Genomic DNA, 57,671 nt, shown 5'->3' on the forward strand with positions numbered 1-57,671 from the left:
ATTTAAGTCAATAACAGGCTCTAGAGAAAACGATCAACGCGAAACGATGAATGCTGGACAGCCAGCCGCTAGCTTATTCATCGCTCGTCGATTTTCACCGCCGTGCCGTGCGAGCTTTTTCGTCTACTTTCGGCGCGGCATCCGCTAGGGTCTTCAACAACTTGTCTTGCGTATAGCCACCGCGCAAGATGATCGGCTTGTCAAAGCGACCCTCAGGAAAGATCGCCAAAACAGGGATTTGTTTGCCACCGCCAAACGCATCCATCATCGTGGTCACATCGTCATCGCCATGTGTCCAGTCCGCGAGCAAAGTGACAATTCCGCGTTCTGCGACCGCCTCCTGCATCGGCGGCGTATTGAGCACGAACTTTTCGAGCCACTTACAAGTTGGGCACCAGTCGGCGGTGAAGTCGACCATCACTGTTCGGCGTTCGCCGGCCAGCGCGGTCAGCCGCTCGATTGAAAATGGTTCCCACGGCAGTCGGCTGGGATCGACTTGCGGCGTGACTTTGTCCGATCGCTTGGCCGCGGCCAAGTGATGAGCCACGCGATTGTCGACGTCCCGATCAAAGCGAAACGCCGTATGCTCTGCCACCCAAAGGAACGCAACCGCCCCGACCGCGCCGGCGACGACGATCGCTTGCGTCCAGGCCTTCACCAGCTTGCCCGCCGATTCGTAGAGCGGCGTCTTGGCTCCCCACCAGCACCCGGCCCACAGCCCGCCCAGCAGCATCACCGTCGGCACCACCAACGGCCACTCGAGCAGCGTGAGCAGATAGACGACGGTCGCCAGCAGGACAAAGCCCATCACCTCTTTGAACGTCTGCATCCAAGCGCCCGGCTTCGGCAGCATGCGTGCCAGACTCGGCACCGCGCCGATCACCAGATAGGGGCTCCCCATGCCCAGGCCGGCACAGGCGAACAACGCAAACGAAAGATGCGGCGGCTGGCTGGCTGCCCAGGCCAGGCCCGGCGCCAGCAGCGGCGCAGTGCAGGGCGTGGCCAGCAGCGTGGTCAGCGCCCCTTTGAAGAACGCCCCGGGCAAACCTTCCTGAGCCGCTAGATCGTTGGCCTTGGCGGTGCCAACCATGCCCGGAACCGGCACTTCCCAAATGCCCAGGAAGCTCAGCCCCATCACGAACACGACCGCCGTCAGTCCGATGGTGAAGCCGGCGTAGGTGAACAACTGCCCCCAGCCCAAATTGAAGAAGCTGGCCAGCACGGCCAGGATCATGAACACGCACATTAGACCTGCGACATACGCGAGATTCAACGAGACAATGCGTCCGCGCGATTGGCCACCTTGCTGCACGAACGACAAGAGCTTCAAACCGATGACCGGCAACACGCAGGGCATGAAGTTCAAGATGAAGCCGCCGCCAAAGCCGAACAACATCGCCTTCCACAACGGCATGCTCGCGGTGTCGACGACTTCGACCGCGCGAATGTTGTCTAGATTGAGCGTCGGGCTGGCGTTGGCCGCCGGCCCATTCGTGGCCGGCCTTTCCTTCAAGGCGGCGACGGCGGTGATGTACTTGGCGTTGGCGAACGTCACTTTCGACGGGCCAGCGTCCGGCTTGCCGACTTCGAGCTGGGTGCGGAACGTGGCCCCGGTGGGCCGATCGCACTGGTCGGTCGAACAAGTCATGTACGCGATCGAACCTTCGACGTTCAACGCGCCGGCCTGCGCATCGGCAGGCACGGTGATCGGCACCGACCATTCGACCGGGCCTTTGTGAATGTTGGCGGGGGGCAATGCCGCGTCGCTCGATTGCTTGACTTCGGGGGCCACACTCGCCGTCACCGCGCCGACCTGCAGTCCGCCGCTCGACGCCACATGAAGCAGCGTCGGCCGGGGGCCGGGCTGATCGGGGCTGGTCGCATAGGCATAGACGTACCAGCCCTCGACCGGCACGGCCCGAATCTTCAACACCGCTGGCCCGCCCGGCGCGACGCCGCGCGGCTCGACCACGCCAGTCAGCACCAGATGGGACTCATCCTGGCGGTAACCCGAGTCGCTTTGCTGGCCTTGGTCCTTGGCGTTGTCCTGTGGCTCGGCCGAGGCGGTTTTGGCGTCGACCGGCACGCCGGGGCCGAGTTTGGCCGTGAACTTGATCTTGCGCGGCGGCAGGCAACTGTTGGCCGAGCAGGCTTGCGCCAATACCTCGCCATTCAACGTCGTCGCTTCGTTCGGCGCGGCCGACCACTCGAGCGGTGCGTACCAGATGACCTGCTTCTCGTGCTCCTCGACCGTCGTGTTGTCGAACAGCGGCTCGGGATGCTTCTTAGGGGGCGTGGTCGGCGCGAACTTGCCGGCCAACTTGGCCGCTTGATCCGCGGCCAGGGTGATGTTCGTGCGAACCGGCCCACCGGCTGGTTGCGTCACCGAGAAGACGTGCCAGCCGTCGGCGATCTTAGCCGTGACAAACAGTCGCGACGGCTGTCCCGCGGCCGGTGCCGTGAACTGGGCCGTGACCGTGATCGTTTCATCGTCCGAGCCGCTAGGGAGCCCTGGCACCGCGAACTGGGCCGCTGCGGCCAGCGCGACGGCCCAAACGCCGACGGCTGCCGGCAACACGTGAAAAGCTGAAATTCGTTGAAACAAACGCGCGTGCATGTGCGTCTAACCCCTCGAGTTCGGTGGCGTCCCACGAAGGTGGGAACGGGCAGACCCTATACCATAATCGCCGAGAATGGGGCAGGTGAGAACCCACCTCGGCTTTCGACGGCCAAGGTCGCCAACAGTAGCTGCTTTTTGGACGTTTCGCGCGAGCGGGACAGGCAACTTGGGCAGACCCGACCAGCCCGCGCTGGATGTAAAGATTGTACGCCAGGCGGCCAGTCGGCGAATATCCAAGGACTTGGATGCGCGGCCGGGCCCATTGGTTTCGGCCAGCCAGCGATCCAACGATGATGACAGGGGGGCAAAAAGGTTGCCGTCATCGGCCCAAGTCATTACCATTTACTAACATATCGACCGGACGCCCGCCGCGCGGCTGCCGCGCCGCCACGCCCGGCGGTCGCTGCGCAGATGAATTCACTTTGCCTGTAATAGACGTCTTCAACGACGAGGATGCCGTGAGCACCACTCCGCAGTCCGATGCTAGCCCCAGTGCAGCGGTTGTTACCCAACAAGCTCCGGCGGCAACCCAGCCTGCAACCGCACCGGCTCAGCAACCGGCGGCCGAGCCGCCACGCTCGATGGCGGACATCGACGCCGACTTCGACGCCCTGGTGCGTCGTCGTCAGATGATCCAGTTCGGCGCGTCGTGCGGCGTGTCGATGATCGTCCATGCGATCGCGCTGATCCTGCTGGGGCTGATCAAGAACCAGGTGCCGACCAAGGAACTGGTCGTGCCGCTGGTGGCCAGCGTGGCCGAGACGCCGGAAGATTTGTTGAACCAGGTGCTCGAAGACGACCCCGAGCCCTCCAAAACGCTCGAGCCGATCTCGGGCGTGGAAGTCACGCACACCGGGCTGGTGGGCATGGCCGCGGCCGCGCTCCCTTCGGCGCCGACGATGACCGCCGATACTTCCGAAGTGGTGGCCGAAGCGGTTCGCTACGACCCGGGCGAGCTGAACCCGTTCAATCAAAGCTCGAAGGTCTTTGCCGCCAATGTTCCCAAGGGGACGGTCGGCGACGCCATTCAATCGGTCAACAACTACCAGGACGCCGTCGACCGGATCACGCAAGAAATCCTCACCAAGCTGAACAACGGCAAGGTGCTGGTGATTTGGTGCTTTGACGAATCGGAAAGCATGCTCGACGACCGAACCGAAATCACGGCCAAGATCGATCGGGTCTACGCCGAGTTGGGCATCGCCACCACGGCCCAAGGTGACCAACTGCTGACCAGCATTTGCAGCTATGGCAAGGATCTGCACTTCTTGACCACGAAGCCGACGGCGGACGTCAAGGAGATTCAGGCCGCCATCAAGAAAGTTCCGAATGACCCCTCGGGCCAGGAGCAAATGTGCCCGGCCATTACGACCGCCGTGGGCCAGCACGTGAAGTACGCCAATCAAGGTCGGCGGCAGTTGATGACCATTGTGGTCACCGACGAAAGTGGCGACCCACAGAGCAACTGGAGCAACATGGAAGCGACCATCGCCGAGTGCAAATCGCTGCGCTCGCCGGTCTACTTCCTGGCTCGCGAGGCGGTGTTCGGCTACCCGTACGGCACCATGCGGTACATCGACCCCGAGACCAAGACGGTCCACTGGCTGCAGATCGATCGCGGGCCCGAGACGCCGTACGCCGAGCAGTTGCAGGTCGACGGCTTTGTCCGCCGCTATGACGCTCACGCCAGCGGCTTTGGCCCCTATGCCCAAACGCGCATCGCCCGCGAGACGAACGGCGTGTTCTTCATGTTGCCCAGCCCGGAGGTGAACCTGGTCGGGCGCGACGCCACGAAATACAACCTGGAAACGATGCGGCCGTACTTGCCCGACTTGAGCACGCGATCCGACTACATGGCCGAGCGCGACAAGCACGAATTCCGCAAGACGCTGTGGCGGATGATCGGCATCTTCAACCCTTACTCCGACGACAAGGCCCAGGCGGCCGCGGTGCAGGTCAAGTGGTGGAACTTTGCGATCGATCAGCCGGGCTTCACCGAGCAGGCCAAGGAGAACTACGCCAAGGCGCAAAAGCTGATCCCGATGTACGAGCAGGCGCAAAAGGAGCTGGAAAAGGTCAAGGGGCTACGCGCCCGCGAGGACAGCCTGCGTTGGCGGGCGAATTACGACTTGATCTATGCCCAGGTGCTCGCCTTCCAGGTCCGTCTGCACGAGTATTCGGCGCTGCTGGAAAAGACCGCGAAAGAATTCAAACCGCCGAAGGATGCCAAGTCGAACGAATGGAATCTGTTCACGACCGCGCGCACGCTGACCGACGCCAAGACCAAGGACTTGCGCGAGAAGGCGATCGAAGCCCTCAAGTACGTCGCCAAAGAGCACGAGGGGACTCCGTACGCATCACGGGCGCGGAACGAACTGGCCCGCGGCTTTGGCGTTGACATTCGCGACAACTGGGACGACCCCCGTCGCCGCAACGTCGTGCTGCCAAAGTTCTAAGCGGCGAGCTTCAATGCGGTCATCGCTTGTCGTTCGCTGCGGTCGGGGCCACGCGCGAGAGCTCGAACCGGTGCGGGCCTGGCCGGCGCAGCTCGGCAATGCGCTGTTCTTGTTCCGTGACCAGCGTGTCAAACTCGGGGATCTCCTGGGCGTTCTGTCCTGGCTCGTGCTTGTGGACACCGAATAGATCGGTGAAGTTCCGCGGCCGCCAGCGATGGAAGAAAAGTTCGTTCTTCTTGATGATCGCGCTGCGCAACTGGTCAAGCTGGCGCAGCGAGGCCGGGTTATCCACGGCGACGCCGCCGGCCCAATCGTCGCTCGACGCCTCCAGAATCCTCACCCCGTCGATCGTTAACCGGTAATTTCCCGCCGGCAGATTGTGAATGTTGAGCGTCACTTCGCGCCCTGGCTGGCGTGTAATGGCCGTGAAGGGCAAGCGATGAGCCGTGGCCCTGAACGTCAGCCCAGCGTCGGTTCGCTTGATGTCCTTGAGGTCGGCGCTCACCACATGGCGAACCGCCCCCGAAGCGTCGATCTCCGCCTTCCAACCCGCCGGCGGCAGTTGCATTTCGTTTTCGAGTCCCGCCGCCGTGATCAGGTAGCCGACTGGCGAAAGCTGCACACCGTCGTCGGTCAGCCGCAGCGGCTGGTCGCCGGTGGTCACCTCACGCAGCCAGGGTTCCAGGTCAACCCAGAAGTGATCGCGGCCGATGGCAAAATCGTGCAATGCGTCGCGGTAGTGCCAGACTTGTTTGTTGTACGCCTCGGGATCGGGCTGGGGGGCGGGCAGCTTCTCGTGGTTCAATGGGGCGAGGACCACGATCCTAGCGCCCGTCTTTTCGAGCATCTCGAACAGCCGCTTCCCCAGGGCGTTGAACTTCGGCAGCCCCGCGTCGCCCGCCAAGGCTTCGTGGCCGCCGTAGCCCAGGATGACAACCGTCGGCTTGGCGGCCGCGACCTGTTCGACTAGGGCCCGGTAGCCATCCTCGGGCTTGCCGGGCAGCACCCGCGATTCGCCCCATACGGTGTCGCCGCTCCAGCCCAGGTTCCGGAACATGATGTTGCGACCCGGGAATTGCGAGGTCAGCATCGTCTCCCAGCAACCGTACTTTTGCTCGCGCTCGATCACCGTGCCGCCGAGCAGCACCACGCGATCGCCATCGCGCAGCCGGAACTCGGCCGCCGATGACGAGGCGTTGCCGGCTAACATGGCGAGCACGATTAGCAACGTCCAGAATCGTTTCACGATTGGGTGGCTCCACTCACGACAGACGAAGAAAGTCGGGCGGGAAACTGCACTCTAGCCAGCCCGGGAATCGGTGTCGAGTTGGCGAGATGGAGCCGCTAGAAGTTCGACCCAGGGACAGCTGTCCCTGGGCTTTCACAGGCGACTTTCCGTCTAATCGCTAGTCGCTAATTGCTAACCGCTAGTGGGTAGCACCGGTTGCTCGGCAACCGGTGTGGCGAAGCCACAAGAGGCGGCGATTCAACGGCCCCCAACGATCAAGACCAATGGGCCAGAGCGTATCACCCGCCGACTCTTCCGCTCGGACCTCTTGTCGCAGGCGCGACACCGGTTGCCTAGCAACCGGTGCTACCCCGAAGCGAGCGCCGGCCGCTTTTGATGCCAATCGGTTTTCGCCTGGTACTGCTGGGCTGCGTGCAGCAGCCGGTCCTCGGCGAACGCGGCCCCTTGCAACTGCAAGCCGATCGGCAGCCCGGCCTTGGTGAAGCCGCAGGGAATCGAAATGCCCGCCACCCCGGCCAGGTTCGCCGTCACCGTGTACAGGTCCAGCAAGTACATCGCCAGTGGGTTGTTGGCGTTTTCCCCCAGCTTGATCGCCGGAGTCGTCGTCACCGGGCCAATCAACAGCTCGCACTGCTTGAATGCGTCGAGATAGTCCTGCTGGATCAGCCGGCGGACCTTGAGTGCCTTCAAATAGTAGGCGTCGTAATAGCCCGCGCTCAGCGCGTAGGTGCCGAGCATGATCCGCCGCTTGACTTCGGGGCCGAACCCTTCTTCGCGACTGCGGCGATACAGACGCACCAGCGGCATGTCGAGTCGCTCGGCCGCTTCGTGCTTGCCGGCGGCGACAAGTTGCTTGCGATCGGCCTCGAACTCAGCCTGAATCGCTTTTTCGTCGGCGCGATGGCCGTAGTGAATGCCGTCATAGCGGGCCAGATTGCTCGACGCCTCGCACGGCGCGACCAGGTAGTACGCCGCCACGCCGTACTTGCTGTGCGGCAGTGAGACTTCTTTTACTTTCGCGCCCAGCGACTCGTACAGGCGAATCGCCTCGCGCACGGCCGACTCGATTTCACCATCAAGCCCGGCGGCGAAGTGTTCGCGCACCAACCCCAGCGTCAAGCCGTCCAGCGGCCGGCGCAACGCCGCCAGGTAGTCGGGCACCGGCTGGTTCACGCTGGTCGAGTCGCGCGGATCGTGGCCGGCAATCACGCCCAAGAGCAGCGCCGCGTCCTCGACGGTCCAGGCCATCGGCCCGATTTGATCCAAACTGCTGGCGAATGCCACCAGGCCGAAACGACTGACGCGGCCATAGCCCGGCTTTAATCCCGTGATGCCGCAAAACGCCGCTGGCTGGCGGATCGAACCGCCGGTGTCGGTCCCGAGTGATAACGGAGCGAGCGACGCCGCCACGGCCGCCGCCGAACCGCCGCTGCTGCCGCCGGGCGAGCGCGACAGATCCCACGGGTTGCGCGTGGGCTGAAAGCCCGAGTTCTCGGTCGAGCCCCCCATCGCGAACTCGTCGAGATTCGTGCGCCCCAACAGCACCGCATCGGCCCCCTTGAGCCGCATGATGACGGTGGCGTCGTACGGCGCGCGGAAGTCCTTCAGAATCTTCGAAGCGCATGTGGTCAGTTCGCCGGTGCTGCAAATCAGGTCTTTGACCGCAATCGGCAAGCCGGCCAGCGGGCCGAGGGGCTGTTTGGCGCGGCGCTTGCGGTCGACCGCTTCGGCCTGGGCCAGCGCGCTGTCGGCGTCGTAGCGCAGCAGAGCGCCGACCCTTCCATCGACTTGCTTGATGCGCTCGATGAACGCCCGGGTGATGTCGACCGAGGTCGCTTGGCCCGACTGCATTTGGCCTAGCAGTTCGGTGGCAGTCAGGTTGATGAGCGACATGGGCGGCTACTTCCGGTGGGTTGCATTCCGAGCGCCGTGCGAATCGGCCTTCATGATCACAGATAAGGTGCATGGAATGCACCCTACCGGAGGAGGCTACCAGAGACGTTGTACACGCTTCACTCTGGTGAGCAAGCCACCCGTCATCACGGAATTGATTGACTCGCAACCAAGCCGGCGGCTCTGCCGCCGTTCGACGGCGACCGAGTCGCCGGCTTGGAGCATATCGACGAGGGGTGAGCGGCCTACTCGCCCAACACGGCCGGGACCAGATAGCACTCGGCGTCGCGTTTGGGGGCGTTGGCCAGAATGGCCTCGCGGTCCAGGCTGGGGACGACCGTGTCGTCGCGAAAGACGTTGCTCACTTCGTGCGGATGCGACAGGGGCGTGATCGCGTCGGTGTTCAACTCGCCCAGCGACTCGACATAGCCGACAATCGCCTGGAGCTGCGTGGTCATGGTCGCCAACTCGGCCTCGGTCAGATCGAGCCGGGCCAACAGCGCCACCTTGTTCACCTGATCGCGAGTCAGGCCCATCGCTTACTTCTTCTTGCCGCCAGCTTCGGCGGGCAGACGGAACGGCTGGGCACGGACGCGCTTCACAATCCGACCGCTGCGAATGCACTGAGTGCAGGCGTTGATCGTCTTGTTCGTGCCGTTCTCGGTCACGTGAATCCGCTGCAAGTTCGGCTTGAACTGCCGCTTGGTGATGCCGGTGATCTTGGTACCGACGCCGCCCAAATACTTGGCCTTACCGCGGGTCGTGACCTGATTGCCGATCATCGGACCCTTACCACAAACGTCGCATGCCTTGGGCATTGTCGCACCACTCCACTCGATGACTGTTCCAGTCGATTACTATTCTGTTCGACTACTGTTCTGTTCCCTGTCTTTCGTCGCACGGCCGGCGTCGATCCTGATTCGACGACTTTTCCACAGCCCTGCGCTCGGCCCACGGCGCTTCGTACACCCGTCTGGCCGATGGAAACGGCCCCGGGGCTATAACCCCCAGGCCGCTCGAAGTATAAGAACGTAACAGTATACCGGTTCGGCCCAAGGCCGCAAGGGGATCGATCCGGGCGCAACCGATTGGTCTGCCAGCATTTAACCGCCTCGCGTTCCGACACTCGCTCACGCCCGTTATGCCACGCTCGACGCGCCAGGAAATCGAACAGTGGGACCGCCGCGAGGTCTGGCACGCCTTCACGCAAATGGCCGAGTACGAGCCGTTGCTGATCGAGCGAGCCCACGGCTGTACGTTGGTCGATATCGACGGGCGCGAATACCTGGACGGGACCAGCAGCCTGTGGTGCAACGTCCACGGCCATCGGCATCCGCGGCTCGACGCCGCAATCGTCGAGCAACTGGGCAAGGTGGCTCACACCACTTCGCTGGGCGCGTCGAACTCGACGACGGTCACGTTGGCACGTCGGCTGGTCGAGATCGCCCCGGCGGGACTGGATCACGTCTTCTTCTCGGACGACGGTTCAACGGCCATCGAAGCGGCGCTGAAGATGGCGTTTCAATATTGGCGGCAGTGCCCCACGCCGCGCCCCGAGAAAACCTGCTACGCGGCGCTGGGCGAGGCGTATCACGGCGACACCCTTGGCAGCGTCAGCGTCGGCGGCATGCCACGGTTTCACGCATTGTTCCAGCCGTTGTTGTTTGAGGTGCTGCGACTGCCCACGCCGCACGTCTATCGCCGGCCGGTCGACGTGCCTATCGAACGCGCGGCGGAACATTACTTAGCCCAGGCCGAAGCGCTGTTGGCCGAGCATCACCAGCGCCTGGCCGCGCTGGTCGTCGAACCGCTGGTCCAGTGTGCCGCCGGGATGATCGTCCATCCGTCGGGCTACTTGCGCGGCTTGCGCGAGTTGACGCGGCGGTACAACGTGCTGCTGGTGGCCGATGAAGTGGCGGTGGGGTTCGGCCGCACCGGGCGGATGTTCGCCTGTGAACACGAACGAGTGACGCCGGACCTGATGTGCCTGGCCAAGGGGCTGACGGCGGGCTACTTGCCTATGGCGGCCACATTGGCGACGACCGAAATCTGGCAGGCATTCCTGGGACGCAATGAAGAGGGCCGGCAGTTCTTCCACGGCCACACGTACGGAGGGAACCCGCTGGCGGCGGCGGTGGCGTTGGCGTCGCTCGACGTGTTCGAGGAAGATCGCGTGCTCGAAGGTTTGGTTCCCAAGATCGCGCGGCTACAGGAGCATCTCGCGCAGATCGCCCGATTGCCCCACGTGGGCGACGCGCGTCAATGCGGCTTGCTGGCGGGCATCGAACTAGTACGCGACATCGCAACCAAAGAGCCGTTCCCAACGAGCGAAGGCCGCGGGCGAAACGTCTGTCGTCGCGCGCGCGAGCAAGGCATCATGCTCCGCCCGCTGGGAGACGAAATCGTGATCATGCCCCCACTAGCGATCACGCTGGAGGAACTCGACCGGATGATGCAGGCGGTCGAGCAAGCGATTGCGGCGGAGTTCGCGAGGTAATCTCTGTCCAAAGACCAAAAGTCATGTAGGGTACGCACCCTGTGCGTACCAGGAAGCGGGTGCCAACAAGCGGTACGCACGGGGTGCGTATCCTACCAGGACTGAGTGTCATTCCCGCGCAGGCGGGAATCTAGACGCCGACCGCAACCACTAGATTCCCGCCTGCGCGGGAATGACGGCATCCGCATGGCGCATTCCGAAACTCCATTCACCTGAGAATGGCTCACGAGTTCTCTTGGCCCCGCCTCCGCGGTTTTCTCTGCGAACTTTGCGTCTTTGCGGTTCAATCGCCTTGCTCTTCTCCGGCGTCGTGACCGTCGTGTCGTCGTGGTCGATATTCCACGCCAATGAGAGGCAACGTGGACCCTCATCCGGCCTTCGGCCACCTTCTCCCGGAGGGAGAAGGGTTTGCGCTGGCTCGGTGATGATGGATGACTTCGTCAGTGGTCCGTGGTCAGTTGCTAGAGGAAGCGGTTAGCGACTAGCAGTTGGCATGCAGCGAAATCCCACTGACAACGGACCAACCGGCCCTTACCGATCGTCCACGGGTGGCGGGGTGATGAAGATTGCCTTGATGTTGCCGAAGAAGCCGCGCTCCGGCTCGGGCGTGGCTTGCACGCGGGCCGAGACCTCGGTCGCCATCATGTACGACCGCAGGCTAATCAGCATCTGCTTCGCCCGTTCGATCGACTCGGCCTTGCGCCGGTCGCGACTTTTGGCGGGGCGAATCTCCAGCTTGATGCGTGTCCGCGTCAGGCCACTGCTCGTGCCGCGCTCGGCTTGGGGGTGCTCTTCGATCATCCGCAGATTCATCAGCACGGTCACCTGCCGGTCACCTTTGCGACGGAACAGACTTTCGTCGTTGCCCAGGCGAATCTGCACTTCGTTCCCTTCGATCGCCACAACCTCGCCTTGATGGTCGGCGACAAAGCCGTGCAGCTTGTCGATCGTGCGGTCGATCGGCGATTGGGTCATCAGCTCTTGCGAGAGCAGAATGTCGCCACCGGCCAGCAGGGTCTTGGTCGGCGATTCGTCGTCGTGGGCGCCGCCGCTCCCCGAGCCCAGTTGCACCACGCGGTTGCGGCCGGTTTCCTTGGCAATCAACAGCGCCCGGTCGGCCCGAGCCAACAGCGAATCGGCCGTGTCGCCTGGCTGGACTTCGGTCACGCCAAAGCTGGCCGAGACGCAACGACCTTCCAGGTCGGACTGGGGCAGTTGAGCGAAGGCCATGCGAATCTCTTCGGCCCGCGCGTTCACGCTGGCCAAGTCGCAATCGGCGCACAGCATCGTGAACTCTTCACCGCCATAGCGCGAGACCAGGTCGCCCGTCCGCACGGCGTTTTGCAACAGGTGGGCAAAGCTGCGAATCACGGCGTCGCCGGCCGGGTGGCCGTAGCGATCGTTGATCTGCTTGAAGCGGTCGATGTCGCACATGATCAAGCTGCAAGGCCGCTTGCTTTCCAAGTGGGCGGCCACGAACTGCATGATCACGCGGTTGAACTCGGCGCGGTTGGCCACCCCGGTCAGCGGGTCGCGCGTGGCCAGCTCGTGCAGGTTCTGGCAACGCTCCTCGAGCGAAGTCTCGGACGAGGCGTCGTGGAAAATCAGCGTCAGCCCTTGGCGCGTGCCGTCGGCCGCCATCACCGGCGCGGCATGGGCGTCGACCGCCAATTCATGTCCCCCGCGGCCGCGAATGATCAAGCGCCGCAGCCACTGGACGCCCGTCTCGAGCGCGTGGGCCACGGGGCATTCTTCGTCTTTCACCAGCCGGCCGCGCTCGTCGCGCATCTTGACCAGGCTGGGAATCCAGTGCCGCTGGTGGACGCTCGAGGCGGGAATGCCGGTCAGGCGTTCCGCGCCGCGATTCCAGAGGGTGATTCGCTTGTTGTTGTCGACGAACACCACGGCGTCGTGCATGTTGTCGAGCAGCTTGTTGTAGAACAAGTCGTCGGTCGAGCGCGCGGCCGTCGTGGTCGGCGACAGCTTCCCCTCGCGGCGCTTCCAGGGGGCGTTGACCGCGTCGGGTGAAAGGTCGTGCAGCCAGTGCCGCAGAATCTCGGGCGAGGGTTCCATGCCGTCCAGATCGTGCAGCTTGATGAACAACACGACCAGTGCCGGGTCGAATTGCTTGCCGGCGTTGGTGTACAACTCGTTGTAAGCGCGTTCCAGCGGCAGCGCGCGGCGATAGACGTGGTCGGACATCATGGCGTCGAAGGCGTCACAGATGGCCAACATTCGCGCACCCAGCGGAATCTGGTCGCCGAGCAACTCTTGGCGATGCTTCGAGCCGTCGTACCAGCTACGGGCGTAGCGGACGATCTCTAGCACGGCCGGCGACGAGCAGCAACTGCGCAAGATTTCCAGGCCCGTCTGCCAGTGGGCGTCCATCTGGGCCAGTTCGTGAACCGACAGCGCGCCCGGCTTCAGCAGGACCGAATCGGCGACGCCGATCTTGCCAATGTCGTGCAGGATGGCGGCCAGTTCGATCTCGTCACGTTGTTCGGTCGGCAAGCCAATCCGCGCCGCCCAGGTCGAGCAGCCCAGCGCCACGCGCAGACAGTGCTCGGCCGTCGGTTCGTGCTTGCCGCGCAGGGCGGCGAACAGACCGCTGGCGATGCCCAGCCGGACTTGCGCCAGATCGTTTTGCGGCGCCCGCGTCACGTTGAGGGCGCTCGACTCGTTGCGAACCGCGCCGTCAATGCGCTCGAGCAGCGAAGCGATCTCGTTCAATTGATTGGCCGTGGCGGACGCTTTGCAGTCCGACGTCCCGGCAACGCTGTTCGAGGCGGTAGTGTCCATGGCAACCCTGAATCGGCGGCTCGGTAAGCGCTTACAGCGCAAGCGACCCGTGAAGATCGTCGCGCGCGACCCTACCCATGTGTCGCTAAGCGTTTACTCAAACCTAGGTTGCCTCGCCCGGGTGTCAAACCGGCGCGGACGGTGCGTTCGGCCGGGAAAACGCGAGTTTTTGCCGGCTGTGACAATTGTGCAGGGGTGCGCGTGGCGGGTGTCCCTAGGTAGTGCGATTGCGCCGCCGTCAGCCGCGGCCGGTTGTCTCGGGGGCACGCCTCGCATAACCTGAGCGTCGTCGCCGTCGGCTCTCCGGCCCCTGGCGGCGTCACGGTTGTGCCGGTCGCACGCTTTTTTGGGGTAGTGGATCAGTTTGAATCTAGGACGTTGGGTGGCGGGGTCAGAGCGCAGCGATGGCCCCGTGATAACGGTTCGGGGCCATCACTGCGTTCTGACCCCGCCACCCCGCTTCATCAAACTGACCCGTCACATTTTTGGGGAGTACGCTCGATGCAGTTCGTCACGTTTCAAAGCGCTTTGGGTCCGCGGGCTGGCTTGGTCAAGGGAGGCGGATACGTCGACTTGCAGGCGACCGACGCGCGATTGCCCAACTCGGTCAAGGAAATCATCGCCGGTGGATCGAAGCTGCTGACACTGGCAGCCGAGGCCGGCCAGAAAGCCTCCGCGACCGTGCCGGCCAGCTCGGTCAAGCTGCTCAGCCCGGTGTTGGACCCGCAAAAGATCATTTGCGTCGGGCTGAACTACGCCGACCACGCTCGCGAAGGGGGCAAGGAGCCGCCGACCGAGCCAGTGATCTTCTGTAAGTTCGCCACGGCGCTTAGCGCGCACGAAGCGCCGATCGTATTGCCCGCCGTCAGCCAGAAGGTCGACTACGAAGCCGAACTTGTGGTCGTCATCGGCCGCGCCGGGCGGAACATTCCCCAGCAGCACGCCCTCGATTTCGTGGCAGGGTACTGCGTGGGGCACGATGTCTCGGCTCGCGACTGGCAGCAGGAAAAACCGGGCGGGCAGTGGCTGCTGGGCAAGTCGTTCGACACGTTCGCGCCGCTGGGTCCGACGCTGGTCACGCCCGACGAAGTCGGCAACGCCGGCAAGCTGCGGATTCAATGCCGGCTGAACGGCCAGACGATGCAAGACTCGAACACCGAACAATTGATCTTCACGATCCCGCACCTGATCGCGTACGTGTCGCAGGTGGCGACGTTGATGCCGGGCGATTTGATCTACACCGGCACGCCGTCGGGCGTCGGCTTCGCCCGCAAGCCGCCGGTGTTCCTGAAACCCGGCGACGTGGTGGAAGTCGAGATCGAAAAGCTCGGGGTGCTACGGAATCCGGTCGTTGGACCGTAGGGTTAATTCAGGAGCGCCTCTTGGTTTCCTCACCCTCGCCCCTTGTGGGAGAGGGTGGATCGCGCAGCGATCCGGGTGAGGGGTGCGCATCAGGCTGGCGCGATTTGAAGTGGCGAGTGGACCCTCATCCGGCCTTCGGCCACCTTCTCCCCGAGGGAGAAGGGTTCGCGCTGGCCCAGTGACAATGGATGTGTGTTGCCCGCATCACCAGCGATCAACATTCACCTGGCACTGCTCCCCTCAATCTCATCCCCCTCCGTGCCAGGCTCCGTGACTCTGTGCCTCCGTGGCTAGTCTTCTCGGCGACAGAAAAGCTCAAGTCACGATGATCGGCCCCGCGCCTTCGGCCGGCGGGTCGCCGTGTTCCCATTCGCGGCGCAGCTCGTTGAGTCCATAGACGCACATATCGAACTCCTGGCTCAAGCGCTCGAACAGTTCGTTCTCGGCCGTCCGGTCGTCCGGCCCCAGCGTGCTGGCGATGTGATACGCCCGTTTTCCTTGCCGGCAGTAATCGACAAAGCAGTCAAAGCGGGCCTTGCCGGTCTTCTTGGCCAGAGCCTCGGGATAGAACCCGGCCCAGAACAGGGTGAAGTCGCCGATGTGCCGGTGGGCCTCGCGGCGTTGCTCGCCGTGTCGGGCCTGGGCTTCGACGAACATCTCGGCCACTTCGTACAGCCGGTTACCGGTCAGATTGCGGACTTTGTAGACGCTGTCGCAGTGGACGAACCGCGTCAGCAACTCGGCGATGTATTCGACCATGGGCGGGTCGACGACGCCCAGCCGGGTCTGAAAGGTGTACTCGGCCATCCCGCTAAAGAAGCGGTCCAGCGGCACCCGTGAGTGACGAGCATCCATCGCAATTCCCTCCCCGCCGCGTCAGTCGGCGGCTCGAACCAAATCGGGGTGGGCGCTGGCCGATCTTTGGAACGTGCCAGCCTGGCGGAGTCAGCCGGTAAGTCGTCCGCGAGGCCGATCGACTGCGCCGCAGCCAACTGCCTTGAACCAGCTTGACGCCTTGTCTCCGGCAAGGCGTCCTATTCAAGTGTATGCACGCATTTTTCCAAGGGTCAAGGCCGGTTTCTCCAGGCTGCCGACCGATTGCCACCACCAGGGGCGGAATGCGCGATTACGAAGCCTGTGGCGCGCGACGCCACTTTGTACATTGCGTCACAGGGTAGCCCTGGTTGCTTGCAACCAGGGCAGGCGCAGCCTGCAAGAGGTGTCGCGAACGCGGTGACCGAAGAATCAACGCTGTGTCTTGGGGAAAGCGGCGCTCGGCCCCTCTTGTTGCTGCGCAACACCGATTGACGAGCAATCGGTGCTACCCGGCGGCAAGCTGGAACAAGCAACGGGGCGTTACGGATTGAGCGCCGCGGCTAGCGTGGCCACGTAATCGCCCACTTCGCGCAAGACGTCGGCCCGCGGCCGGGTGGCGGCCTCGGCAATCCGGCGGACCACGGCGCTGCCGACGATCAGCCCGTCGGCCACCGGCGCTAGCAGCTTCACGTGTTCCGGCTGGCTGATGCCAAAGCCGATGCAGATCGGCTTGCCGCTGTGCTCGCGGAGCCAGCCGACTTCTTCGATCAGTTGCGGCGGCAGTTGCGTCCGCTCGCCCGTGATGCCGGTGACCGAAACGTAATACACGAACCCGGTCGACGACTCGGCAATTCTTAACGCCCGCTCGCGCCCGGTGGTCGGCGTGACCAGTTGAATCAGGTTGAAGTCGGCCTTCCGACAGATGCCCGCCAACTCCGACGCTTCTTCGATCAACAGGTCGGGCACGATCGCCCCCGCCACGCCGGCCGCCTTGGCGTCGTCGACGTACTTCTGTAGTCCGTGCCGCAGCACGATTGCATAGCTGACCATCGTGACGACCGGCGCGGCCAGCTTGGGGGTCACCTCGCCGGTCATCTTCAGAATGTCGGCCAGCTTCAAATGCTTGGCCAGCGCCCGGGTATATGACGCCTGGATCACCGGGCCGTCGGCGATGGGGTCGCTGTAGGGAATACCCAACTCGCACATCGAGGCCCCGCGCCGCACCAACTCGACCAACACCTCGCGAGTGAAGGCCACGTCGGGATCGCCCGCCGTCACAAAGGGCATCAGCGCCTTGCGGCCGTCGGCTTTGAGCTTGGCGAACAATTGATCGACTGCTGACATGAATACCACTCGACCGGCGGGTAGGTTCGGCTGCGGGTCATCGCTTGCGGGCAAGCGATGACCGCGAAACGCTCCAAGATAGCCGTTCGGCACCGACTGTCTACCGTCGAACCGCCGTTGGGTAATGGGTCAGTTTGAATCCAAAGACGTTGGGTGGCAGGGTCAGAGCGCAGCGATGGCCCTGTGATTGCGGTTCGGGGCCATCACTGCGTTCTGACCCCGCCACCCTGATTCTTCAAACTGATCCACTACCCGCCGTTGCCAGCGGGGTTTAGCGTAACTGTGGCCGCAAATAACTGGTTCCGAGGCCCGTGGGGTTCGACTATAATGGCTTCGGCCTGCCGCACCTGCCCGCCTTTCGTTTCTCCCGCCTTAAGGACCGCACCGATGGCTCAAATGTTCACCTGGCGCTGGTTGTGTCTTTGCACGTTGCTCGGCTTGACCTCCGCGATGGCTTTTGCCGCCAACCCGGCCGACAAGCCCGCCGCCTCCGCAACCCAGGCCGCCCCGGCGGCCGTCCTGGTCAGCCCCGTCGGGGCCGAGGAATCGCTCAAGAACTTTGTCCTACCCGAGGGGGTACGCATCGAGTTGGTGGCGGCCGAGCCCGAGGTGATTGACCCGGTGGCCTGTCGCTTTGACGAAGATGGCCGCTTGTGGGTGGTCGAAATGCGCGACTATCCCGATCCCCCCGCCCCTGGCGAACCCGGCCGGTCGCGAATCCGCGTACTCGAAGACCGCGACGGCGACGGCCGCTATGAAACGGCCCGCACCTTTGCCGACAAGCTGCTGTTCGCCACGGGCATCCTTCCCTGGCGTGGCGGGCTGCTCGCCACGATCTCGGGCAAGGTCGTGTACCTGCGCGATACCGACGGCGACGGCCAGGCCGACAACACCGAAGTCTGGTTCACAGGTTTTGCCGAAGAGAACCCGCAGTTGCGCGTGAACCACCCCCGCTTCGCGCTGGACAATTATGTGTATGTCAACTCGGGTCTGCGCGGCGGGACGGCTGTCTCGGCCCGGGCCAAAGATCCCCAGCCGTTGCCGCTGAGAAACCGAGACCTGCGCTTCGACCCGCTCGGGACCACCGGCGAACTGGCCGCCGGGGCGGGGCAGTTCGGCATGACGTTCGACGACTATGGCCACCGGTTCATCGTCAGCAACCGTAACCCGCTGATTCAGGTGGTGTTGGCCGAACAGTATTTACACCGCAACCCGCTGGCCACGATTGCCGCCGTGCAAACCGACGTGGCGGCGTCGGGAGACGCCTCGCACATCTTCCCAATCAGCGAAACCTGGACTACGTCGATCAACCACGCGGGCCAGTTCACCGCCGCCTGCGGCATTTGCATCTTTCGCGGCCATGCGCTGCCGGCCGAGTACTACGGCAATAGCTTCACCTGCGAGCCGACCGGCAACCTGATCCATCGTGAAACCATCGCGTCGAACGGCGCCACCTTCGTGGGCACGCCGGCCCGGAAGGATCGCGATTTTCTGACCACGCGCGACACCTGGTTCCGACCGGTGAATACCGAGACCGGGCCGGACGGCGCGTTGTACATCGTCGATATGTACCGCGCGGTCATCGAACACCCGCAGTTCATGCCCGAGGAGTTGAAGAAGCGCCCCGACTTGCGCTACGGTGACGACCGCGGGCGCATCTACCGAATTGTCAGCACGAAACCAGTCGCCAAGCCAGCGCAGCCGGCACTCGGCAAGGCGTCGTCGGCCGACCTGGTCGCGTACTTTGAACAGCCCACCGCCTGGTGGCGCGAGACGGCGGCCCGGTTGTTGTATGAACGGCAAGATCAAATGGCCGTACCAGCTTTGCGCAAGATGGCCGCCTCGGGCAAAGCGCCTGCCGCACGTGCCCAGGCCTTGTGGACGCTCGAAGGTTTGAAGTCGCTGCAAGCCGACGATGTGCAGCGAGCACTGGCCGATGCCGATGCGAACGTCCGCGAACAGGCGCTGCGGTTGGCCGAATCACGTCTGGCCGACGTGGCGTCGCTCAAGACAGCGGCAGTAAAACTGTGTGACGACGCCGACGCGCGCGTTCGTTTTCAAGCGGCGCTCAGCCTAGGTGGCGTGACCGGCGACGACGTGAGCAGCGGGCTGGCCAAGGTCGCCGTCCGCGATGTCGAAGACGTCTGGGCGGGCCGAGCCGTGATGTGCGCGCGGCCGGAACATATGCCCACCGTGGCCTTGCGATTGATGGACTCGTTGCGCGCGACCGGTGGCGAAGCCTCGGAAGCGCAGTTGGCGTTACTCGAGAACGTGGTCCGCATGATCGGCGCCAGCCGCGACGCGGGACCGATTACCCAGGTGTTGCTGGCGGCGCGACAATCGACCGGCCCCAGCGCCACGCTGTTGCAACTGACCGCGTTCCAGGCCGTCGCCGCCGGAATGCGCAGCAAAGGGGGCAACCTATCGCAACTGGCCAAGTCAAGCGACTCGAGCGAAGTTAGCGCCCTGGTCGACCAGGTGACCGCCCAGGCGGTCGAAGCCGCCCAAAGCGAGAAAGCCTCGCTAGCGGTGCGACTCGAAGCCTGCGACGTACTGCGATACGTCGCCTACGACACCGCCGCGCCGGTGTTGAAGACGCTGGCCGGAAGCGAGGCGTCGCAACCGTTGCGAGCCCGCGCCGCGTCGGTGCTGGCGACGTTCGCCGATCCGCGCGTCGGGCTGACGCTGCTCGAGCTGTTGCCGCGTCAATCGCCGTCGGTGCGCAACGTGCTGCTCGATGGGCTGATCGCCCGGCCGGAACGGATCGTGGCGCTGCTCGACGCCATCGAAGCCGGCAAGCTCAAGCCCGGCGAGTTGGGCGTGGCCCGCGCCACGCAACTTTCCAAGCTGGCCGATGTGAAGATTCGCGAACGGGCGACGAAGCTCTTGGCCTCGGCGCTGCCGGCCGATCGGACGAAGGTGCTCGATCAGTACCAGGCGGCGTTGAAGCTGGAAGCGGACCCGGTTCGTGGCAAGGAAGTCTTCCGCAAGAACTGCAGCACCTGTCACCGGCTGAGCGACGTCGGCATCGACGTCGGTCCCAGTCTGGGCTTCATGCCGGCCAAGTCGCAACTGCAAGTGTTGACCGACATTCTACAGCCCAACCGGGCAATCGATAACAACTTCGTCAGCTATACGTTGGTAACCACCGATGGGCTGGCCTACACCGGGATCATTCTGGCCGAAACGCCCAGCTCGCTGACCATGCGCGTGCCCGAGGGAAAGACGCTGACTCTGTTGCGCGGCAACATCGACGAGTTACAATCGAACGGCATCTCGCTGATGCCCGACGGCTTGGAAAAGAACATTTCGCTCCAGGAGATGGCCGATTGCATTTCGTTCGTGAAGAACTGGCGTTACGTCGACTCGAAAATGTCGGTTCGCGTGCCGACCGCCGGACAGTGAAGTAGTACGCCATGACGCAACACACTCACGATCAACGGTGGCGGCTAGCTATTCACGCAGTGCGCTGTGTGGCCGTGTGGAGTGCGCTCGCGGTCGGCGCAGCAACGATCGCAACCGTGACCTGGGCTGCCGAGCCGGCCAAGCCCGCGCCCAAGATTCCTCCCGAGCAGGAAGAGTTCTTCGAGAAGAAGATTCGCCCGCTCTTGAACGAAAAGTGCGTCAGTTGCCACGGTCCCAAGGAGCAAGAGGCGGAGCTCCGACTTGATTCGCGCGAGTTCCTGATGCGCGGGGCGGGCGGCGCGCCGGTGGCCGTGGCCGGCGAACCCGATCGCAGTCGTCTGATCCAGGTCACCCGCTACGACGGCGATGTGCAGATGCCCCCCGATGGCAAGCTACCCGCCGATGAATTGGCCGCCCTGACTACCTGGGTAAAAATGGGCATGCCCTGGCCGGCCAACGTCGCCGCCGATCAAAGCACCACCCCGGCCGCGCACGAGCCCCGCGACAGCTACGAAGAAAAACGTCGCACCCACTGGGCCTATCAACCAGTCAAGAAGCCCGAGTTGCCGAAAGTCAGCAACGAAGCCTGGTGCCGCACGCCGGTCGATCGCTTCATTTTGGCCGAACTCGACGCGCACCAGCTTGCGCCGTCACCCGCCGCCGATCGTCGCACGCTGTTGCGGCGCGTGACGTTCGACCTGACCGGCTTGCCGCCGACTTATGAAGAAATGGAAGCCTTTGCCGCCGACAAATCGCCCGACGCCTTTGCCAAGGTGGTCGAGCGGCTGTTGGCGTCGCCCGCCTATGGCGAGCGCTGGGCGCGGCACTGGCTGGACGTGGCCCGCTACTCGGACACCAAGGGCTACGTCTTCACCGAAGAGCGCCGCTACCCGTATGCATATACCTATCGCGACTATGTCATCAATGCATTCAATCGCGACCTGCCGTACGACCGCTTTGTCCAAGAACAGCTCGCGGCCGACCTGTTGCCCGACCCGCGCGAGCCACAAGCGCTGGCCGCGCTCGGCTTCTTAACCGTCGGTCGGCGCTTCTCGAACAACACGGCCGACATCATCGACGACCGGATCGACGTCGTCTCGCGCGGCTTGCTGGGCATGACGGTCGGTTGTGCTCGCTGCCACGATCACAAGTACGACCCCATTCCGACCGACGACTACTATTCGATGTATGGCGTGTTTGCCAGTTGCGTCGAGCCGAAAGACTTGCCGCAAATCGGCGAATCCGAGGACGGGCCGGCTTACCAGAAGTTCCAAACCGAACTCGCGACCCGCGAAAAGGACGCACGCGACTACCTGGAAAAAGCCCGCGTCGGCCTCGAACAAGAAGTTCGCGCACGCGTCGGCGACTACCTGGCCCAAGTGCTGATCGAACGTCTGAAATCGCGCAAGGACAAGAACGCCGAAGACGATTTCATGTTCTCGTTCCGGCAAGGGGAGCCCCGGGCGCCAATCGTCCGCCGCTGGCGCGATTTTCTGGCCAAGCATGGCAAGCCGTTCGATTCGGCGTTTGCCCTCTGGCATGAATGCTCGAAGCTCACCGAAGCCGGCCAGGACTTCGACCGCGAAGTCGACAAGATCGTCGAGCGGCTCAAGCAGAACGAGACCGAAGCCAAGGCCAAGCACAACCGCATTCTGCTCACGGCGTTCCTGGCCGCGCCGCCGCGCTCGATGAACGATCTGATCGCGATCTACCAGCAGGCCCTGACCGACGTCGACAAGCAATGGACCGAGCTGCAAGCCAAGCCGGTCGAAGGCCAAGATGCCAAGCGCCCCGAAAAGCTCGACGACCCGGCGGCCGAGCAACTGCGCCAGGTCTTCTATGGCGACAAATCACCTGTCCGCGTGTCGGAAGGGGAGATTCGCGGCTTGCTCGATCGCAAGACACGCGACACGTACACTCAGCTCGAACGCAAGATCGAGAACCTCAAGGCCACGTCGCCGGCCGCGCCGCCGCGCGCGATGGTCCTGAACGACGCGCCACAGCCCAACAATCCCGTGGTCTTCATTCGCGGCAATCCGGGCCGGCGCGGCAAGCAAGTGCCGCGCCAGTTTTACGAAGCCGCCTCGCCGTCGGGGCGACAGCCCTTCACGCGCGGCAGCGGCCGGCTCGAACTGGCCCAAGCGATCACCAGCCGCGACAACCCGCTGACCGCGCGCGTGATGGCCAACCGCGTCTGGTTGCACCACTTCGGCACCGGCATCGTCCCAGGCCCCAGCGACTTTGGCACGCGCAGCGACCCGCCGTCTCACCCGGCGTTGCTCGACTGGCTGGCCTCGCAATTCATGGAACAAGGCTGGAGCGTCAAGCAACTGCACCGGCTGATGGTCCTCTCGGCCACGTATCAGCAAGCGAGCCACGTCGAGCCAGGGCGCGCCAAGATCGATCCCGATAACCACTGGTACTGGCGGATGAACCGCCAGCGATTGGAGTTCGAGCCGCTGCGCGATTCGCTCCTGTCGGTGGCGGGCGTGTTGGAAACTCGCGTCGGTGGCCGCCCCGTCGAGCTGTTCAAGTCGCCGTACTCGGCACGCCGCACGGTCTATGGGCTGGTCGATCGGCAAGACATGCCGAACGCGCTGCAGATTTTCGACTTTGCCAACCCCGACGTTAGCAACGATCAGCGCCCGCGCACCACGGTGCCGCAACAAGCGTTGTGGATGATGAACTCGCCGCTGGTCATTGACCAGGCCAGCAAGCTGGCCGCCCGCGCTTTGAAGGGCAAGCCGGACGATGTGAAGACGCGCGTGACGGCGTTGTTCCGCCTGGCCCTGGCGCGCGATCCCCAGCCCGAGGAACTGGAACTGGCCCGACGGTACATCGAGAACCCGAAGTCCAAGTCGGACACCACGGCCACCTGGCAATATGGTTACGCCGGCATTGATGAAGAAGCCAAGAAAGTTGTCGGCTTCACGACGATATCTCACTGGACGGGCAAGGAATGGAACGGCGGGCCGAAGTTTCCCGACCCCAAGCTTGGCCATTTGAAGATCGGGCCGACGGGCGGACACCCGGGTTCCAGTCGCGACGTTTCCGCGGTCATTCGCTGGACCGCACCCGAAGCGGGTCAGGTCAAGTTCCTGGGCCGGCTCAAGCACCCCAGCGACCAGGGGGACGGCGTCGAGTTGATCGTCGTGTCGAGTCGCCAGGGAATCCTCAACCGCTGGACCGCGCAGAACAAAACGGTTGGCGCGACGATCGACAAGATCGATGTCCAACCGGGCGAGGTGATCGACTTGCTGGTCCAGTGCCGCGAGAGCGGCTCGTTTGACAGCTATGAGTTCTTGCCCCGGTTCGAGTCGCTGGGCACGGATCGTCGCATCTGGGACGCGGCGAAAGATTTTCACGGCCCGCTGCCGCGCCCGCTCAGTCCTTGGGAAACGCTGGCCCAGATTCTGCTCGACACCAACGAGTTCATGTTCATCGACTAAGTCGTTTGCCGTCCCGCAAGGAGCCACGCGCTCATGTCACACCACTGCAATCACGATCCCACCGACGGCGACGCGACGATCTCGCGGCGGCAACTGCTGCGTCGCGCCGGCATGGGACTGGGCGTGCTCGGCTTGGCCGGCGTGCTGAACGACGATCGGTTGCTGTCGTCGGCCTCGGCCGCCCCGGCGGGTTATGTCAATCCGATGGCGCCCAAGCCGCCCCACTTCGCGGCCAAGGCCAAGTACGTCATCCACTTGTTCATGAACGGCGGCGCCAGCCACGTCGACACGTTCGATCCCAAGCCGGCGCTCGAGAAATACGCCGGCAAGGAATTGCCCAGCACGCTGCGAACCGAGCGCAAAACTGGCGCCGCGCTCCCCTCGCCATTCAAGTTCCAGAAGTACGGCCAGAGCGGCATCGAAGTCAGCGAGCTGTTCGCCCACACGGCCAAGCACATCGACGACTTGTGCGTCATTCGTTCGATGTTCGCTGACGTGCCGAATCACGAACCATCGCTCATGTTAATGAACTCGGGCGATGGCCGGCTGACACGGCCGACGATGGGCTCGTGGCTGACCTATGGACTGGGGACCGAGAATCAAAACCTGCCCGGCTTCGTGGCCATGTGTCCGAACGGCTATCCGACCAAGGGGACCGAGAACTGGCGTTCGGCGTTTCTGCCGGGCATCTATCAAGGGACCTACATCGACACTCAGCACACGGCCATCGAGAAGCTGATCGAGAACATCCGCAACGATCGCGTCTCGACCGGTGCTCAGCGGACCGAGTTGGACCTGCTGGCGCAATTCAACGAGCGGCACCTGGCCGCGCGCGAGCGCGACCCGGTGCTCGAGGCCCGCATCCACAGCTACGAGCTGGCTTTCCGTATGCAGCGCGAAGCCGCCGAGGCGTTCGACGTCTCGCGCGAGCCGCAACACGTGCTCGACATGTACGGCCCCGGCGTCCAAGCACGGCAGATTCTGATCGCCCGCCGGCTGGTCGAGCGCGGCGTCCGCTACGTCCAGGTCTACCACGGCGCGGGCCAACCCTGGGACAGCCACGACGACATCGAAAAGAACCACCGCCGATTGGCCAAGGAATGTGACCAGGCGATCGGCGCCCTGATTGCCGACCTGAAGCAGAAGGGCCTGTTCGACGAGACGTTGATCCTCTGGTGCGGCGAGTTCGGCCGCACGCCGACGGTCGAACTGCCCCAACCCGGCGCGAATGCCGGCAAGATCAACGGCCGCGACCATAACCATTATGGTTTCTCGGCCTGGCTGGCCGGCGGCGGCGTGAAGGGGGGACAGGTGATCGGCGCGACCGACGACTTCGGCTTCCAGGCGGTCGAGAACCGCGTGCACGTCCACGATCTGCACGCCACGATGCTGCACCTGCTGGGCTTCGATCACACCAAGCTCACCTATCGTTACGCCGGGCGCGATTTCCGTTTGACCGACGTGCATGGCAACCTGGTCAAGAGCGTCTTCGCCTAGCGGACCTACGATATGCGGCGGATCGTTCGCGCTGGCTGGTTCATGTTGGTCGCGGTCGCCTGCGCCGCTGTATTTGGCGCATCATCGACTTGCGCGGCCGCCGATCCGGCGCGCTATGTTGCCGGCTGGCTCGACGGCACGACGACCACCGGCGGCGAAGTTCGCGACTGGGGGAACTCCGACGGCCATCCCGAGTTGGCCGGCCGCCGCCTGTTCGAGGGCGCGCCGGCCTTGCGCTGGCTGCGTGATACGCAGTTGCTCCCCGCCGCGCAGCCCACGGCTTTCGTCGAGTTCTTCGGCGGCGACACCTTGCCCGGTAAAGTGACCGGCTTTCAGTCGGCCGTCGAGCTGCCCCAGATTCCTGAGCCGGCGTGCCTGCTGGTCGAAACGCCTCAACCCTGGCTCGTGGCCGCCGAGCCGCGCGCCCTGCGCGTTTGGCCCGACGAGATTCGCCGCGTGGTCTGGCAGCGTCGCTCGGCCAACCACTATCAACCGGCCACGCTCTTCTATCGCGACGGCCGCCGGCAACCGTTCCGCTCGCTGCGCTGGGCCGACACCGGCGTGCGCTTGCTCTTGGACCAGGGAACGTCGCTGGTGCCGTGGGAGCAGATTGCCGAGCTGCACTTGCCCGCGCGCCCTGCTTGGAGCAGTTGGCTCGACGCGCTCGCTCACTTGTCGCCCAACGTGCAATCGCGGCTGGTGCAGCTCGAAACGATCGACGGCCTGCGCCTGACGACCAGCATCGAGCGCTACCGCGCCCAAGCAATGCGCGACGCCAACAAGCCCGACAACTGGCAACACTTCGTGCAACCGGCTTGGAGTCCCGATCGGCTGCTCGTGCCACACACCAAGATTCGGCTGCGCGTCTGGTTCGAGCCACACGAAGCTCCTCTTTCTTCGCTCGAACCGGCGGCGCACCGCGCCCGGCACACCCTGGGCGGCGCGTGGCGCGAGCCGCGGACCGACGCCAACGTGCAAGGGACGGCCATGCGCTGCGGCGGGCGGTTGGCGGCTTGGGGTTGGGGCGTTCAGGCGCACGATGAGCTGCTGTTCGAGCTGCCGCCGGTGGCCGCCACGTTCCGCACCCAGTTCGGGCTCGACGACCTGGTCGGCACAGGCGGCTACGCGCGCGGCCGGGTGACGCTCACGACGGCAAATGCTTCGGCCGGCGCGCGGCCCACCGTCTTGTTCGAGACGCCGATCCGTCAGGGGGCCGGCGCGGCCGAAGCGACCTCGCCAATCCCTCTCACGCCGGCTTCGTCGACGACAAGCGTCGAGCAACGCTTGGCCCTGGTGGTGGACAGCTTGGATCAGCCCGGCGTGCGCGGGGCCGACCCGCTCGACGTGCGCGACGTTTGGAACTGGTTCGAGCCGCTGGTCGAATTGGACCGCGCGGCTTTGACGCAGCTGGTGGCCAAGCACGCGATCGAAACGATCCCCGGCCTGTCGTCCTGGCTCGGCGACACGCCCGAGAAGCGGGTCGATGTCGTGCAGCGCCTGGCTCCCACGCCCGACGGCGGCCGGACGTTCCGCGTCTGTTTCATCCCGCGCGAAGGATCATTGAAGTTCAGCCGCAAGCTGACGATCACGGCCGAGCGGCCGAGCCTGTGCCTGCTATTGTCTCATCCCGAAGCGCCGGTCGAGCGCTCGTCGCGATTGATTGTGCGCGTGGAAGACCGGCAACTCTACGACGGCGACGTGCCCGTCTGGCGCGAAGGCCGCCTGCCGCTACCGGTGAAGATCGCCCTCAACGACTTCACCAGCCGCGACGTCCGAGTCGAAGTGACAATCACGTCACCCGCACGCCCAGCAGCAATCGTCTGGCATGGCGTCGAGATGATCACGAAATAAAAGTTTGGGTAACACCGACAACTAGTTGTCGGTGTCGCGCAGCGACAAGAGGGCAATGGGAAACGCCTCGATCCCTCTTGAGGCTGCGCATCTCGAAAAACAAGTTGTTGGGCCACGCGTCACGAATGCGTGACATCTGTTTACGGGTTGGGTATTGTTTGTAGCCAGTGATACATCAATACCGCAACATGGAGCGATACGATGGCTGACTTTATTTGCCACGGCTGTAACCGCAAGAAGTCGCAAAGCCAAGTTTACGAATGCAGTAAATGCAAGAAGATATTGTGTTTTTCCTGCAAGGGGCACGTCGCTCGATGCAAAGATTCAAAGATGGGCACGGCAGGCTGTGATGGCTGGTTGAAGCAACGCTGAGGCAAGGCCAAAGCGTTACAACTCGCAGATTCTTTGCATGCCGAGCGAATGGACTAAGTGCAGTTTTGCGAGCTGAATCAACTAGCACCATCTTTCGTTCTTTTGTCGGCTGCGCTGCATCTAAACGCGTAGGCCGCACTTACGCAGCTAATTGGATGCGATTCGACATTAAGTGAGTAACTGAGGCATTCCATGGCAAAGCGTGTTTTCCGAACGGCAGACAGCCTTGCTGCTGAGGAGCGCACACGCGCCATTCTGCCTGCGTTTTTAGCGAGCCGAGGATTCACTGATGTCAAAGACCAACGGAGTGGCAAACGGCAAGCAATTGGCGCAGTTTCACCAGCGGGTGATCGGCTTTCGATTTCTGTCCGTCTCTGCTGGCGCCGCCAAGAAAACAGCCGGGACTCAAAACGGGTTCAGACATACTCTGCCGCTCAATTGCTAGCTGACGTCAAAGGTGACTGGGAAGGTTCGCTCTCGCGCAAGATTGCGAGCGAGCAAGCTCGCGGCATCACTCATGTCCTGTTTGTACAACCCGAAGACAACAAAATCCGATACGCCGCCCTAGTACCACTCTCGAAGGTCATTCCAATTTGGACGGCGCAGCGAGACATCAGCCTTAGGATAATCAAAGAGGGCAGGGCGGGGCGCAGGAAAAAGAACCATGCGATGAATGGAAGCAGTCCTACAATTTGGCTACAAGACGATCGCGGTGGCCAAGAAGTTGCTGCCGCGCTATGGAACCATCAAGGTGTCGTTGATGTCGTCAACATATCCGCTCATTACGTTTCTGCGGACGAGGCGAACCAAACATTAGACACCGAAAAAGTAGAGTCTGACTTTCAACCGTGCGGCAATGACCGGCGCAGGCACGTCTTTCGACAAATCAAAGAGCGTCGAGGGCAGCAGTCGTTTCGTGATACGTTGCGAGTTCGTTATGGCAATCGTTGTGTTGTGACTGGCTGCAGCCTGCTTGACGTCCTCGAAGCGGCTCACATCAGCCCATATCGAGGCGTTGAAGACAACCATCCCCGGAACGGTTTGCTTCTACGCGCAGACATACACACGCTTTTCGACCTAAATCTTCTTGGTATTGAACCTGAATCCCTGGTAATCAGGCTCCATCCTGATGTGATCGCCGACACAGCATATGCCTCATTGGACGGGACAAAGCTTATATGTGAACAGCTTCACCGCCCCTCCGAAAAGGCTCTAAGAGATCGATTCGAATTATTTCAGCAGCGTTTGAACGCTGTCGTGTTCATTTCTCCGGTCCAGTCCAAATAGTTGCCGCATCTAGTTGCAGCCGGGTACGATGAACGGACTATGGCCTCGGAACTTGACCCGCCTGCCCACGCTCCCGCCGATCTGACGCCACGCGACGTGGCCGCGCCGGCTGAGGCTGCGCCCGAAATTGCTAACAACGCCGCTTCTGCTGAAGACGCGATGGCGAGCGGCGTGACAGCCACGGCGACCGACACCGTACCCGAGGACCAGCGGGCGCTTTTGGAAGCCATGCAGCGAGGCGACCGGGCCGCCTTTGCCCAGATTGTCGAGCGATACCAGATGCTCGTCTTTGGCTACCTGCGGGCGCGACTCTTGCAGTCCAACGACGCCGAGGATCTGACCCAGGAAGTCTTTCTGCGCTGCTTCATGGCCCGCGAACGCTTCTCCGTCTCGCATGACATTCGCCCCTGGCTGATCGGCATCGCCCGCAACCTGCTGCGCGAGCATGTCCGCCGCGTGCGGCAGCGCAAGGAATCGGGTTGGACACAGCTTTGCCTCGAACTCGACACGCTGGCCGAGGTCGAAGCCGACGAACCCGAGGCCGGGCTCGATCATCTGCCGGGCTGTCTGGACGGACTGGGGGACAGCGCGCGGCAAGCGATCGAGATGCGCTATTGCTCGCAACTGCGGCTGTCCGAAATCGGTGACAAGCTCCGCCGCAGCGAAGGGGCGGCCAAGCTGTTGATGTTTCGCGCCCGTCAGGCGTTGAAGAACTGCCTCGATCGCAAGTTCAAGGCGGAAGACGATGACTGACGACCAGCTTGTCCGGCTGGTGCAAGAGACGCCGCCCGAGGAACTTTCCGCCAGCCAGTTGGCTCTGCTCAGGCAGCGACTGCCGTTCTCGCACGAACTGCGCGGGGCGATTCGCGAGCAGATTCGCCTGGAGCAATTGCTCAACACGGCGCTGGGGCGCTACGGCGTCGATGTGACTGCGGTTCTTGAACGAGCCGCGCGCCTGCGCCGCCGGCGACGACTGATCGCGGTCGCGCTGGCCGCCGCGGTGCTCGTGCCGCTTTCGTTTATTGGCTACCGCGTCGCGAATCGGCCGGCAAGCGACGAGGCCGGACATGTCGTGGCCGTGAACACCGGTCCGACGAAACCCGTCGGCGGCGCGACGGACAACAAGCAACCCAACGCGGCCGTCATGCCCGACGCCGATCCCGGGCCGGCAAACAACGAACCGGCCATGCCCAAGCCAATCGCAGTCCCGGTAGTGCCCGCAACCGGTGCTGGGGGCCAGGCGGCGCCGTGGGTCGAGACGCTGGCGCGGCCGGTGCGGCCGATTGCCCAGGCGTGTTACGACGAATTGCCGTTCGACACCTCGGGGCGCGCGGCGAACGATCTGAGCCAATGGTGGCAGACGCTGTCGGGCTCGTCCCAATCGGCCACGCGGCGACGCGTGAATGGCTTGTCGATGCGCGGGCGGTTCCGGCTGCTCGCCCCCTGGACGCCCGGCACCGTGTGGCGGATCAACGTCGGCCAGCCGAGCGATTTTCAGTTGCATTTGTGGGCCGGCCAGCAAGGGGTAACGCTCGACTATTTCGAGAAGCCGTACCTGGGCTGGGCGGCGTACCAGGCGACGCGTGGCGGCGCGCAACCGACGCCCGACGCATTGTCGCTTACCACGCACGACGAGCAGCGCTACGCGCGCCTGGGGCGCGGCGTGGTCGAGCTGCGGTATCAAGCGGCTCACATCGTCCTGTCGCGCGGCCAGATTCCCCTGCTGATCGTGCCGCTGGCCGAAGCTCCGCAAGAGGTGATCCTGGACAGCGGCAAGGACACCGCCTTCTTGGCCGGCATGGAGCTACTGCGCAGCGAGCCATTCTCGTTCACCGTTCCCACGCCGCGCACGGTCGTGGCGACGCCACAAGAGCGCGACTGGCAAACGTCGCTCCCGCAAGGGGCCATTTGGAGCCCCGCGCCCAATGGCACGTTGTCGCTGACGGCGACGAATCCCGATCGCGACGTCCGGGCCTGGTTCCCCGTCGATGTAACTAGGCCCACCGAGTTCCTATTCCGAATCGAGTCGTCGACACCGCAGACGGCCGTTTACCTGGGCGACACCGACGGCAAGCCGCGCGTGGGCGTGGCGTTCGTGGCGGCCCAGAACTCGCGCGGGCACGCCTACACGTTCACGCGCTCGCTCGATTCACGCAACGAGTTGAAGTTCAACCGGGACAAGACGCCAATCCAAACCTGGACGGCGCGGCCGTTCTGGTTGCGGCTGGCCGTGGCCGGTGGCGCGGTGCGCTGTGCCATCAGCGAGGACGGCCAAACCTGGACCCGGATGTTCGAGCCAATCCGCGAGCCGCAAGGGCGCATCGCCAGCGTCGGGCTGTACGGCAACTCGGGCAAGGGGCAACGCCAACTCGTCGTGCGCAGCATCGAGTTGGCCCGCCCGCCGACGCTTAATTTGTTCGTCGAAGCTGACATATTGGACCAGGTTCGTAAGTCGGCACCCACGCAGGGAACGCTCGACGCTTGGCTCAAGACGGTTCTCGCGGCCCGACCCAAGAATGTGGCCGCCGAGGCGTGGACTGCGGCCTGCGCCGTCGAGGCGCTAGCCGCCGGCGCGGATGGCGTGCTGGGCTCCGGCCTGGCCAATGGGCTGCTCGAAGCGGTCGAAACCTCGGCTTTATCTGAAGACGACCGGGTGCGGCAACTCGACGCGCTGGGCGGGCTGATCGACCTCAGCATGGGCGTGCTGAGCAACAAGTGGATCGACACGTACACTGCCGTCGCCCTGGCCGCCGGTGAAGATCGGGTCCGTAGCCCGTACGACTTGATCGAGCCGTCGTTGATCGGCACGTCGAGCGTGGCCGTCAGCACGCAAAGCTTTTTCATCGACCGCTTGCTCCGCCGTCAGCTCATCGAGCTGGTCATGCGTGACGACTGGAACCTAGTTCACCAGTTCTGCCGCCAACTCCATTTTTTTGGCGGGCGAAGCTACAGCGACGGCGCGCGGGGGCACCCCGAAGATCGCCTGCCTTTGGAACGCGAGCAGACCATGCGTCTGGCCGATTGGGCCGCGGCACTTGCTGTTCGCAACCTGCCCGAGGATCAGCTTCACGAGCAGCGTCCCCCGACCGCGGTGCCCACCCAATGGCGTCATCCGCTGGTCGAGCAACTGGGCAAGGAAAGCTTCAACGTGCTGGCCGATTTTGAAGCGGCCGTCAGCGGCGGCGCGCTGAAGGATGCGTGCCAAGTGCTGAACCATCTGACGTTGGGCCAGCTTGACGGTCTGATTCCGCGCAAGCGCGATCCCGATTGGCTGACGCCGCTCCCTGAAGCGGTGGCCGCCATCATGCGCGACGAACCAGGCTTACGCCAGACGATGGAACAAGAGTTCGGCTCGGTGGCTCAGTTACGATTTCGCCAGGCCGCCAACGAAGCCGACGCCGAGACGGTCGCCCTGGTGGCCTTGCAATTCCCCGGCACCACGGCGGCGGCCGAGGCGCACCTTTGGCTCGGAGATCGCGCACTGGCCGCCGGAGACGCTCAGCAAGCGGCGCGCTACTATCAACTGGCCGACAACGAATCGCTCGCCATGCGACGCAACGATTTGCGGTGGCGGCGCGAGCTGGCGACCGCGGCGCTCGGCCAGCCGACGCCATCGCTGCCGTCTGCGCCGTTGACGCTGGGGGATGAGTCGATGTCGCCCGAGGAAGCGGCACGGCTGGTGGCGCAATTGCGGCGGGCCGCACCCAGCCCCGACGTTTCGGGAAGCGTGACGGCCGCGCGGCGCAAAGAATTGGCCGTGCCCGGGCCGTTTGCTTGCCGAGCCGAGAACCTGCACAAGCTCGAAGGCTCGGTCGGCGATAAGCCCGAGCAGATGTCGCGCGTCGATATCGATGGTTTCGGTTGGCAACTGGCCACAACGCAAGTTGACGATCGCCTGCTGGTCAGCAATCGATTCCAGATTTCAGCGTACGATCTGGAGAAAGGGACGCGACTCTGGACCGCGCCGTCGACTTCGCCCGGCAGCGCGGCGGCACATCTGTTGACCGCCATGAAACCGGCGGTGCGTGGCAACCAGGTCTTTGCGCGCCGGCTCACCACCGGCGGCGCCGACGTGGTGTGCCTGGACTTAAGCGACGGCCACCCGCTCTGGAAGACCCCCGACACGATCCAGCCAGTCAGCGATCCGTTCCCCGTCGGTTCGAGCGTCGTGCTGGTCACCGCGGCCTGGCCCCAGGCCGATACGGTGCAACTCTCGCTGACAAGGCTAAACGCTCAATCGGGCAATGTCGAGGCCGAGTGGCCGCTGCTGCAATTGCGCGACGTGTGGAAGCGCGAGACGCCGTGCCACGCCGCGCGGCGTGACGACTTGCTGGTGGTAGCGACCGGGGGCGTGGTGGTGGCCACGACGCTCGATGGCCAGTTGCGCTGGCTGCGCCGCCAGGCTTGGACCGGCGGCATGCTGGACAACAAAACGCAAACCTGGCGAGCCCAGCCGCCGTTGATCGTCGGCGATCGGGTGATTGTTTCGCAGCCCGGCGTGCCGCTGGTCAGTTGCTTTGACCTCCCCACCGGCGAGCGGCACTGGCAGCGCGTCGAGTTCGAGACGCTTGAGTACCTGACGCTTACTGACAAGACGACGTTGATCCGCACCCGCGATCGCCTGCTCGCCGTCGCCAACGACTCGGGCGACTTGCAATGGCAGCGGACGATCGCACCCGAGTCGGGGGCCGCGCTGGTCGACGCGCGACGCATCCTGCTCGCGCAGCCCGGACTGGTCGACAAGGCGCGCGTCACGCTCACCTGGTTCGACGCTGGATCGGGACAAAGCCTGGCCGCGATGACGCTCAACGAGTTGACGGGTCAGCGGCCGACGTGCGGCGCGCTGGTCGCGTTGCGTGGAAGACTGTGGGGGCTGGTGGCGGGCGAGCGGCGCGACCCCTATCGCTCGCTCGCCGAAATGAAACGGGCCGAGGACGTGGCCTTGCAGCCTGGTTCGCCGTTGCCGGCGTCCTGGGTGGCCGAAATCCAGCGGACCAGCGACAAATCGAAGCAAAAATAACGGGCCGGGGCCTGTAACTTTTGCCCGCATCAAGTCAAATAGGGGTAACCGCTTAGCGACGGCCGGTCGCGGGCGGAACTCGGCCCCGTTCCCGCCTTGCGAAAGTGCCCTTTGAGCGCGAATTGTCCCTGTCACATGGTCCGCCAGGTTGGGCTTTGGCTCGCGGCCTTGGCATTGGTCGTTGGCCACGCTGGTCGGGCGCGCGCCGAGGGAGACTGGGAAGTCACGCCGGCCAGCCAGGCCGCGCTCGAGCGGGGCTTGAAATGGCTGGCGCGTCATCAGGGGCCGCAGGGGAATTGGAATTCCGAGAACCTGGGGTTGGTGGCGATGGGGGCGTTGGCCTTTATGGCCGATGGCCACGCGCCGGGACGCGGACAGTACGGCGAGGTCGTCGAACGGGCGCTTGATTACATCTTGAAAAGCGCCAAGCCGTCGGGTCTGCTCAACGTGGCGGGGCCGCAGCGCGACATGTACAACCACGGCCTGTCGTGCTTTGTGCTGGGCCAGGCGCACGGCATGATGAGCGATCCGCGAATCAGCCCGGCGCTCGATCGGGCGTTGAAGCTGATTGCCAACACGCAATGCGACGACGGGGGCTGGGAATACCAGGCCCAGCGCCGTCCGCGGGGTCACGACCTGAGCCTGGCGGTGATGCAGGCCAAGGCGCTGCGCAGCGCGGTGGACAGCGGCCTGGAAGTTCCTCCCGAGGTGATCGAGTCAGCCATCAAGAGCGTGCGCCGCCACTATCGCCCCTCGGTCGACGGAGATCGCTCGAAGCTCGACGAGCAGGCCATGCAGCGCGTGCCGGGACAATTCACGTACACCGGCAACGACCGTGGCACGCTGGCCATGGCGGCATGCGGCGTGGTCTGCCTGCAAGAATTTGGCCAGTACGACGACTGGCGCATAGGCAAAAACGTCGAGGTGATCTCGAAAGCGATCAAGGACATGAAGTCGGTGAAGCCGAACGGCGAAGGCCCCTTTGACTCGTACACCACCTATTACGTTGGCCAGGCGATTTACCAGGTGGGTGGCGAGACGTGGAGCAAGCTTTACCCGCCGCTGCGCGACGCGCTGGTGGCCAGTCAGGTTGCCGGCAAGGATCCGAACAGCGACGGCTGCTGGAGCGACAATCGCCGCGTCGGTGGCGAAGAGGGAAAGCTCTACGCCACCGCGGTCTCGTGCTTTGTGCTGGCCATGCCGAACCGCTATCTGCCCATCCTCCAAGAAGGTCGCATCGACACCTTGCAAAAGCGCTTTGGCCAACCGTAACGCTTCGGCCAACGCTGATCGCCGGACACCGCTTCGACTGCTCGCTGCTAATGTTCGTTCCATCCTCGTCTGATTCGTGATTGGTTCCTTCCCGCGCCTCGTTGACTCGCCCCGATGATCAGCTTTCCTGCCGGTGGATTGGCCTTTGCCGCGGCGGGCGCGCTTGCCGCGCTCGTGCCAGTGATCATCCATTTGCTCCATCGGCGCAAGTATCGCGTGGTGTCGTGGGGGGCGATGGAGTTTCTGCGCGAGGCGATGAGCAGCCAGCGGCGGATGCTGCAACTGCGCGATCTGCTGCTGCTGGCGTTGCGTTCAAGCTGCCTGTTGTTGATCGGTCTGGGTCTGTCCCGCGCGCAATGCACGCCGACCGCTTCGGCCGTGGCGACCGGCGGGCCGATTCACGCCGTGCTGCTCGTGGACAACAGTCTGAGCATGGGCTATCAGCGCGTCGATGGCACGCTGCTGGACGACGCCCGGCAGCGGGCACGCGGCTTGATCGATCGCTTGCCCGCCGAAAGCCTGATCAGCGTGATCCCCTTTGCCAGCGATCCGGCGGACTACAGCGCCGACCCTTACCGGACCAAGGATGACGCGTTGGCGGCGCTCGACCTGATTGAACCGGTCGATCGAACCGCGTCGAGCAATCTGCTGGTCGAAGCGGCGCTGCGGGCCTGTCAGCGCGGGACCGAGTTGCCCGGCAAGCGGATGGTGCTGTTCAGCGATCTGCAAGCGGTCAACTGGCCCAGCGACCTGCCCGTCAAGGAACTGTCGGCCCACGGCGATCTGCAAGTGGTGTCACTGGCGGCGGAGCACCTGGACAACGCCTGGGTGGCCGACGTCCGCGTGCAAGACGGCGTGGCTGACGTCGAAACCGCGACTGAGTTCGTGGCCGCCATCCGTTACGAAGGGACAAACCCGCGGCGCAACGTGCAGGTCACCCTGGCTGTCGATGGCACGCCCGTCGAAAGTCAGACGGTCGATCTCGAACCGGGCCAGCGGCGCGAAGTGACCTTCACGCACCGATTTGACGTCAGCGTCGAAGCGGGCCACGCCACGTACGTCTCGGCCACGGTGGAACTGACACCCGATCGTCTGGCCGGCGACGATGCCCGCTCGCTGGCGATTCCGGTCGTGGCCAGCTTGCCCGTCGTGTTCATCGACAACCTTGGCGATCAGGAAGACCCGGCGCAAGGTCGATTCGGCGAGACGTATCGCCTGCGCCGGTTGCTCGCCCCCGGCAGCAAGCGCGACGCCGCCCGGCACGCCGTGCGGATACGGCACGTGCGGGTCGAAGAGGTCGATCGCGAGCTGCTCGAAGACGCCCGACTAGTGGTGATCGCCGGCGTCGAAGCGCCCGGCCCGGCCGTGAAGCTGCTGCGCGAGTATGTCGAGCAAGGGGGGCCGCTGCTCGTCGCCGCCGGTGCCGATTTCGACGCGGCAAGTTGGCACACGCAGGCCTGGCTCGATGGCCGCGGCATTCTGCCATTGCCGCTGAAGGGAGAATTGATCGGCCACCGGCCGGTCGACTCGAACAGGCCGCTGACGCCGTTCCGGTTATCGACCGCCGGGCTGGAGCATCCGTTCTTCACGATCGAGGATGCCTCGACCGAGGAGTTGGCCGATTTGTACCGCGAGCCGCTGTTCTTTCAGGCGGTGGCGATCGACGAAAAGCCGGCCGCGTTTACATCACCCGCGGTGACTGAGAAAGAGCTAAAAGCCGCGCCGCCGCGCTGGCTTCTCTGGGCGCAAAACGAAGCGGATGAGCCCGCCAACGCCAAGGATGAGCAAGATTCGCTCCGGCGTCAGCCGCGCGTGCTGGCGCGTTATGACAACAATCAGCCCTTCCTGGTCGAGCGCCGCATCGGGCGTGGCCAGGCGCTGTTCGTTTCGACCGCGATCCAGTCCGATTGGAACACGCTAACGACGTGCAACGCGGTGTTGATGTTCGACCGGATGATGCGCGACCTGCTGGCTACCACTTTGCCGCGTCACGACTTCGCGGCCGGCGAACCGATCGTCCTGCCCATCGCGCCGACGCAGCGCACCTGGCAGTTCCGACTTTACGACGCGCAAGGAGCCGAAGACGCCCTGAGCGTCGAAGCCCTCGGCGAGCGGGCTTATGGCATTGTCTTGCGCGGCATCATGCGGCGCGGGCTATACAAAGTCGTGGGCCTGCGCGACGCCGCCGACACGGCGACCGATTGGCAGTTCCCGCTGGCGGTGCAGGGGCCCGAACGTGAAAGCGAACTGAAGCCGCTCAAGAACGAAGAACTGTTGGCCCGGCTCGCTGACATGACGGTCGAGGTGGTGCCAACCGACGGCGAGATCAGCATTGCCGCGGTCGGACAGTCGGCCAGCGCGCTATGGACCTGGCTGTTGGCACTGGCTGGGGTGGGATTGATCGTCGAGTTGGGCGTCTTGGGCTGGCCGAATCGCCGGCCGGAGGCGCGCCCATGAGTTGGCTCAACACGCTACTTGGTCGCGCGCCAGGCGCTGGCCACGCCAGCTTGGTCGATTTTCGACTGTCGCTGTCGGCCGAATGGGCACAGCAGTTCCCCTGGCTGGCGTGGGGCTGCGTGGCGCTGTTGATCTTGGTCACGGTGTTGTTCTATCGCCGCTATCAAGCGGTTCGCTCGCGCAGCGTGCGATTCTTGCTGACCACGTTGCGGGCGGCGGCGCTGGCGTTGGTGTTGCTGCTGCTGGCCGAGCCTTCGCTGGTGATGCGAGTGGATCGACAGCCGCGGCCTTGGCTCTGGCTGCTGTTCGACGGCACGCAAAGCATGGCGATCGCCGACGATTTGGCGACGACGCAGCGCCAACAGTTGAACAACGTGCTCGACTTGCCCGCATCGTCGACCGTGCCCGATCGGCAAGAGTATGTAAAGTCGCTACTGCGCCGTGAGCGCGACCCCTGGATCGCGCGCCTATCCGAACGATTTCGACTGAGGGCATTCATCTTCGATCGTAATGCTGGGGTCCGCCCCCTGCAGAACGAAGCGTCGAGCGACACCGCGCTGACTGGTCAACAACTCGCCGAACAATTAACCAGCAATGGCGAAGTGACGGCCATCGGCAACGCGCTGGCCGACCTGGCCCATCGACATACCAGCCAGAACCTGGCCGGGGTCGTCGTGGTGAGCGACTTTGATCAGAACTCGGGCTTGCCCGCTCTGACAACGGTGGAACGGCTGCATGCACCGATCTACACCGTGGGTATCGGCCCCGAAGCGGCAGTCGATCTGTCAATTGAATTGACAGCGCCGCTATTACTGAAGAAATCAGAGGCGGCCTCGCTAACGGTGACGCTCAAACAAACTGAACTAGAAGGGCGCACCGTCAACGTCCGGCTGATTGGCTGGCCGCCGGGACATAGCGAGGGACCGAACACGTCACGCGTGCTCGGCGAGCGACAGGTTGAGCTGTCGGGCGAGACCATGACCATTAACATGCCGGTCACGCCCGAGGAAGTTGGCCGCTGGGTCTTTGCCGCCGAAGTCGATCCGCAAGAAGGAGAAGTCGTTCGCGAAAACAACGTCGCCCGGCGCGAAGCGGTGGTCCAGGACAACTTCTTGCGCTTGATGTTCGTCGAGCACGAACCGACTTGGGAGTGGCGATTCGTCAAGGAAGTTTTCCACCGCGACCCATTGGTGGGTCAGCGGGGTTTCCGCACGTTTTTACGTTCGGCCGATCCCAAGGTGCGACAGTCGAACGAATTGTTCCTGCCGTCGCTCGTGCCCCCGCGGAGCGAGTTCTTTGCCAACGATGTGATCTTTCTGGGAGATGTGCCGGGGCAATCGCTGAGCACCCGTTTTGGCGAGCGCGTGAAAGAGTTTGTCGACATGTTTGGGGGCGGACTGGTGGTCATGGCCGGCCCTAATTTCGGTCCCGGCCAGTTGGCCCATACGCCGCTGGCCGACTTGCTCCCCGTGGTGGTCGACCCCGACGCGCGGCTGCGCGACGAGCGGCCGTTTGCGCCGCGGCTGACGCCCGAGGCCTCGCACTACGACTTCATGCAACTGGGCGCGACACCGCAGGAGAATCGCGAGGCCTGGAGCGCGCTGAACCCGTTGCCTTGGTATCAGCCAGTGTTGCGCGTGCGCGACGGAGCGACGATCCTGTTGGCCCATCCGACCGATCGTTGCGTCGACGGCCGCACGCCGCAGCCGCTCTTGGTGATGCGTCCCTATGGCAAAGGCCAGGTGGTCTATCTGGCGTTCAACGAGATGTGGCGACTGCGCCGCAAGTACGGCGAAAAGTATTACCGGCACTTCTGGGCCCAAATGATCTATCGGCTGGGACTGAGCCACACGCTCGGCAGCCAGAAGCGATTCGTCGTTCGCACCGATCGGCAAAGCTATCAGGTCGATGACTCGGTCTTGGTGACGGTTGACGCTTTTGACGAGGATTACGACCCGCTCACTAGCGACAAACTTCCCGATCGCAAGCTCGTCGGTCATGTCTCGCTACCGGCGCGTGGCGCGGCCGGCTCGTCGACCGCCGCTGGTAGCAACGCATCACGCGACCAGCAACCGTTGTCGCTGGCGCAAGTCCGGCCGGGCGTCTATGAAACGCGTTTGACCGCGCTGGTTGAAGGGGAGCATCGGATTCAGATCGAAGATCCGCTGGCCCGACAACCGGTCGAAGTGACGTTCCAGGTCACGCCTATTTCGGTCGAGCGGCGGACCGCGCGGCGGAATGTGTCGCTCCAGCAGCAACTGGCGGCCCAGACCGGCGGTCGCAGCTATGATCTGATCACCGCCGACCGATTGCCCGAGGAAATTCCGGCCCACGGCCGAAGTCAGTCCTCGATTGAAGTCATCCCGTTGGGTCATAATTGGATTGTGTTTCTGTTCCTGGTCTGCACGCTGATTGTCGAATGGCTACTGCGCAAGTTAATCAACCTGGCCTAGCGATCGGGGCGCGCTCGCCCTTGCGCGCGCGGTTGCGCCGCATTGCGCGCCGGCGTGCGCGGCTGTGCTTGGCGACCCAGCTTTGCCGCGCGCTGTGGGTGGCGGTGGTGTTGCTGGCGGTGGTGTTTGCGCTGGACTATCTGTTGAACCTGCGGGTCGGCGCTCGACTGTCGCTGTTGCTAGCTGCCGGTGTTGCATGGGCCGCGGCGTTGTGGCTGCACCGGGCGCGCGATAGCCGAGCAGGTGATGCCGAGCTGCGGACGGCCCTCTGGCTCGAACAGCAACACGCCTTGGAGAACGACCTGGTCGCGGCCCTGCAATTCGAGAAACCCGCCGCGCAAAGCTGGGGCTCGCGCATCCTGCGCGAAGCGGTGATCGGCTACGTTGGACAATTTAGCGAGGAGTTAGACGCTGACTGGTCGCACGAACGCCGCGCGCTCAACCGGCAAGCCCTGTACGCCGGCGCGGCATTGCTGGCCGTGGGGCTGGCGACTCTGATCGCCCCGGCGCACCTGGGGGCTTTCGCTCGGCGTCTGGCGCTTCAACCGGCGCGCTATCCGACGGCCACGCGGATCGTCACGGTTTCCGTCAATGGCCAACCGATCGATATCGAACATGGTGGCACGACGCTCCGCTTGCCCTATGGCCAGCCGGTCCGCGTGGCGGCCAACGCCGAAGGCGCGATTCCGACAGCGGGAATTGCCCTGTTGCGCACGGGCACTGACCGCGCGGCGGCCGAAGCCACGCTCGAAGCCGATGCCACAGTCGATGGTCATTTCAACCTGCAACTTTCCCGCCTGGTCGACGACGTCGAGTTGTCGCTGCGGCTGGGGGACGATACGACCGAACCGGTGAATATCCAAGCCATCGCGCTCCCCGTGGTGACGGTCAGCCTGGACGCCACGCCGCCGGAGTACGCGCGCTCGCAAGCCGCCGCCCCCGTGGGCTCGCATCAACTGGCCGTGGTCGAAGGGACCGATGTGACGATTCATGTCGAATGCGCGAACAAGGGGCTCCGCTCGGCCGAGTGTACGATCGGCGAAGCCCGGTTCTCCTTGCGTTCGATGGCGGACAATCGGCATTGGACGCTCTTGCCCATGGGAACTCCGCTGGCCAACATTCACGAATTGATGCGCTACGAGATTCAGGTCGTCGACGAGGACGGGCTGTCGCTGGCCGAACCCCTGCAAGGGACCATTCGCATCAAGGCCGATCGGCCGCCCCGCGTGACCGCGGCCGTCGTCACCCAGCACGTCTTACCGACCGGCAAGCCGCGCATCAGCTTCGGGTCGACCGATGATTTCGGGCTGGCGAGCTTGCGGGTACGATGTCTGATACAGCGCGCGGACGGCACCAGTGACGAATCGACCTTTGAAGTGCCTCTGGCCGAGCCATTGCCACGACTGGCCCAAGGGCGCTGGCCGTTCGAGCTGCGCGATCTGAAGCTAATGAAAGGGGACCAGCTCAAGGTCACGCTCGAAGCCACCGACTGGCGCGGCAAAACGCCGGGCAAGACGGCGTCGAGCGAGCCGCTGGTGCTCCACGTGACCGACGAGCGCGGCGTGCTGGCCGCGATGTCCGAGGCCGACCAACGAACCGCCCGACAGATGGACGCGATCATTCAACGTCAGTTGGGGTTGGGAGAATAATATGGACGGCACATGCCTTCGGCACATCGCCTTGATCATCCTGTGCGTCGCGGCGGCCATTGCGCCGATCCGCGCTGCCGAGGAAACGCCGCGCGTCACGGCGCTCGATGTCGAGACCCTGCGCCATAAGCAAGAACTACAACAGCGCGCCCGCGACCTGGCCCGCGAGCTGGTCTCGGGCATTCTCGACCTGCAGTTGCAGCAACTGGAAGAAAACGGCCTCGACACGCTGCCGCTGTTCCGCGACATCCGGCAAATGCGGGCCAACATCGACGGGTTGATCGAAGCCGAGATGAACGAGGTGGTTGCGCTCTTGGTGCGCGCCCAGGACGAACAAGCGACCGACCGCGAGAAATCATTCGTGGCCGCGCGACAGAAGATCCGCGACATCGTCGTCCGGTTGTCGGTCGAACGGCAGAATCTGCTTCGCCGGCTCAAGACGGCGGAACTGGCGGCCCAGGTCAAGCGACTGCTTGCCGTCGAAGGGGTGGTCCTCGACGCCACGACCGCACTGACCGAGCAAGGTGGCGCGCGGCAAGAAGCGACGCTGCTCTCGGCCGTTCAGGACCAGCGCGATGCCAAGGCCCTCTACTTGCGGCTGCTCGAAGTCTTGCAAGACGTGCGAGGCTGGGGGGGCGAAGTGGGTCACGGGGCAGCCGAGGGGCTGATGCTCCTCAAGGCCGCGAACACTGGCGAGTCGGTCGATGCCGCGGTCCAGACCATGGACGCCGCCCAATTCACCGCCGCGCGACAACACGTCACGGCGGTGATTCGCAGCTTGAGCGTGCTGCTCGAAAAGATCGAGCACACCCAAGGGCTGGTCGGCGCCGATCGCGAAGCGGCGCTCGAAATGGTCCGAGCCCTGAAAGAGCGACAAGAACAACTACGTGAAAAAACCCGCAACGAGACGCTCGACGATCCGTCGATCGAGCAGTTGGTCCAGCAACAAGCGGGCATTCAGAAGGATCTGGGGCGATTGGCCTCGCTGGTCAATGACAAGCCGACCGCCACGCCATTCGTCGAACAGGCGACGGCCGCCGCGTACCAGGCGTCGGGCATGATCTTCGACAGCCGACGTCCCGACGCCCTGGCCGAGCAAGGCAAAGTGCTGGGTAATCTCGCGGCGATCGAGGAACAACTGCAATCGGCCGCGGAACAAGATCGGGTCGACAAAAGCGCCGACGAATGGAAACAGTTGATTGCCGCGCTGGAGCAAGCCGGCAAACAAGCCGAACAGGCCAAACAGCAAACCCACGCCGCCGTGACGAAGCACGCGGCCGAGCAGCCCGACGTGGACAAGCATCTAGATCGCGCGGCCGAAGCGGTGGCGCGCCCGGCTCAGCCCGAGAACTTGCCGGCCATGCAAGTCGCCCAGCTCGACGCCGTGGCCACGGCCGCGCGCGACGCGAGTGCGATGGTCAACGATCCGGAAGCGGCCCCCGAAAGCGCGAAGCAAGCGATTGAGCAAGCCCGCCGCGCCGCCGATCAGGCCGCCGCTGAAATCGCCACGCAACTGGCCGACGCTCGCCGGCGGCGCTTGGCCGTCGAGGCCGGCGAGTTGGCTCGGGCTTCCGAAGTGGCTGAGCGCGCGGTGGCCTCGGCGCGGCGCTTGGCCGAGCCCATCACCGAGTCCGATAACAAGCAAGTCGCCGCCGCGCGCGAAGCCGAGCAACAGGCGCTAGGTCAAGTTTTGGGAGAGTTGGCCGAAGGCCTACGTGGTCAGTCGCCGCAAGTGGCCGATCAGGTTGAGCAGGCTCGCCAGCAGGTCGCCGGACCAAAGCCCAATGCCCAGGCGGCCGTCGAGCCGCTGGCCAAAAGCGCCGCCCAGCTTCGTCAACAGGTAGCCGCTCGCGCTGGCGAACTCGATCGCGAAGCCCGCAAGCAGCTCGAAGCTCTGGCGCCGGTGCGCGCGGCCGTTGATGCCGCCGCCAAAGAGGAAGGCAAGTCGCTGACCGAGCGGATGCAGCGGCTGGCCGAGGCCGATCAAAAGCTGGCCCAAGCGGCCGTCGAACAGCAACGAGCGTCAGGCCGCCAGGAAGCCGCGGCGGGGCTGGAGTTGATGGACCAGTTGGCCGACGCCGGGCGGCAACAGCGTGAAGCCGCCCGGGCCGCCGAGGACGTGGCCAAGGGACGCACGGCAACTCCTCTCGAAGCCACGCTGCGACAACAACGCGTGGCCGAAAGCCTGGCCAAGCTGCTGGAAGGCGCGCCGGCGAAGCCTGATACATCGGCAAAGCCTGACGGAGCCGCGAAACCTGAGGAAGGGGCCAAGCCTGACGTACCCGCGACCGAAGCCGAGTCGCCGCTGGCCGAAGTTCGCGCCGCGCAGCAGATGGCGGCCGCCGCAGCCCGGCAAACTCTGGACGGCAACGCGCACGCGGCCGAGGAATCGCGCCATGAGGCCGAACGACACTTGAACAAGGCCGCCGAGCAAGCCGCCAAACAAGCCGAGCGGGCCGGCAAGGCTCCAGGTGGCGCGTTCGATATGGCGGCACAACGTCGTGTCGAACAAATGGCCGGCGAAGCCAAAGAGCTAACGACACAGGACGCGCCATTGGCGACGAAACCAATTGAACGCGCGCAAAGCGGCAGCCAGCGTGCAGGCGAGCATCTGGAGCAAGGCCGCCCGGAAGACACGATTGAATCACAACAGCAGACGGCCGAGGCGATAGAAGAAGCGCGTCGCCAGATCGCCGCTGCGCGCAAGAAGCTGGCGAGTGAGCAGGCCGAGCAGATGCAATCGACCAGCAAGCAATTGGCCGCGTTGGCCGAACAAAGCGGCAAGGTCGACGCCCCGGCGGCGGCTTCGTTGGAAGCGGCGGCCACAGCGGCCAAGAACGCCGCCGAGCATCCCGCGCCCGAAAGCCAACCGAACGAAGCGGCTGAGCGCGAGATCGATCGATCGCACGAGCGTGCCTCGGCCAGCCTGGCCGCTCGGCAGCAGCGATTGTCGCAAGACATGTGGCTGGCCCAGTCGATGAAGAACGCCACCAGCCAGCAACAAGACGCAGCCAAGATGCTCGATCGGTTGCGACAGAACGCGGCTCAACAAAAGGCCGCGGCCGACGCCAAGCAAACGCCGAAACAGTCGGCCGCACAGCGCCGTCAGCAAGCCAACGCGATGGAATCGTTCGCCCAGGCGCAGACCACGATTGGCCAGGCGGCCGAAGACGTCTCGGGACAAAGCGAGATTTCCAACGAGGCGCTGCGCAAGGCGCTGCAAGACGCCCAGGGCTTAAGCGGCGACGAGCCAACCATGACTGCTGACGATGCCGACCGGCAAACGTCGAACCAGGCCGCGGCCCCTAACGCGGAGAATGGCACGTCGGGGCAAGCGAAAGCCGCCCAGCCATCGGCCAATGGCGCGCCGGCCGGCAACTCGCCGGCGGCGATGGGGACCAAGTTCATTCCGCAATCGCCCGACGTCACGGCCCAACAAGTCGCCGGCGCGACCAAGGCCGCGGCTGCTGACGAGGCCTCGGCCATGGCGGCCAACAACTCGGGCGAAGGAGAAACCGCAGATAGTTCCGATGGCGCGCAAGGGACAGCGTCGTCATCAACCGCGGCTTCGGGCCAGGGGGAGAACGCCGAGGGAACGAACTCGTCGGGAGGCAACAGCCAGTCGGGCGCGTCGGCCCAGGCCAAGCCGACCGGCTTGTCAAAGGACGACCGGGCGGCCGCGGCTCGGGCGTTCCGCGAAGAACCGTGGGTGGCCAAATTGCCGCCGTCGCTGCGCGACGCGATTCGGGCGCAATCACAACGGCCGGCGCCGCGGGCCTACCAGGAACGGCTGCGAAGGTATTATGAGAGCTTGGAGTGAGTTTGATACTCGCTGCCGTTTCGCACTGTCGAACAAGCCACCAGTGGCACCCCGCAGTGGGTGCGGGCGAACAGCGAGCAAGCCAATAAGCATCGTGATCGACAACGGGAGAACTGTCTGTGTCTGAAATGTTGACGGAACAAGATGACATTGCCGCGGTACAGGCTTGCGAAAAGATGTACCAGCGCATCCGGCAAGAACTCGGCAAGAGCATTGTCGGCCAGGATGAAGTGATCGAGCAAGTGCTGGTCTCGATCTTCGCCCGCGGCCACGCGCTGCTCGAAGGGGTGCCGGGGCTGGCCAAGACACTGCTGGTAAACTCGCTGGCCCAGGTGCTCGACCTGACGTTCAAGCGCATTCAGTTCACGCCCGACCTGATGCCCAGCGACGTGACCGGCACCGACATCATTCAAGAGAACTCGGTCACGCGGACGCGCGAGTACCAGTTCCTGCCGGGTCCGTTGTTCGCCAACATGATCCTGGCCGACGAAATCAATCGCACGCCGCCGAAAACGCAGGCCGCGATGCTCGAAGCCATGCAAGAACGGCAGATCACCGTCGGCAACAAGGTGCATATCCTGCCGTCGCCGTTCTTCGTGCTGGCCACGCAGAACCCGTTGGAGCAGGAAGGAACCTATCCGTTGCCCGAGGCGCAGCTCGACCGGTTCTTGCTCTACATCCGCTTGCAATACCCCAGCGGCGCCGACGAGTGGGAGATCGCGCGGCGCGTGACCGGCGGCAGCCTGAAGCCGCTCGAACCGGTCGCTTCGGCCGATGAGATCCTGGCCGTGCAAGAGCTGGTGACGCGCGTGCCGATCAGCGATCATGTACTCGGGTTCGCCTGGGCACTGGTCCGCGCCTCGCGCCCCACCATGCCCGAGGCCCCTGACTTTGTGAACCAATGGGTCAGTTGGGGGGCCGGGCCACGCGGCTTGCTGACGTTGGTTTCGTGCGCCAAGGCGCGGGCGGTGCTGTACGGTCGCTATCACGCCACGGTCGGCGACGTGCAGGCAATGGCGCGGCCGGCGCTGCGACATCGGCTGGCGACCAACTATGCCGCCCAGGCCGCCGGCGTGAACGTCGAGCAGATCATCGAGACGCTGATGGAAGCGGTCCCCGCTTCGCGCACCTACGAGCGACCCGCGGAGTAGTGCGACGATGTCGGCGACTGTCTTATCGCGCTATCTCGATGCCGACGTGCTGAGCCGCATCGCCAACCGGCGGATCGAGCCGCGGGGGTTGGTGCTGGGGAACCTGGCGGGCTCGCATCGCTCGCCGCTGGCAGGGTTTGCCGTCGAGTTCGCCGGGCATCGCGAGTACGTGCGCGGCGACGATCCGCGGCACATCGATTGGCGGCTCTTTTATCGCCGCGACAAGTACTTCATCAAACAGTACGAGATGGAGACCAACCTGGTCTGCCATCTGCTGCTGGACCATAGCGCATCAATGCGCTATGGCGAAGGCGACGAGCAAAAGCTGCGCTACGCGGCCCGTTTGGTGGCGACGCTGGGACACGCGATTGCCCAGCAGCGCGACAAGGTCTCGCTTGGCACGTTCGACGAACGTGTGACGGGGCACGTGCCGCCGGGCAACTCGATGGCTCAGATCGTGCGGATGACCGAGCACCTCGATCGGAGCGAACCAAAACAAAAGACGCGGCTGGCCGAAAGCCTGGTCGAACTCTGCCAGCGCACCGGACGGCGCGAGATCGTGATAATCTTCAGCGACTTCTTCGGCGACCTGGCCGCGCTGGAACCGGTGCTACAGCGATACCGCTTTCAACAACACGAAGTGGTGCTGTTCCAGGTGATGCACCACGATGAGCTGCACTTCGAATTCGAGGGAATGGTCAAGTTTATCGGCCTGGAAGCGGCCGACGAGATGCTGACCCAACCCGAGGAATTACGACGCAGTTACCTGCAAGCGATGCAGCGGTTCAACACGCAACTCGATGAACTGTGCCGGCGTAATCGGATCGAGCGAGTGCTAGTCGACACGCGGCGCGAACTGGCTGGGGTGCTGATCGATTATCTGAACCAGCGCGCCGGCCTGCGCCGGCATTGAAAGCGACGCTACTCCGAGTCGAGCATCTTGATATTCGGGCAAAGCTCGTTCAGTTCGCGTTGCATGTGGCGGGTGATTTCGATTGTGGTGCGCATCTTCAGCACGCGCTCGACCGTCTTTTGCGCCCGCTCGACCGTCAGGTGGCTGAACAGTTCCTTAATCATCGGCACAAAGGCCGGGCTGATGCTGTAGCTGCGCAGGCCCATGCCGAACAGCAACACGGCGGCCCGGGGCATGGCGGCGATTTCGCCACACAACGTGACCGGCGTGCCGCGCCGGCCACACGCGCCGATGACGTGCGCCAACGTCCGCATCACGGCCGGGCTCATCGGCTGGCACAGATGGCTCACCTTGGGGTTGTCCCGGTCGGCGGCCATCAGATACTGAACCAGGTCGTTGCTGCCGATCGAGACGAAATCGACGTCGTCCAGCATGGTCTCGATGGCCACGGCCGCGGCGGGCACTTCGACCATCATGCCGATCGGCACCTTGGCGAACGGCTTCCCCTCGGTGGTCAGTTGCTTGCAGGCCTTGTTCACCATGCCGTGAATCTTGCGCAGCTCTTCCACCATGGTGATCATGGGGAACATCATCTGCACTTGCTTGCGCCGGCTTCCATCTTCGGCGGCGGCGCGGAGAATGGCCCGGATTTGCGTCAAAAAAAACTCGGGGTGCTCGAATGACAATCGAATCGAGCGCCAGCCCATGAACGGGTTGGCCTCGCGATTGTGCCCCAGGTAGGGAATCGCCTTGTCGCCCCCCAGATCGAGCGTGCGAATCGTCACCTTGCGGTTCGGACTGGCGGCGATGATCTTGCGATAGGCGTCGAGCTGCTCTTCCTCGTCGGGCACGTCGGCGTGGGTCAGAAACAGATACTCGGTGCGATAGAGCCCCACGCCCGACGCGCCCATTCGCCGCGCGGCCTGGGCATCGGACAGGTTGCTGATATTGGCCAATAACTGCACTTTTTGACCGTCGGCGGAAATACACTTTGCCGAGCAGTTTGCCGCCAGGGTCTCGCGCAGGTTCGCCACGTCGCGCTGCATGGCTCGATAAACCAGCAATGTCTCGTAGTCGGGGTTGACCAGCACGCGCCCTTCGCGGCCATCGACGACGACCGTGTCGCCCGTGGTGATCGATTGCAAAATATCCGGCACGCCCGACACCGCCGGAATGCCGCGGCTGCGCGCTAGAATCGCCGCGTGGCTGGTGCGGCCTCCGGCCTGGGTGACAATGCCAGCCACGTCGCGCTTGCCCAAGGTCAGCACGTGCGACGGCACCAATTCGCCAGCAATCAGGATCACCGCCCCGTCAATCGCCAGCTTGCTCGGCTTCAGTGCCGCGCTCAGGTGGCCGGTGATGCGAATGATCACATCGCGCACGTCGGACAGGCGCTCTTGCCAAAACTCGTCGTGCGAGCGCGCGAACAGGGCCGAGTATTCTTCCAGGACGCGGCGCAAGGCCGCCTGGGCCGACAGGTGATCCTCGCTGACGGCGGCGCGCACCTTGGCGGCCAGCGCGGGGTCGCGGAGGATTGATTCTTGCAAGCGAAAGATCGCCGCCTCGTCCGAACCGACTTGCGACTCGACCTTGCTGCGCAGGGCGACCAGATCGGCGGCGGTCTTTTCACAGGCCTGCTCGTAGCGTTGCAGTTCCTGGTGGACGTGCGCTGGCTCGACCGTCTCGGCCTCGTTCGGCACGAAGACTTCGTGAATGCAGTAGGCGCTGCCGACCGCCACGCCGGGCGAGACGGCCAATCCTTGGTGGGTTTTGCCGCTCAAGCGCGCCGCGCGTGTGGCGACGGGCCTTGTTTTCTCGGTGGCCTCGTTGCTTCCTCGCCGCGGCCGAGGGTTTGCTGCCATGAGTCCTGGGATCCCCACATCCAGCGACCGATCGAGGCATCGGCGATGCCTCGCGAACCATAGCGGCCACGTCATTGCGACGCGCCGGTTCCGAGTGCCTTTTTACCCGGACAGCCCTTAAGCCGCAATTCGTCGCGGTTGCTCCGCGGCCGACAATTCGCCGGAAGTCGTGTGCATGTCCAGAACATCGTTTAAGTCGACTGCGCGCGGAGTCGCACGCCCCATTCGCCACAAGAGGGGGAGCGCGGCCAGGCGCGCCACGCTGCTGGCGGCGAACAACGCCAGATAAACCACAACCGACTTCCCCCACACGGCCAGTGTCGCGGCGCCGACCAGCGAGCCCACGACCGTGGCCAAGGCGTGGGCGAAATAAAAGCGCGTGAGCACGCTCGTTCGCTCTTCAGGAGCAATCGCTTCGAGGAACAACAGCGCCATCGCCAATTCATACGCCCCCCAAGCCACGCCCACCACCAATTGCAAGCCGATCAGAAACGCAAAGCGATCGGAAATGAGCCACGCCGCCGACAGCGGCGCAATGCCAACGCCGCCGAGCCACAGCAAGCGCTCCGCGCCAAAGCGGCGCGCGAACTGCCCCAGCAGCGGCAACGAGATGATCCGTCCCACCCAGGCCGCGCCGACGATCGTCACATATTCGATGTACGACAAGCTCAAGTGGTTGAGCATGTAGGGATTAAAGTACGGCCCGGAGATTTGCACGGCGCATTGCACGGCCAGGAGATAAAGCAGCAGCGCTCCGTCGTGACCGCTGCGCAAGCGCGCGCCCAACTCGGCCAGCGGCACATGACGCTCGGTGGCGATCGGCCGGCGCGGCTCGCTTTGCAGATACAGGAATGTGGCCGAGGCAAATCGGCTGGCCGCGGCCAAGGCGAAGATCAGCGCGAACATCGGCAACAGCATGTCGTGGGCTTTGCCCGCCTGGAGCGAAAAGCCCGCGACGAGAAAAGCGACTAGCAAGGCCGCCTGTCCGATATGCGTGCGCCGCGCAAAGTAGAGCGCGCGCAACCGTGAGGGAATCACGGCCCCCATCCAAGTGTTCCAGGCCGGCGACGACGAGAGCCCGGCGCCCCAATAGACCGCCACGGTGCCAAACACCAGCCACAGCGGCAACCACCCGGCCAGTGCCGCCACGACCAACACCGGAAACGTCGCCGCCTGTAACGTCACGCACAGAACGATCCACCGGCGATGCGTGCCGAGCAACCGCAAGCCGCACGGGGCCAGTAACTGAGCGGCCGCGCCGATCAAGAGCGGAATCGTGGCAATCAGCCCGGCGGCGACTTCACCCAAGCCAGCCGCCAGCGCGAACGCCGGCAGGTACTGCTCGCCCAAGCCGACCATCAGGTTGTACGCGGCTGAGTCCCCCATGCTGGCGCGCAAGTCCGCGCGGCAGCTCGTGGCAGCCGGTTTATCAGCCAGGGTGGGCCGAGTTGCGGTGGGGCAAGAAGTCGCGTGTCGTATCAAGTCGCAGCGGAGTTTCGGTCAGGAGGGATGGGGCGGATGACTACCCCAGGGGCGGTCGACCAGCGGCCGCGCGGAACACGCTAGCAACTGGCCGGATTTCTGAAGAGGGGCGAACTATAACAAGGCGTCGGGGACGCGCTAAGGGCGGCTGGCCTCTTGATGCTGGCAGCGCGTGCGAATAGATTGCGGCATTCACCGCTTGTCGCACTAACTTCTCAGCCTCCATCGGATTACCGCTCGCCATGAAAGCCATTGCCGTCCGCGCCGGAAAGCCCAACACCGTTCACCTGGCCGAGTTGCCCAAGCCCAAGGTCAGCGACATTCCCGGCGGCCGGGGCGTGCTGGTGCGAGTGCTCAAGGTGGGGGTCGACGCCACCGACCGCGAGATCAACGAGGCCAAGTACGGCAACGCTCCGCCGGGTTACGACTTTCTGGTTCTGGGGCACGAGTGCTTCGGCGTCGTGGCCGAGGTCGGGCCGAACGTCCACCATGTGAAGCCGGGAGACTATGTCACCGCCACGGTTCGCCGACCGGGCAAGTCGATCTACGACGTGATCGGCACCTGTGACATGACCAGCGAAGAGACTTACTACGAGCGCGGCATCAATCTGCTGCACGGCTTTCTGACCGAATACTTCGTCGACGATGCCGAGTACATCGTTAAGATGCCGCAAGGGATGAAGCACCTGCACGTGCTAGCCGAGCCGATGAGCTGTGCCGCCAAGGCCGTTCATCAAGCCTACGAAGTGCAACGCCGACTCAAGGTCTGGCGTCCGCAAACAGCGTTCGTCATGGGAGCCGGACAGATCGGGCTGCTGACGACCTTGATCCTGCGGCTGCGCGGGTTGAAGACGTTCACGCTAGCGCGCACACCGGGCCCGACGTTGCCCTCGTCGATTGTCGAAGGGATGGGAGGGACTTACGTCAGCACCGGCCAGACGACCCCGCAGCAATTAGCCGAAAAGGTGGGCAAGCCGGACCTGATTGTCGACGCCACTGGCAGCAGCGCGATTGCGTTTGGCGCGATGCAGATTCTGGGCCTGAACGGCGTGCTGGTATTCACCAGCGTCACCGGCGGCCAAAACAAGGTCGAAGTGCCGGCCGACAAGTTGAACCTGGAATGGGTGCTGGGGAACAAACTGCTGCTGGGAAGCGTGAACGCGAATCGCGAGCACTTCGAGATGGGCATTCGCGATCTGGCGATGGCCGAGATGACCTGGCCGGGCGTCGTGCAGCGAATCCTGACCCATCCGGTCCACGGGCTCGACAACTACCAGCAGATGATGCAGTTGCTGGTCGACAACCGGGCGCAAGGAGCCTTGAAGGTCTACGTTGACGTGGCGGATGAGTAATTCAGATTGTCGTGACTTCGAGTGGGGCCTTTACACCTCTCCCTTTAAGGGAGAGGTCGCGAACGGAGTGAGCGGGTGAGGGTAAAAGCGTTGCAAGCCGATTGGCTTTGCACTCGGTTGACTTGAGCTGAGTCTTGTCGTTTTTGATCGGCAACGTCTTTACCCTCCCCCTTACCCCTCCCTGAAAGGGAGGGGTGTTCGCGTCTAATGCTGGCGAAGTTCTTTCTCGACTTCGGTTGCCTCCAGTGTTGGTGAGTGCGAAAAAAACCGCCAACCATTGTCAATTCCAGTTCGGCCCCGCGCCTTCGTCGGGGGGCGGTTCGCCGCCGGCCCATTCTTCGAGCGCTTCGAGCAGCTTGTCTCGTTCCTCGACGTTGGCCCAGACCGCCTCGCCTTGTTCCAAGCGAATCTCGTAGTATCCTTCGCGCTGGCAGTCTTCCTCGCCACAGTAGTGGGGCGTGGCCGCCACCCACATTACGCGATAGAGGGGGACGTGCTTATCATCGACGACTATGAAGACACTCGACATGGACCTTGAACTCCTGAACTGACAACAGCGTGGACTACGATTGGCCATCGATCGGCTTGACAGCCGCCGACGCCACCACGCCGAACAACCATGTTCGACGCTGGTTGATTCCTTGGATTACGATTTGTTGGCGGCGGCTTGTCCCAATTCTTTCGATCGATTCGTGGCCGCGGTCACCGCTTCGATCAATGCCGAGCGGATGCCGCGCTGTTCGAGCACAGCCAAACCGGCGATGGTCGTGCCGCCGGGGCTGGCGACTTGATCTTTCAAGGCGCCGGGATGCTCGCCTGTGGCCAGGACCATCTGTGCCGCGCCCAGCAGCGTCTGCGCCGCCAGCCCCTGGGCGACCGCGCGCGGCAACCCGCAACGCACGCCCCCATCGGCCAGCGCCTCGATCATCAACATGGCGTAGGCGGGGCCTGAACCCGACAGCCCGGTCACCACGTCGAGCAAGCCTTCGTCCAGTTGGTAGGCCCGACCGACCGATTCGAGCAGTTTGGCGACCAGCGCCGCGTCGTCCTTCGTCGCGTTCGGCCCCAGGCAATAGGCGCTCGCCCCCTGGCCCACCAGGCACGGCGTGTTGGACATCACGCGCACCAATCGTGGCTCACTACCCAAACCGGCCGACAACACTCGCAACGGCACGCCGGCCGCCACCGAGATGACCAGATGCCGGTTACCGATGTGCGGCTTGATCTCGGCCAGGACCGACGCCATGTGCTGCGGCTTGACGGCCAGGAAGATGATCTGGGCCGCGTTGACCAGGGCCCCGTTGCTGGTGGCAATCTGGGCGCCGGTCGTGGCTTTGAACTGGTCAGCAGCCGAGGGGTAGCTATCGCTCCCCAGCATCTGGGCCGGGGTAAGCAGGCCGGCCTCGACGAAGCCGCGCGCCAGGGCCGTGGCCATCCGGCCGGTGCCGATAAAGCCGCAAGTTGTTTTGTCCATTGGAAAAGCGTCGATCTAGCGAGTGTCGGCACGGGCCGCCGGACGGGCGGTCTATTGCCATGCTAAGCCAAAGGTCGGTCGACGACAATTGGCCTCGACGGAGCCCGGCGGTTTTGCGACACTCCGCTGCCCAAAATCGGGCGCAAATTGCGCTTTTTCCACCAAGGGAATCGGCCATGAGGAACATCGTAGGCAGACTGTGCATCGGTCTGGGGCTGTTGGCTGGCGGCGCGTCGTCGGCGTTGGCGACCGAGCCGATCGGCTATCAGACAACGCCGTTCTGGAAGCGAGCCCTGATGCCGTGGACCACGACCACCTCGTCAACGCCGGTAGCCATCTCGAAGCTGAAGGGGAAGCCGACGCTCAATGGGCGACCGTTGTGGACGCCGACCAGCCAGCCGACGAACTTGACCCAGAACTTGTCCACCGGCAGCAAGAAGATCGCACAAGGGACATTCGACGCGGTCACGCTTAAGCCGCTGCGGTCCAAGATTGGCACCTCGCCCACGCCGAAATACGCCGTCGTGCGTCAGGAAAAGAAACCTGGGCTGTTCGGCTCGATGTTCAAGCCGACGCCGGCTCCGACGCCGCGCACGATGGGCGAGTGGATGGCGCTGGACCGCCCCAAGATGTAAGCCGGGAGCGATTATCGATGCCACGCATCAATTCAGGCTCGCTGCCCGCGCACGCGGCGCGAAACCTGTCAGCGCTCGTCTGCTTGGGACTTGTGACCGGTACGATCCTTTCGGCGGGTTGCGCCAAGTCGTGGCTCGGCTCGAGCGATCGTCCTGGCATGTCAGCGCCGTGGCGTTGGCTGGATCGCGAGGAAGCCGCGCGGCGCGCCATGCGCGAGAAAGTGGCCGACGATCCGTTCCCCTCAGCCGAAGCGCAGGGGATCACCCGGGGTGATTCAACGACCGCGAAGGCCAATCGCTGATCAATCGGCCAGCAGCGTCTGCAACGCCTGGTAAGCCGGACGCGGCTCGCCGATCTTCCCATCGGCCGAGATTGGCACGAACCCCGTCAACGTGTCCTGGGCGTTCAGATCGTCGAGTAGATCGGCCCAAAACACTTTTCGCTCGGGATGACCGACAACCAGGCTGGCGAACAGCTTGCTGACAACCTGGGCCTGGCCATCTTCCCCCTCGTATTTCGCGTCGAGCTGCGCCGAGCGATTGGCGGCGTAGTTGAACTCGGTGATCCAGACCGGCATGTCGGCCAGTTGCAACTCGCGCATCGCTTCGTCGATTTGCTGCTTGTTGATTTGGACGTATTGCTCGAACGCGCTTCGGCTTCCTTCGGCGGCGACATTCAAGTCGGCGCCGTGTAATTGAAAATTAGCAACATGAAACGGCAGCTTGGCGAGCGTGTTGCGGTATTGCTGGACCAGGTCGCGCGTCCACTTGATCTGCCGCACGATGCGACCGCTGGAACTCCCCAGCACGACTTTGGCCTTGGGGTCGGTCGATATGATCGCGGCCGAGGCGCGGTCGAGCAGTTGTGGATACTTCAACGCCCCCTGGCTGTCGCGAACTTCGTCCAAGTCGGGCTCGCAGCCGATTTCCCAATGATGGACGTCGGCCTTGTAACGCTCGACCAGCTTCATAACAAACTGCGGATAGCGCCCTTTCTCGTCGGCCAAATCCTTGGGCAGGCCCGACGTCCGGCCGCTGTCGCTGGCCCAAACCGGCACGCCGTCGATCACCCACAACAGATTGACGCCATGCTCGCGAGCAGCGGACACGACGGCGTCGGCGATGTCCCAACTCGGCTTGTCGCGCTCGCGCTCAATACGGTCCCAGCCGATACAGACGCGCGACCAGTGGACGCCCAGTCGCCCCAGCAGACCAAACTTCTTGTTGATTTGCTGCTTTTGCCATTCGAGGCCCTTGTCGGTCGACATGGCAAAGACCGTGCTCAGTTCGACCCCCACGCCCAGTTGCTCGCGTAACTGGGCCTTGACCACCTGGGCATCAGGGGCGGCATTGCCGGCCTGGCGCAGGTAATACCATAGCCCCCATGCGCCACCGCCACACACCACCCAAATCAGGGTGCTGGTCAGCGCAATCTGGGTGCGGGTCATCCGTGCGCGTTTACGCCTTGCTGAACGAGACTCTGACATGAAACTTCCTGACCGCGTATCGCGTTCAAACCGTGGTTTACTATCGTTATCAACGCCGCAATGGAGCTAATGGTGCAGTCCGGGCTTGACGAAATGGGCAGATTCCGTGCCAAGTCGTTCGACGGCGTTGGCAATCGTTTCCATCGCATCATCCTGATGGACCATCGCGCGAACTCGCTCGCACGCCTGGGCCACCGCCGAGGAATCGAGCATCTCTCCCAGCAGCCTGGCCGCACGCGCGCCGGTGAAGCGGCGCTGGTCGATGCCGCGTCCGCAGTTCAGCCGCTCGAGCCGCATCACGTTGTCGAACTGGTCAAAGCTCATGGTCATGGCCAGTTGCGGCACCCCGGCGGCGAACCCCTGGGACATGCTGCCTATCCCCCCGTGATGGACCACCGCCGCCACACGCGGTAGCAGCCAGCCAAACGGCACAAAGTCGAAATGCTTCACTCCATCGGGCAATTTCGCGGGTATTTGTTCGGGAAACCGTGTTAGCAACAAACCCCGGCGTCCCAGCCGGCGACAGGCGTCGCAAGCCGCCGCGAAGAACTCGCGACCGTGCAGGTTGGCCGAGCCGGGCGTGAAGACGATCGGCTTGGAACCGGCGCTCAGATAACTGAGCAGTTCGCTGCTCGGTTCGACCAGGTCTCCCTCGTCATATAATGGAAACCCGGTCAGGACGGTTTGTGTCGGCCAATCGGGTTGCTTGGCGCCGAACCATTCGGGAAACAGCGCCAGCACCAACTGGGGCGAGTGCCACCATCGGCCCATGATGCCCCGCGCCGGAGCCAGACCATACCGGCCACGAATCGCGTTGATCTTTGAGCCCAGAACGCGATCGATGATCAGCCGGTCGGCCAGCCAGAATTGCAGCCGCTTCAGCGGCGCCGGCAGCCAAGTCGGCAGGAACATGCCCGGCAGCCTGACCTCGGCATGAATCGTCCGGAACAACGACGGGGACAGATGCACCGTGGCCAAGGGAAGCCCGGCCACTTCCTGGGCGACGCGGGCCCCCATCGCCAGGCTCGACGCCACGATCACCGTCTCGCCCGGAACCGCGTGGGCCAGGACCGCCTGGAACTGGGCTTCGATCGTCTCGGCGACCATGTCCATCACGAACCGTGGCCCGCGGTAGCGATGCCACAGTTCTGGCCGATTGATCGATTCGCGAAAGTCCCACTCCGGGGCCGGATCGACAAAGTCGAGCCCCGCCTGCCGGGCCAGCGGCTCAAAGTGGCCACTGGTCATCAACGTGACACGATGCCCGCGTGCGGCCAATGTGCGGCCGATGCCGACAAATGGATGCACATCGCCGGCGCTACCCACCGTGGTTAACAGAAAGTGCATACCGTCGACTGCCCTCAGCGGACACTGCGTCTGGGGCCTCGCCACCGAGGCCTCTCGAACCAGATTCTTGTATTAGTGATCTTAAACGATGCTGCATTCTTCGCACTAGTTCCGATGGGGTTCATGCGCCCCATGAACTGAATTAGAATGAGAATCGAGTGAAATCCACTGCGTCAATTTGCCGGACCTCGCGCCAATTTTATTTTTCTCGTTACGATGATTAGCCGCCTATGAAACTCCTCAAAGTCGCGGCTGCGGTTCTGAATCAAACACCCTTCGATTGGGCCGGCAATAAACTTCGCATAGTCGACGCCATTGCCGAGGCGCGCCAGCAAGGGGCCACGATGCTTTGCTTGCCCGAACTGTGCATTACCGGCTATGGCTGCGAAGACGCTTTTCA

The 57,671-nt window shown here is 63.9% G+C and carries 35 protein-coding genes (1 of these 35 running past the window's edge); 21 read left to right on the forward strand and 14 right to left on the reverse strand.

The annotated features are described in order from the left end of the window. Positions 1 to 94 precede the first annotated feature (94 nt). A complete protein-coding gene (locus JSS27_18115; GenBank protein ID MBS0210862.1) occupies positions 95 to 2,578 on the reverse strand; it encodes a thioredoxin family protein in 2,484 nt (827 codons plus the stop codon). 500 nt (positions 2,579 to 3,078) lie between these two features. Here JSS27_18115 and JSS27_18120 point away from each other — a divergent pair, with 500 nt between their 5' ends. After that, the gene (locus JSS27_18120; protein MBS0210863.1) at positions 3,079 to 5,076 is read left to right on the forward strand and encodes a VWA domain-containing protein; all 1,998 of its coding nucleotides are present in this window, start codon (positions 3,079 to 3,081) and stop codon (positions 5,074 to 5,076) included. Positions 5,077 to 5,095: 19 nt separating this feature from the next. Here JSS27_18120 and JSS27_18125 read toward each other — a convergent pair whose 3' ends face one another. The 4 genes from JSS27_18125 to rpmB form a co-directional block, all read right to left on the reverse strand. Then, positions 5,096 to 6,322, reverse strand: a complete 1,227-nt coding sequence (locus JSS27_18125) for a hypothetical protein (protein ID MBS0210864.1) — start codon at positions 6,320 to 6,322, stop codon at positions 5,096 to 5,098. 348 nt (positions 6,323 to 6,670) lie between these two features. Next, entirely contained in the window at positions 6,671 to 8,218 is a 1,548-nt protein-coding gene (gene gatA / locus JSS27_18130) for an Asp-tRNA(Asn)/Glu-tRNA(Gln) amidotransferase subunit GatA (protein ID MBS0210865.1), read from the reverse strand. 245 nt (positions 8,219 to 8,463) lie between these two features. After that, the gene (gene gatC / locus JSS27_18135) at positions 8,464 to 8,754 is read right to left on the reverse strand and encodes an Asp-tRNA(Asn)/Glu-tRNA(Gln) amidotransferase subunit GatC (GenBank protein MBS0210866.1); all 291 of its coding nucleotides are present in this window, start codon (positions 8,752 to 8,754) and stop codon (positions 8,464 to 8,466) included. A 3-nt stretch (positions 8,755 to 8,757) separates the two neighbouring features. Next, positions 8,758 to 9,036 (reverse strand): 50S ribosomal protein L28, encoded by a 279-nt coding sequence (gene rpmB, locus JSS27_18140; protein ID MBS0210867.1) that lies wholly within the window; start codon positions 9,034 to 9,036, stop codon positions 8,758 to 8,760. A gap of 323 nt (positions 9,037 to 9,359) precedes the next feature. Between rpmB and bioA the strand changes: the two genes are divergently transcribed. Further along, a complete protein-coding gene (gene bioA, locus JSS27_18145) occupies positions 9,360 to 10,715 on the forward strand; it encodes an adenosylmethionine--8-amino-7-oxononanoate transaminase (GenBank protein ID MBS0210868.1) in 1,356 nt (451 codons plus the stop codon). Positions 10,716 to 11,246: 531 nt separating this feature from the next. On the opposite strand, the gene JSS27_18150 is transcribed toward bioA, so the two are convergent. After that, on the reverse strand, positions 11,247 to 13,514 hold the full coding sequence (locus JSS27_18150) for a diguanylate cyclase (GenBank protein MBS0210869.1): 2,268 nt from the start codon (positions 13,512 to 13,514) through the stop codon (positions 11,247 to 11,249). 501 nt (positions 13,515 to 14,015) lie between these two features. Between JSS27_18150 and JSS27_18155 the strand changes: the two genes are divergently transcribed. Further along, positions 14,016 to 14,876: a fumarylacetoacetate hydrolase family protein gene (locus tag JSS27_18155; protein MBS0210870.1), complete on the forward strand. Its 861-nt coding sequence runs from the start codon at positions 14,016 to 14,018 to the stop codon at positions 14,874 to 14,876. A 315-nt stretch (positions 14,877 to 15,191) separates the two neighbouring features. Here JSS27_18155 and JSS27_18160 read toward each other — a convergent pair whose 3' ends face one another. Further along, positions 15,192 to 15,731, reverse strand: coding sequence for a hypothetical protein (locus tag JSS27_18160; GenBank protein MBS0210871.1), 540 nt, complete (start codon positions 15,729 to 15,731; stop codon positions 15,192 to 15,194). Positions 15,732 to 16,232: 501 nt separating this feature from the next. Beyond that, complete coding sequence (locus tag JSS27_18165) at positions 16,233 to 17,036, reverse strand: tryptophan synthase subunit alpha (protein ID MBS0210872.1); 804 nt, start codon at positions 17,034 to 17,036, stop codon at positions 16,233 to 16,235. A 387-nt stretch (positions 17,037 to 17,423) separates the two neighbouring features. On the opposite strand from JSS27_18165, the gene JSS27_18170 reads away from it, so the two are divergent. The 14 genes from JSS27_18170 to JSS27_18235 all read left to right on the forward strand — a co-directional run bounded on the left by JSS27_18170 (position 17,424) and on the right by JSS27_18235 (position 47,632). Further along, positions 17,424 to 20,441, forward strand: coding sequence for a c-type cytochrome (locus tag JSS27_18170; protein ID MBS0210873.1), 3,018 nt, complete (start codon positions 17,424 to 17,426; stop codon positions 20,439 to 20,441). A 116-nt stretch (positions 20,442 to 20,557) separates the two neighbouring features. Next, positions 20,558 to 23,890 carry a PSD1 domain-containing protein gene (locus JSS27_18175; GenBank protein ID MBS0210874.1) on the forward strand — a complete coding sequence of 1,111 codons (3,333 nt, stop codon included), beginning with the start codon at positions 20,558 to 20,560 and terminating at the stop codon, positions 23,888 to 23,890. A 33-nt stretch (positions 23,891 to 23,923) separates the two neighbouring features. Further along, positions 23,924 to 25,387, forward strand: a complete 1,464-nt coding sequence (locus JSS27_18180) for a DUF1501 domain-containing protein (GenBank protein MBS0210875.1) — start codon at positions 23,924 to 23,926, stop codon at positions 25,385 to 25,387. A gap of 12 nt (positions 25,388 to 25,399) precedes the next feature. Beyond that, the gene (locus JSS27_18185; GenBank protein MBS0210876.1) at positions 25,400 to 27,238 is read left to right on the forward strand and encodes a hypothetical protein; all 1,839 of its coding nucleotides are present in this window, start codon (positions 25,400 to 25,402) and stop codon (positions 27,236 to 27,238) included. A 564-nt stretch (positions 27,239 to 27,802) separates the two neighbouring features. After that, positions 27,803 to 28,897: an HNH endonuclease gene (locus JSS27_18190; GenBank protein MBS0210877.1), complete on the forward strand. Its 1,095-nt coding sequence runs from the start codon at positions 27,803 to 27,805 to the stop codon at positions 28,895 to 28,897. A 39-nt stretch (positions 28,898 to 28,936) separates the two neighbouring features. Then, positions 28,937 to 29,650 carry an RNA polymerase sigma factor gene (locus JSS27_18195; GenBank protein MBS0210878.1) on the forward strand — a complete coding sequence of 238 codons (714 nt, stop codon included), beginning with the start codon at positions 28,937 to 28,939 and terminating at the stop codon, positions 29,648 to 29,650. After that, positions 29,643 to 33,917, forward strand: coding sequence for a PQQ-binding-like beta-propeller repeat protein (locus JSS27_18200; GenBank protein MBS0210879.1), 4,275 nt, complete (start codon positions 29,643 to 29,645; stop codon positions 33,915 to 33,917). The genes JSS27_18195 and JSS27_18200 overlap by 8 nt, the downstream gene beginning before the upstream one ends. Positions 33,918 to 34,052: 135 nt before the next feature. Continuing rightward, positions 34,053 to 35,189, forward strand: coding sequence for a terpene cyclase/mutase family protein (locus tag JSS27_18205; GenBank protein MBS0210880.1), 1,137 nt, complete (start codon positions 34,053 to 34,055; stop codon positions 35,187 to 35,189). Between the two features lie 114 nt (positions 35,190 to 35,303). Continuing rightward, entirely contained in the window at positions 35,304 to 37,646 is a 2,343-nt protein-coding gene (locus JSS27_18210; protein MBS0210881.1) for a BatA domain-containing protein, read from the forward strand. Continuing rightward, on the forward strand, positions 37,643 to 40,099 hold the full coding sequence (locus JSS27_18215) for a hypothetical protein (protein ID MBS0210882.1): 2,457 nt from the start codon (positions 37,643 to 37,645) through the stop codon (positions 40,097 to 40,099). The genes JSS27_18210 and JSS27_18215 overlap by 4 nt, the downstream gene beginning before the upstream one ends. Further along, a complete protein-coding gene (locus JSS27_18220) occupies positions 40,066 to 41,748 on the forward strand; it encodes a hypothetical protein (GenBank protein MBS0210883.1) in 1,683 nt (560 codons plus the stop codon). Before JSS27_18215 ends, JSS27_18220 begins: the two co-directional genes overlap by 34 nt. Position 41,749: 1 nt before the next feature. After that, positions 41,750 to 45,568, forward strand: a complete 3,819-nt coding sequence (locus JSS27_18225) for a hypothetical protein (protein ID MBS0210884.1) — start codon at positions 41,750 to 41,752, stop codon at positions 45,566 to 45,568. Positions 45,569 to 45,696: 128 nt separating this feature from the next. Further along, positions 45,697 to 46,719, forward strand: coding sequence for a MoxR family ATPase (locus JSS27_18230; GenBank protein ID MBS0210885.1), 1,023 nt, complete (start codon positions 45,697 to 45,699; stop codon positions 46,717 to 46,719). Between the two features lie 7 nt (positions 46,720 to 46,726). After that, positions 46,727 to 47,632 carry a DUF58 domain-containing protein gene (locus tag JSS27_18235; protein MBS0210886.1) on the forward strand — a complete coding sequence of 302 codons (906 nt, stop codon included), beginning with the start codon at positions 46,727 to 46,729 and terminating at the stop codon, positions 47,630 to 47,632. Between the two features lie 8 nt (positions 47,633 to 47,640). Here the strand turns inward: JSS27_18235 and ptsP are convergent, their stop codons facing one another. Both ptsP and JSS27_18245 read right to left on the reverse strand, forming a co-directional pair. Continuing rightward, a complete protein-coding gene (gene ptsP, locus JSS27_18240) occupies positions 47,641 to 49,494 on the reverse strand; it encodes a phosphoenolpyruvate--protein phosphotransferase (GenBank protein MBS0210887.1) in 1,854 nt (617 codons plus the stop codon). A gap of 117 nt (positions 49,495 to 49,611) precedes the next feature. Continuing rightward, positions 49,612 to 50,880: an MFS transporter gene (locus JSS27_18245; protein MBS0210888.1), complete on the reverse strand. Its 1,269-nt coding sequence runs from the start codon at positions 50,878 to 50,880 to the stop codon at positions 49,612 to 49,614. 338 nt (positions 50,881 to 51,218) lie between these two features. Between JSS27_18245 and JSS27_18250 the strand changes: the two genes are divergently transcribed. Continuing rightward, a complete protein-coding gene (locus tag JSS27_18250) occupies positions 51,219 to 52,328 on the forward strand; it encodes a glucose 1-dehydrogenase (GenBank protein ID MBS0210889.1) in 1,110 nt (369 codons plus the stop codon). 280 nt (positions 52,329 to 52,608) lie between these two features. On the opposite strand, the gene JSS27_18255 is transcribed toward JSS27_18250, so the two are convergent. Next, complete coding sequence (locus tag JSS27_18255; GenBank protein ID MBS0210890.1) at positions 52,609 to 52,857, reverse strand: hypothetical protein; 249 nt, start codon at positions 52,855 to 52,857, stop codon at positions 52,609 to 52,611. Between the two features lie 117 nt (positions 52,858 to 52,974). Then, the gene (gene proC / locus JSS27_18260; GenBank protein MBS0210891.1) at positions 52,975 to 53,802 is read right to left on the reverse strand and encodes a pyrroline-5-carboxylate reductase; all 828 of its coding nucleotides are present in this window, start codon (positions 53,800 to 53,802) and stop codon (positions 52,975 to 52,977) included. A 176-nt stretch (positions 53,803 to 53,978) separates the two neighbouring features. On the opposite strand from proC, the gene JSS27_18265 reads away from it, so the two are divergent. Together JSS27_18265 and JSS27_18270 are read left to right on the forward strand one after the other, a co-directional pair. Continuing rightward, on the forward strand, positions 53,979 to 54,437 hold the full coding sequence (locus JSS27_18265) for a hypothetical protein (GenBank protein MBS0210892.1): 459 nt from the start codon (positions 53,979 to 53,981) through the stop codon (positions 54,435 to 54,437). 17 nt (positions 54,438 to 54,454) lie between these two features. Continuing rightward, positions 54,455 to 54,739, forward strand: a complete 285-nt coding sequence (locus JSS27_18270) for a hypothetical protein (GenBank protein ID MBS0210893.1) — start codon at positions 54,455 to 54,457, stop codon at positions 54,737 to 54,739. Here the strand turns inward: JSS27_18270 and JSS27_18275 are convergent, their stop codons facing one another. Both JSS27_18275 and JSS27_18280 read right to left on the reverse strand, forming a co-directional pair. Further along, positions 54,740 to 55,885: a hypothetical protein gene (locus JSS27_18275; protein MBS0210894.1), complete on the reverse strand. Its 1,146-nt coding sequence runs from the start codon at positions 55,883 to 55,885 to the stop codon at positions 54,740 to 54,742. Positions 55,886 to 55,990: 105 nt separating this feature from the next. Next, complete coding sequence (locus tag JSS27_18280) at positions 55,991 to 57,271, reverse strand: glycosyltransferase (GenBank protein ID MBS0210895.1); 1,281 nt, start codon at positions 57,269 to 57,271, stop codon at positions 55,991 to 55,993. Between the two features lie 230 nt (positions 57,272 to 57,501). Here JSS27_18280 and nadE point away from each other — a divergent pair, with 230 nt between their 5' ends. Next, positions 57,502 to 57,671, forward strand: partial view of an NAD(+) synthase gene (nadE, locus tag JSS27_18285; GenBank protein MBS0210896.1) — the beginning only. It continues 1,825 nt past the right edge of the window; 170 of the gene's 1,995 nt are visible here — the first part of the coding sequence; the start codon lies at positions 57,502 to 57,504; its stop codon lies off the right edge, out of view.

This window comes from Planctomycetota bacterium (assembly GCA_018242585.1).
Lineage (GTDB): Bacteria > Planctomycetota > Planctomycetia > Pirellulales > PNKZ01 > JAFEBQ01.

What these genes read in the sequence shown, in the direction of transcription:
- gatC (MBS0210866.1), bottom strand. Translation starts at nt 8,754, where the DNA reads ATGGGCCTGACTCGCGATCAGGTGAACAAGGTGGCGCTGTTGGCCCGG.
- JSS27_18250 (MBS0210889.1), top strand. Translation starts at nt 51,219, where the DNA reads ATGAAAGCCATTGCCGTCCGCGCCGGAAAGCCCAACACCGTTCACCTG.
- ptsP (MBS0210887.1), bottom strand. Translation starts at nt 49,494, where the DNA reads ATGGCAGCAAACCCTCGGCCGCGGCGAGGAAGCAACGAGGCCACCGAG.
- JSS27_18170 (MBS0210873.1), top strand. Translation starts at nt 17,424, where the DNA reads ATGGCTCAAATGTTCACCTGGCGCTGGTTGTGTCTTTGCACGTTGCTC.
- JSS27_18200 (MBS0210879.1), top strand. Translation starts at nt 29,643, where the DNA reads ATGACTGACGACCAGCTTGTCCGGCTGGTGCAAGAGACGCCGCCCGAG.
- JSS27_18230 (MBS0210885.1), top strand. Translation starts at nt 45,697, where the DNA reads ATGTTGACGGAACAAGATGACATTGCCGCGGTACAGGCTTGCGAAAAG.
- JSS27_18155 (MBS0210870.1), top strand. Translation starts at nt 14,016, where the DNA reads ATGCAGTTCGTCACGTTTCAAAGCGCTTTGGGTCCGCGGGCTGGCTTG.
- JSS27_18245 (MBS0210888.1), bottom strand. Translation starts at nt 50,880, where the DNA reads ATGGGGGACTCAGCCGCGTACAACCTGATGGTCGGCTTGGGCGAGCAG.
- JSS27_18150 (MBS0210869.1), bottom strand. Translation starts at nt 13,514, where the DNA reads ATGGACACTACCGCCTCGAACAGCGTTGCCGGGACGTCGGACTGCAAA.
- JSS27_18225 (MBS0210884.1), top strand. Translation starts at nt 41,750, where the DNA reads ATGGACGGCACATGCCTTCGGCACATCGCCTTGATCATCCTGTGCGTC.
- JSS27_18190 (MBS0210877.1), top strand. Translation starts at nt 27,803, where the DNA reads ATGGCAAAGCGTGTTTTCCGAACGGCAGACAGCCTTGCTGCTGAGGAG.
- gatA (MBS0210865.1), bottom strand. Translation starts at nt 8,218, where the DNA reads ATGTCGCTCATCAACCTGACTGCCACCGAACTGCTAGGCCAAATGCAG.
- JSS27_18255 (MBS0210890.1), bottom strand. Translation starts at nt 52,857, where the DNA reads ATGTCGAGTGTCTTCATAGTCGTCGATGATAAGCACGTCCCCCTCTAT.
- JSS27_18280 (MBS0210895.1), bottom strand. Translation starts at nt 57,271, where the DNA reads ATGCACTTTCTGTTAACCACGGTGGGTAGCGCCGGCGATGTGCATCCA.
- rpmB (MBS0210867.1), bottom strand. Translation starts at nt 9,036, where the DNA reads ATGCCCAAGGCATGCGACGTTTGTGGTAAGGGTCCGATGATCGGCAAT.
- JSS27_18220 (MBS0210883.1), top strand. Translation starts at nt 40,066, where the DNA reads ATGGCTACTGCGCAAGTTAATCAACCTGGCCTAGCGATCGGGGCGCGC.
- JSS27_18235 (MBS0210886.1), top strand. Translation starts at nt 46,727, where the DNA reads ATGTCGGCGACTGTCTTATCGCGCTATCTCGATGCCGACGTGCTGAGC.
- JSS27_18265 (MBS0210892.1), top strand. Translation starts at nt 53,979, where the DNA reads ATGAGGAACATCGTAGGCAGACTGTGCATCGGTCTGGGGCTGTTGGCT.
- JSS27_18215 (MBS0210882.1), top strand. Translation starts at nt 37,643, where the DNA reads ATGAGTTGGCTCAACACGCTACTTGGTCGCGCGCCAGGCGCTGGCCAC.
- JSS27_18205 (MBS0210880.1), top strand. Translation starts at nt 34,053, where the DNA reads ATGGTCCGCCAGGTTGGGCTTTGGCTCGCGGCCTTGGCATTGGTCGTT.
- JSS27_18185 (MBS0210876.1), top strand. Translation starts at nt 25,400, where the DNA reads ATGCGGCGGATCGTTCGCGCTGGCTGGTTCATGTTGGTCGCGGTCGCC.
- JSS27_18275 (MBS0210894.1), bottom strand. Translation starts at nt 55,885, where the DNA reads ATGACCCGCACCCAGATTGCGCTGACCAGCACCCTGATTTGGGTGGTG.
- JSS27_18180 (MBS0210875.1), top strand. Translation starts at nt 23,924, where the DNA reads ATGTCACACCACTGCAATCACGATCCCACCGACGGCGACGCGACGATC.
- JSS27_18210 (MBS0210881.1), top strand. Translation starts at nt 35,304, where the DNA reads ATGATCAGCTTTCCTGCCGGTGGATTGGCCTTTGCCGCGGCGGGCGCG.
- bioA (MBS0210868.1), top strand. Translation starts at nt 9,360, where the DNA reads ATGCCACGCTCGACGCGCCAGGAAATCGAACAGTGGGACCGCCGCGAG.
- proC (MBS0210891.1), bottom strand. Translation starts at nt 53,802, where the DNA reads ATGGACAAAACAACTTGCGGCTTTATCGGCACCGGCCGGATGGCCACG.
- JSS27_18195 (MBS0210878.1), top strand. Translation starts at nt 28,937, where the DNA reads ATGGCCTCGGAACTTGACCCGCCTGCCCACGCTCCCGCCGATCTGACG.
- JSS27_18270 (MBS0210893.1), top strand. Translation starts at nt 54,455, where the DNA reads ATGCCACGCATCAATTCAGGCTCGCTGCCCGCGCACGCGGCGCGAAAC.
- JSS27_18160 (MBS0210871.1), bottom strand. Translation starts at nt 15,731, where the DNA reads ATGGATGCTCGTCACTCACGGGTGCCGCTGGACCGCTTCTTTAGCGGG.
- JSS27_18165 (MBS0210872.1), bottom strand. Translation starts at nt 17,036, where the DNA reads ATGTCAGCAGTCGATCAATTGTTCGCCAAGCTCAAAGCCGACGGCCGC.